Below are 56091 nucleotides of genomic sequence, written 5' to 3' on the forward strand. Positions count from 1 at the left end.
GGAAACTTCGGCTGAAACCCGGCGAGCGCATGCTCGACATCGGCGCCGGTTGGGGCGGGCTCCTCTGTCATGCGGCCAAGAACTACGGCGTCATCGCGCACGGCGTCACGTTGTCGGAAGAACAACTCGCGTTCGCCCGCGCTAAGGCGAAACGTCTCGGCATCGATGACCGCGTGACGTTCGAGCTCAACGATTATTCGAAGCTGACGGGCACCTACGACAAGATCGCCTCGATCGGCATGTACGAGCACATCGGCCTGAAGAATATCCCGGCCTACATGAGCAAGGTTCGCTCACTGCTCGCTGACGAAGGGCTGTTCCTCAATCACGCCATTTCGCGCCGGGCGCACAAGCCCAAAACCGGCTGGATGAAGTCGCGTATGCGCCCGGAAAAGAAAGCCATTGCGAAATACATTTTCCCGGGCGGCGAGCTGGACGACATTGGCCATTCGATCTCGGCGATGGAGCGGGCAGGGTTCGAGGTCCACGACGTCGAAGGCTGGCGCCTGCACTACGCGCGAACCTGCCAGCTCTGGTGCGAACGGCTGACGGCCAACCGCGAGCAAGCCATCGCCTACGTCGGTGAGGAGAAATATCGGATTTGGGTCGCCTACCTCGCGGGCGTCAGCTTGGCGTTTTCGCGCGGCACGCTGCGTCTCTTCCAGACGCTCGCCTCGAAATCCGCGAAGCGCAGCCCGGTTCTGCCGCCGACGCGCGCCGACCTTTACCGCTGAGCTTGCTCAAGCGTTTTTCTTGAGGTGCTCCTCGCAGCGCGCGCGGATGTCGTTGAGATCGGCGATCGAACGTTCGATGTCGTGGCGCTTCGTCTCGAGATCGCTGACGGCCACCGTCACCTTCTCGAGCAGGTGCCGCGTCTGCGTCAGTTGCCCCGGATCGGAATCGTAGAGGGCAAGATAACCGCTCACGTCTTCGACCGTGAAGCCGAGGTTGCGCCCGCGCAGGATGAGAATGAGCCGCGCCCTGTCGCGCTTCGAATAGCGCCGAGTCGTCCCGATACGTTCCGGCGAAATCAATCCGCGGCTCTCATAGAAGCGGATAGCGCGCGTCGTGATGCCGAATTCCTTGGCGAGCGCCGAAATCGTGAAGGTCGGTTCGGGCAGCGCATCCGGATCGGGTCCGGACGCTCGAGGGGATGAGCCCGTGCTCTTGGCGGTCATACTGATTTGCCGCGCTTGGCTTCCTCGGCGGCCAGTTCCTTCTTCGAAAGCTTGCCGATCATCGTCTTCGGCAAGCTATCGCGGAACTCGATCGCAGCCGGCATTTCGATTCTGGAAATCTTGGGCTCCAAATGCTTGAGGATGTCTGCCGAAGTCGCCGACATCCCGTCTTTTAACTTGATGAAAGCTTTGGGCGCCTCGCCGCGATAGGCGTCCGGAATGCCGATGACGGTCACCTCTTCGACGGCCGGATGCGTATAGATCGCCTCCTCGACCCGCCGGGGATAGACGTTATAGCCCGAGCAGATGATGAGATCCTTGATCCTGTCGACGATCGAGAAGTAGCCGTGCTTGTCCATGATGGCGACGTCGCCCGTACGCAAGAAATCTCCGACGAACTGTTTCTCGGTCTCGGCCGGCTTTTTCCAATAGCCCTTCATGACTTGGGGACCCTTGGCGCAAAGTTCGCCGCGCTCGCCCTGCGGCACCTCCTTGGTCGGATCGTCGATATCGCGAAGCGAAATGATTGTGCCGGGCAGGGGGGGGCCAATGGAACCCGCAACTGGCTCTCCCTGAACAGGATTGCAGGTCAGCACCGGGGAGGTTTCGGAAAGACCGTACCCTTCAACGACCTTCGCCCCAGAGACCGACTCGAACTTGAGCTTCACCTCCAAGGGCAGCGGCGCGCCGCCTGAGAGGCAAAAGCGAAGCGACGAGACGTCATAGGATTTGAATTCGGGATAGTTCAACATCGCCGTGAAAATCGTCGGTACCGCCGGCAAAACGGTCGGCCGTTCACGGTCGATAAGCTTGAGCGCCTCCACGAGTTGGAAGCGCGGGATCAAAATGATCTTTGCCGCAAGCTCGACCCCCATGTTCATCACGACGGTCATCGCGAACACGTGGAACAAGGGAAGCGCGCCGAAAATGCTCTCTTTTCCCGGTTCGAGGTCGACGCCCCACGCTGCGATCTGGGCCGTGTTCGCCGTCAGGTTGGCGTGCGTCAGCATTGCACCCTTGGGGGTGCCCGTGGTGCCGCCGGTGTACTGTAACACCGCGACGTCTTCCTCGGGATCAATGTCGACTCGCGTCATAGGCACGAGTGTCGATGCAAGTTTACCGCCGTCGATGACCTGAGCCGCCGCGCGTGAAGACCTGACGTCCGCGACATCTTTCCTTTTGAAGAGGCGAAAGAGCACAGATTTGAGCGGCGGCAGCACGCTGGCGAAGGGCACGACCACCGACCGCGCGATCACGCCGCTGAGCATCAATGCCTCAGTCTTGGAAAAGAGCATCGTCAGATCATGCGTCACCATGATCTCGGTCTCGCTGTCCTTCACCTGGAAGCTCAGCTCTTCGAGAGTATAAAGCGGATTGAAATTGACGACCGTGCCGCCTGCTTTCAGTATTGCGAAATAATACACAACAAACGTTGGAGTATTTGGAAGTAGGAGACCAATCTTGGTGCCCCGCTTTACTCCAAGGGATTGAAGGCCCGCAGCCACCCGATCAACCTCGGCGCCCAGCTCCGAATAGGTCGTCGTTCGTCCCAAAAAGCTGATAGCCGGACGATTGGGAAAGCATTTTACCGCACGCTCGAGAAGCTCGGGTACCGACCGCGTGGGGATCGGCATGTGCCAATCGATTCCCTTGGGGTAATGATCGACCCACAAGGGTGATATTGTCGCTTCTGATACTTCGGGTTTCATGATTGTCCGGTAAGATTGGATCTTGTTATGTCCGGATATTATTTACTTCATTGAAGCTTTCAAACGCTTGCAGGCTCCGCTTAATATTAGTCAATTTCCGACTCGGAAAGCTAGCGTTCGATCGCTCCAATTCCATCTTGTTGAGTACAACTTTGCGAACCGTTCATGCGGCACTGGAAGCCGCGCGACCGTCCGCACCTAGACTTGCCGGTTGTTTAAGGATAAGTGACCCCCCCGCTTGCTGATGTAATGGTCTTGGCTTAGGTAGATGCCAAGCAAAACTGGCCCATCGCAGATATTGCGAGGGTGGGAGAGGCCGATGGACGAAGTCGCGACGAAGGTTATCGAAATCCTCAAGAAGCATATGAAGGAGCCGCGCGACGACATCTCGCTCGACACCCAGCTAACAGATCTCAAGATCGAGTCTCTTGATCTTGCGATGATCGTATTCGACATCGAAGATGGCTTCGGGATCGAGATCCCATACAACGCCAACGAGGAAGTCGAAGCCTTCAAAACTGTTGGCTCGGTCGTAGATCGTGTGAAGTCGTTGATCGCCGCAAAGCAGGCTTCCGCAGCCAAAGCTTAACGGCCTCGCGGCGTCTTCGGACGTAACGGGTTATGAACGCCAGAGGCCCCATTGGGGCTTCTGTGCGTTCATCAGACAAGAAAGATTGATTGATGTCGAATGGTAAACCGGGGCGCCGAGTCGTCGTCACGGGCCTCGGAGTTGTTACTCCGATTGGGTCGACTGTCCCTGAGTTCTGGGCCAGTCTGAAGGCCGGAAAATCCGGTGTCAGCCCGCTTGCCGGATTCCCGTTGGACGATCTCAAGATTCTGATCGCTGCGCAGATCAAGGATTTTGATCCCAAGCAGCGTTTGAAGCACTTCAAACGCGATCGCATCATCACGCTCGCCGACCGCTACTCATGGTTTGCCGCGGCAGCCGCCGACGAAGCGATCAAGATGGCAGGCCTCGAGATGCCGTTGACCGATCCCTACCGGTCGGCATGCATCATCGGTTCGGGCGCCGGCGGCCTCACCACATTTGAGACCGCGTATCGCGACCTCTTCATTCACAACAAGCGCGCGACACATCCGCTGACGCTCCTTCGCATCATCGGTTCGTCGGCCGCCGCTCACGTCGGCATTGAATTCGGCGTCAAGGGACCGACGTTCGCAACTTGCTCCGCATGCTCGACGGCGACCCACGCCATTGGCATCGCGCGCGACTACATCCGCGACGGCGTCGCCGACGTAGCCATCGCGGGCGCGTCCGAATCCGTCATCAACTACGGAACGATGAAGGCCTGGCAGGCACTTCACGTTCTCTCGCCGGAAGGCTGCTTCCCGTTCGCGAAAAAGCGCAACGGCACCGTTCTGGCCGATGGCGCGGGTATCCTCGTTCTCGAAAGCCTTGAGCACGCCCAGGCGCGCGGCGCGAACATCCTCGCCGAGCTTTGCGGGTACGGCATGGCCTCCGATAGCCAGGACATGGTCAAGCCGACCGTTGAAGGTCCGAGCGTCGCCATGCAGTCCGCGATCGCCGAAGCCGGCCTCACGCCCGAGCAGATCGACTATCTCAACGCCCACGGCACGGCGACCGCAGATAACGATATCAACGAGACGAGGGCGATCAAGAACGTCTTCAAAGATCACGCCTACAAGCTCGCGATCTCTTCGACGAAGTCGATGCACGGTCATCCTCTGGGAGCCGGCGGTGGTATCGAAGCCGTCGCGACGATCATGGCGATGCGCGAGAGCTGGGCGCCGCCGACCATCGGGCTCGATGAGCCGGGTGAGGGATGTGATCTCGATTATATTCCGAACGTCGGCCGCGAGATGAAGCTCACGTACGCAATGTCGAACTCGCTCGCGTTCGGTGGCTTGAACACCTCTCTGGTCTTTGGTCCAGCACCCTGATCGTAGATCCCGGCGATCGTCGTGATGGCCTTCGCCGGGCGCTCTTCGCATTTGCAGCATTGGAAATCGGCCGCTCAAACGGACGAATGCGGGCAACTTTCCCTCCTCCATGGGCATTTTGTTCGGGTCGTGATGCTCGAAGCCCTTGAAGGCGGAGAGCCCCAATGAGAGACTTCGCCCTTGCGACCGCAGTATGCTCCCGGTCGCGGAGCTGATCGGGATCATACGGTATGCGAAAGATCGTAATCCGGGCCGGGGGTGTTGCTATTCGAGCGAGGCTGCTCGATACGCCGACGGCCGAGCGCATATGGGCTGCGCTGCCGATCGAATCCGCCGCCCGCACGTGGGGCGAAGAAATCTATTTCGACGCGCCGGTCAGCTCTGCTGCTGAGCCTGATGCGCGCGTCGTGGTCAAGGCGGGCGACATCGTCTTCTGGCCCGACGGCGATGCGATCTCCATAGGCTTCGGGCCGACACCGCTATCGAAAACGCGCGGAGAGATTCGTCTCGCCGGCCCCTGCAACGTCTGGGCCCAGGCTCTTGATGACGTCCGCTTGCTCAAATCCGTCCACCCTGGCGTCGCCATTTCTGTCAGCGAAGCCGACGCTTGAGCTCACTTCGCTGCATATCGCCGTTTGAGTTCTTCGGACGGGCCGCGTGACACTCGAAACCGTTGCCTGCATCGACGATCTCCGGCGCCTGGCGCATCGCCGCGTACCGTTCGATGTCATGGGCTATTATGAGTCCGGCTCATATTCAGAATCCACGCTGCACGCCAATCTCCGCGATCTCGCAAATATCAACATTCGCCAGCGCGTTCTGGCAGGCGCCGCAAATCGCAATCTCACGCAGACAATTCTCGGCGAGACGGCGAGCCTCCCATTCGCGCTCGCGCCCGTGGGCCTGAGCGGCTTGGCGTATCGCGATGGAGAAATCGCAGCAGCGAGAGCCGCCGAAAAAGCCGGCATTCCTTATACGCTCAGTACGCTCTCGATCTGCTCGATCGAGGATGTCGCCGCCGCCGTCGCAAAGCCGTTCTGGTTCCAGCTCTACTTCATGAAGGACCGGGGCTTCGTAGCCGATCTCATCGCCCGCGCGCGAGCCGCAAATTGTTCCGCTCTCGTGCTCACGGTCGATCTTCAGGTGCTCGGCCAACGCCATCGCGACATTCACAGCGGACTGACTGTGCCGCCACGCATCCGTCTGGCCACGATAGGACGTACGCTCTCCAAACCAGCATGGATCGCCAACGTCCTGATGGGGAAAAGGAAGACTTTCGGAAACGTCCACGGACGCATTCCGGGGACTGAGAATCTCTCCTCTTACAGGGATTGGATCGGTAGCCAGTTCGATCAGGCGCTGTCGTGGGACGATGTCGCTTGGGTCCGCGAGCATTGGCCCGGCAAGCTCATCATTAAAGGAATTCTCGACGTCGAAGATGCGCGTCATGCTGCGCGAACGGGCGCGAGCGCCGTCGTCGTGTCGAACCACGGCGGCCGCCAGCTCGACGGCGCTGTATCGTCGATTTCGATGCTGCCACGCATTGCCGATGCGGTTGGATCGGACATCGAAATTATGTTCGACGGCGGCATCCGTACTGGGCAGGATATCTTCCGCGCTCTCGCACTCGGAGCGAAGTCGTGCCTCATCGGCCGCAGCTATCTGTACGGCCTCTGCGCCGCGGGCGAAGCGGGCGTCAGCAAAGCCATCGACATCCTCGCCAAGGAACTCGACGTGACGATGGCGCTCGCTGGCGTGCGCACGATCGCCCAAATTTCGAGCAGCAATCTAGAGGCTTAAGCGGACCTATTCGCAGTGCGAGCGCCGGTGATGCGCAGCCCTTGGCAATTTCGGATTGACGCCCTACATGCAAAATCGATTGCGGGGAAAAATCGTCATTCAGAAACTGAACTGCGCCTGAAAGCGTATTGCAATAATATCGTTCGTAAGATCCGCGCATCCAAGCTTATTGAGACCGCCCTTCGTTACGAGGACCACTCATGCCCATTTCGACGACTGTGAATGGCAACAAAGTCACCCTCGATGTCGATCCCGAGACGCCACTTCTGTGGGCCATCAGAGACGAACTGAAGCTCACTGGCACGAAGTTCGGCTGTGGGGCTGCGCTGTGCGGAGCTTGCACCGTTCACCTCGACGGTGAAGCGGTGAGATCATGCCAGATAGAGGTCCGTGACGTCGAAGGCCGGGACATCGTGACGATCGAAGGTGCCCATGACGGCATCGCCCAGGCCGTCCAGGCAGCTTGGATAAAGCTCGACGTCGTTCAGTGCGGCTATTGTCAGCCGGGTCAGATCATGTCCGCCATCGGTCTGCTCACGCAAATTCCGAAGCCGACTGACGACGATATCGACAAGGCAATGGACGGAAATGTCTGCCGCTGCGCCACCTACCAGCGGATACGTGCCGCCATACACGAAGCTGCAAAGTCGATCTGAGGCGCCTCCGCGTTTGAGAACGAATTCATCGTTTCGGCAAGCTGGGAAAATTCAGACATGCGCGGCCGACTATCACCAAGAGCACTTTTTCCAATCACGGCCGCTGCGCTTGCGGCCACGGCCGGATTCTTTCTCCAGCCTCTGACTGCCGATCGGCGCGTCGTTCGAACGGCACTCGCTGCGACCGAGGATGGCGAACTATTCAAGCCCATTGCGAAGGTCCTGCGTGATCCGCGCTGCATGAACTGTCACCCCGTCGGCGACCGGCCGCGCCAAGGCGACAATCGCCATTTTCACTTGCAGAACGTCACCCGTGGTCTCGACGACATGGGCTTCGTCAATCTGCGGTGCTCCGCCTGCCATCGCGATGAGAACAACGCCTACTCGGGGCTTCCCGGCGCGCCGAACTGGCATCTCGCGCCGCTGTCGATGGGGTGGGAAGGCCTGAACGACGCGCAGCTCTGCACCGTCCTCAAAGATAAATCCAAGAACGGCGGACGCGACGTCGCCGCCCTGATCGAGCACATGTCGAGCGACAAGCTGGTGCTGTGGGGTTGGAACCCCGGCGGCAACCGCAAGCCCGTATCGACGCCGCACGATAAGTTTGTCGAACAGCTTCATGCGTGGCAGGCAGCAGATGCGCCGTGCCCGAAAACCGCAACACCCTGATACAGATCGAGGCTCCGATGACCGAAATGGACATACGATCGATTTTCGCGATGCCGTCGCCAAAAGCTCCGGACGCATCGCGCCGGACGTTCCTGAAAATCTCAGGCGGCGTCGGCGCCGGACTTATCCTCGGCCTCGCGGCGCCGGCGTCGTTCGGCGCAGGCGATGCCGTCGCTGCGGAAGGCCCGTTCGAGCCAAATCCTTTCGTCAAGATCGCGCCGGACAACACCGTAACTGTCATCATCAAGCATCTCGACAAGGGGCAGGGGGCAGCCACCGGTCTGTCGACGCTCGTCGCCGAAGAGCTTGACGCTTCACACGATCAGATCCGCACCGAGTTCGCTCCCGCGGATGCGGTGAAGTACAAGAATTTTGCATTCGGCGTTCAGGGTGTTGGCGGCTCGACCGGCCTTCCGAATTCCTATGAACAGTATCGCAAGGCTGGCGCGATCGCGCGGGCGATGCTCGTCGCGGCTGCGGCGAAAGCTTGGGGCGTCGATACGAGCACAATCACTGTCAAAGGCGGCGTCGTCTCGTCGTCCTCAGGCAAGTCAGCAACGTTCGGCGACTTGGCCGAGAAAGCCGCGGCGGAACCTGTCCCCGCGGACGCGCCGCTGAAGGACGCCAAGGATTTCCAGTTTATCGGTAAGCCCTTTCCCCGCGTCGACAGCCCGATCAAAGTCAGAGGCGAGGCCAAGTATACGATCGACCATCAATTCGATGGCATGTTGATCGCCACGATCGCACGGCCGCCGCTGTTCGGCGCTAAAGTGCAATCTTACGATGCGTCCGATGCCGAGAAGATCAAGGGCGTCGTCAAGGTCCTGCAGGTCCCGCAAGGCGTCGCCATTCTCGCAACATCCACGTGGGCAGCTCTAAAGGCGCAACGGGCCATCAAGGTATCGTGGGATGAAAGCCAAGCTGAAAAGCGAAGCTCCTCCGAGATCATAGCCGCTTACAAGGCGAAGCTCGATCAGCAGGGTGCCGTCGCAAAATCCGTCGGCAACGTCGAGGATGGATTCAAATCCGCCGGGAAAGTTATCGAAGTCGACTTCGAGTTTCCCTACCTCGCGCACGCTCCGATGGAGCCGATGGACTGCGTCATCCGCTTCGACGGAAAATCAGCCGAGATCTGGACCGGATCGCAGCTTCAAACCGTCGATCATGGCACCGCGTGCAGCATCCTCAACCTGAAGCCTGAAAATGTGCAGCTTCACACGGTATGGGCCGGCGGTTCGTTTGGCCGCCGTGCGATCGCCGACTCTCATTACGTGCGGGAAGCGTGCGAGGTCGCGAAGGCCTATGGTAAGCCCGTCCCGATCAAAGTGCTCTGGACGCGCGAGGACGACGTGCAGGGCGGCTATTACCGGCCGATCTACGTCCACCGGGTCAAGGCTGGTCTCGATCAGGACGGAAACATCGTTGCGTGGCGCCACCGGATCGTCGGTCAGTCCATCCTGGCTGGAACACCATTCGAGAAGATGATGGTGAAGGACGGTGTCGACGCAACGTCGGTCGAAGGCGCCTCGACGCTTCCATACGCAATCCCAAACTTTGAGGTTGATCTCCACACGGAGAAGACGGGCGTGCCCGTCCTATGGTGGCGCTCTGTCGGCGCAACGCATACGGCTCACGCGACCGAGCACATGATCGACATGCTCGCGAAGGAAGCTGGCAAGGACCCGGTCGCCTTCCGCCTCGCGATGCTGAAGGACCATCCGCGCCACGCCGGCGTGTTGAAGCTGGCGGCCGAAAAGGCCGGCTGGGGTCAGCCCACGCCCGGCCTTCTGCGCGGCGTTGCCGTGCATGAAAGCTTTGGCTCCTTCGTCGCAAACGTTGCCGACGTGCGCTTGCACGACGACGGGACAATCAAGGTTGAGCGTGTCGTCTGCGCCGTCGATTGCGGCGTCGCCGTCAATCCCGATGTGGTCGCGGCGCAGATGGAAGGCGGTCTCGGATACGGTCTCGGAGCCGCATTGAAAGGCGCCATCACGCTGAAGGACGGTGCGGTCGAGCAGACGAACTTCGACGGCTACGAAGTGCTCCGCATGTCGGAGATGCCTCACGTCGAAGTTCACATCGTTCCGTCAGTCGAAAAACCTTCGGGAGTGGGCGAGCCCGGAACACCCGTCGTACTTCCGGCCGTCGCCAATGCTCTCCTGTGGGGAACAGGCGTACGCTCGACGGTGATGCCGCTCAGACAGCAGAAGTACAAGGGACAGGCCTGAGCGGCGGGCCTGAGCGTCCGACGCGTCTCAACCAATCGCGCGTTGCTATTTGCGGGTCACTTCGACACGCATCAAGTCAGAGGAGCCGATCGCGTCTGCGGCTCCTTGCGACAGATCGATGATCCGTCCCTTCGTGTACGGGCCGCGATCTACGATCGTGACTGTCACCGATCGGCCATTGGCTAGATTCCTCACCCTCGCACGCGTTCCAAAGGGTAGCGTACGATGAGCCGCAACTTTGGCGCTGCACGACAGCCTTCGCCCGCGGGCACTTTGGTGATGGCAATACCGCGAGGCGATTCCGATTTGACTGGCGATCGCGCCCTCGGGAAGGAGCATCGCGAATAACGCCATAAAAAAGATTGCGCGCATCTCTTGCCTGCCAATCCATTGATGTAACCAACGCGCAGGCCGGATGGTTGCAAAATATGTTTGGTTGAAAAAATCAGTAGGCGTCGTTTATGGCCGCAGGCGAGCCAGTCCTGTGGCGTTCTAAGGTCACGATTATTGGAGGCCATGCGCCAAGCATGGGTTTCAAGGCGAGCGATGCCCTCAGAAACGTCCGGGCGTATTTTGGGTCACGACGGATTAGTCGCAGACCCTAACGCGGCGATACCGCCAGACTCCCTCGTAATCATCCCAATACCGGCGACCGCGTTCCCAGTGGCAGTATGAGCCGTAACGCGGGCCTTCATCGTAATAGTAGGCTGGTGGTGGCGGCGGCGGATCGTAATAGGGCCGTCCTGCGGACCCGATGATGGCTCCAGCAGCAAGCCCGCCGAAAACACCGGCAGCAAAATCGCCACCTCCGGCATTGGCAGGTGCGGCGATAGTCAAGAAGGCGCTAGCCGCTAGCACGCCGTGAAGTATGCGTCCCATGATGATGTTCCCTCGAAGTGCCCTGTGCAGGTAGCGTTGCACCGCTCTACATGGATTCCCGCTACGCCGCCTTCGTGGAGAATGTGTGGTCGAAAAAATCGAGGATTGTCGAAATTGCTTTGATCGAAGGGCTTCCTGACCGACTGGCGGCGGAATTGCTGCGCGATCTCGACTGGCTCTATGTAGGCACCGGAGCGCGTGTCGCAGCCGGCGCGACGGACATGAGCGTCTTCACGATGAGACACCTACTTGCCGCTTATTGCCAAATAATTGAGTTTTGTCATCGTCATTCACGAACAGTCCCATCAGGGCTCACGGGCAAAAAAAGACAGGCTGAGGCTCACATCTGCGCTACCCAATCTGGCCGCGCTACTTTCTTCCATTGTGCGCGAATAGCATCGAATTCGCTCTTAGCCGCGACGCGAGTCGCAACTGTTTTGATATTCTGTTCAAAGTTCTCAGCCCTTGTCGTGCCCACTATAGCAGTGTGCACGCCATCTACATTCAGGGTAAACCGTAGCGCTGTTGGAAAAGCACGTGCGTCTTGTAAGAAGTCGTATTCAAGTTCACGCAATCGGTCCCAGTATGCTTGATGGTGCCAGTCATCGGGTCTTTGTTTGCTTTTCCAGAGACCGTTTGCGATCGGGCGTTTTGCTATAACGCCCATATTATACTCACGTGCAATCGGAAGAGTTTCTTCCAAAGTATCAGCTCATTTTGCTTTGGCAGACGATGCTCGCGCGCTTGGAGATAGTTGGAAGCGAAGCCCAATCGCTTGGCTTCCGCATCGCTCGCCACTTGACCGGTCTCAGGCGTTGGCGGCGGAAGTCACTACTCGCTAAGAAACAGTTTTCGTCGTCATTCCAGGTGGCTGAGCAAGCGACCTGAGCACTTCCCATGCGCGGAGCAGGATGAGCGCCTCTTTAGGTCCGCGGTGGACCTAATCGCGGATCCCGTTGAGTGGAGTCTCATTGACTTAATTGGTGGGCCCGCCAGGACTCGAACCTGGAACCAGACGGTTATGAGCCGTCAGCTCTAACCATTGAGCTACGGGCCCGCGCGGGTTCTCATACCAGATGTTTGGCGAAGGGCCAGTACCGGTCCGCGATTCTGCGTTGGCAATCTGTCGCCACCGCAATTTTTATTGAATTTTCTGCCCCCCGCGGCGCTTCCCCTTCAGTTCATCATAGGTCTTTCCGGTCGCCAAACGATAGGCCGCGTTGCGCGCAACGCGAAAATAGCGCTGCAGGCCGCGCCGGAGCGCCCAGCCTGGGCGGGTCGGATCGCGAATGCTGTCGTGCACGATGACGGCGTCGGGAAGAGCATCGTGCAGTTCTATGCCGGCAAGCCTGATCGGCAGCGTTCCGATCGAATAAATCTCGGAACTATCCGACATCGCATGGATCAGCATGAATTCGGCTGATTGGCCAGGGCGCGCGCTGCGACACGCGGCTTCCCATCCGGTGATGAAGGCGTCAGACCCTGGTGTCGGGCGCAGCAGCATGACGCGAGTCGTCGGTTTCAGCGCTCGTTGCGTTCCTTTTGCGGTGCCCTTCGTTCGCATGACGACGTCACCACGCGTGTTCAGTATCTCGCTGATGTCACCGCGGATCCGGCAATCGACATCCATGAAAACGAGATTTTTATCGGGATGATCGCGACGGGCGTGAGCCAGGACAGTCGGCTTCTGACGGGTCTGCGAGTACCAGTCGCCTTCCACGATCGGACGCGCGTAAAGGTGATGCGAGATTCGATGCTCGGCGAGGTTTTGTGCGAAGGCCCGTGCAGCCGGCTCGTAGTTCGGAGTGAAAAATCCGACGACGAGAAAGTCCGTTTCGAAAAAATGACGGATGTCCGAATCTTCGACCTTGTTGCCGGCGCGCTCTCGAAGTTGCGTTTCAATCATTCCTTGGTCTCAGTGCCTTCGGGAGTTCATACTGCCTGACGCGGATGCTATATTAGGAGAACCGAGGGTCGCAAGACAACCCAAGAGCGCATACTGGCGCTGAATACCGCGCGTTCAGACGAAATACAGGATTTCGCCCTCATTTGCCCGCGAACCGCTTATAGCGAGCGGAGAAAAGATGAGGAGACCCCCCATGCTAAGCGCTCCGCGTTCTCGAACGATCGTTTCGCTGCTCAACATCGCTCTAGCGTCGGGTTTCCTCCTGACGCAGGCAACAGCCTTGCACGCCCAGGAGCAGGCCATGGAACGAACGATTACGGTTTCCGCAACGGGTACGGCCGAAGCAGAGCCCGACAGCGCCCGCATTACATCGGGCGTCACGACGGAAGCGAAGACGGCGCGCGAAGCGTTGTCCGCCAACAGCGAGACGATGAGCAAAGTCATCGAGCAGCTCAAAGCAAGCGGTATCTATCCCAAGGACATTCAAACAGCGGCTTTCAACGTCGAGCCCGTGTTGGATTATTCCAAGGACGGCCAACCGCCGGTGCTCAGGGGCTACCGGGTGAGCAATCAGGTTGTCGTCTTCGTTCGCGAACTTCCTAAGCTGGGCGAGATTCTCGATGAGATTGTGAGCGCGGGCGCCAATCAGATTCAGGGGCTGACTTTCGAAGTGTCGAAAGAAGACACCCTGAAGGACGAGGCCCGCAAGGTAGCGATCGCCAATGCACTGCGCCGCGCCAAGCTGCTGGCAACCGCCGCAGGCGCCGAAGTCGGCAACGTCATGCAGATCTCGGAAGAAACGACGGCGACTGGGCCTGTAATGTACGCTCCCCGTATGGCCAAGGCCACGGCGGCCGCGCCAATCGAGACCGGAACGAGCACGCTCGAAGCGCGCGTGACGGTCACTTGGGCGCTGAAATAACAGCGCCCTTAGGCGAGTTTGACAACTTCAACGTCGACCTTCGCCGTCGTGCCGCCGCCGGGCTGCTTCAGCCAGTCGCCGTAGTTGTGCATCTCGCCCGTCTCGCGAACGCAGGCGAGGCGGCCGAGGTCGATGATGGCCGTCACCCACTCGGCGGCGTTGAGCGTGCCTTGGGCGAGCACGCCGGTATCCGACACGTTATGTTCGGACGGCACATAGATGCCCGCTGCGCCGGCGTTGAAGTCGACAGCAGGCGACCACGGCGCGTCGCCGACTGTCGGGCTCTGCACGGCGGCAATCGTATTCTCGAGCGCGCGCGCCATCGAGCCTGTACGAACGCGGTGGTATCCGGAGACTCGCTCCGTGCACGAAGGAACAAGCAAGACTTCCGCACCTGCTTCCGCCATCGCACGCGCAATGAGCGGGAATTCGCTGTCGTAGCAGATCGCGATGCCGAACGTGCCGAGCGACGTTGCAAACACGCGCACGGGACCGCCCGCGGTAACACCCCAATTGTGCTCGAAGGGCGTCATGACGAGCTTCTCCTGCTCGCCGACTGATCCCTTGGGCGTCACGAGCTGAGCCACATTCACGAAGCGCCCGTCGGTCTTCTTCTTGGGCCCCGACCCGACGAGAATGTGTACGTTGTGCTTCTTCGCGAGCTCGAGATGGAACTGGACTCGGCTTTCTGTGAGCTCTGCAACCTTCGTCAGAGTCGCCTGCAGATCCTGGTAGACCTCGGGTCCAAAGCAGGCGGCCTGCTCGATCGCCGCGTATTCCGGAAAGACGAGAAGCTCCGCGCCCGTTGCTGCGCCGTTCTTGACCCACAGCGCGATCTTCTTCTCCCACTCGGCGAGCGTATTCGGCTGGCCGATGGGATATTGAGCACTCGCAACCTTGAGATGCTTCGCCGCCATTAGAAAGTTTTCATCCAGAACTGCATCTTGTGGGTCGTCTCGTTGGGCTGATCGATATCTTTCCAGTCGTACGTCGCGACGATGCCGTCGACCGGAGCGTACCCGCGCTTTTTCCAGAACGGATCAAGCGGGGCGTAATCCGCGGGCTTCAACGGGTGATCGTCGGGCCGGACGACCCGGCAGAACGACGAATGAGTAAAGCCGCCGAGCTTCTTCGCTTGCGCTTCGCGGCCATCGAAAAAAGCGTGCCCGAGGCCAAGGCCTCGGTGGCTCTTCAGCAGCACACTCTCGCCGCAATAGAAGATCTTCGTAATGTCGTAGCCCGCTTTTTTGAACGGCTCGCCGAACTCGTCCGCGTGCTCGATCATCGGCGCACCGGTCGAAGCACCGACCATCTGGTCGCCGTCATAGGCGGTAACGACCACGGCACCTTTGGCCTTGGCGAACTTCTCGAGATACTTTTGTTCGTACTCGAGTGTGCCCTCGTAGAGATACGGCCAATCGCGAAAGACGATCATGCGCAATCGGCTAAGATCGGGAAGGACCTTGAGAATGTCCTCCCCGGTTACCGATTTGACTTCGAGATTCTTCTTCTCGACCGTAGCCGCCATATCAGTCGATGCCTCAGCCCGCGACCTGCGCGATCCAATCCGTGAGATTGTAATATGTGGTGACGCGGGCGATTTTGCCGTCGCGAATTGCGAAGAACGTGCCGGCGGGCAGAACGTACTTTTGGCCCACGGCGTCCGGCAAACCTTCTTCCGTATTCTTGTAGGTTCCGTGCACGTTGAATTCTGCAGCGGCGCGCGTCGCGTCCTTCGAGACGAGGACCACGATGTCCTTCAGCTCTTCCTTGTAGTTGTGCGTCATGCGCGCGTTGAAGGCGCGGAACTTCTCTATGCCTTGGCGACGCTCGCCCTGATTGACGTCGTGGATCACGTCGTCGGTCAGGAAGTCCAGCATGGCGTCGGTATCGCCGCGGTTGAAGGCAGCGTAGTAGTCGCGGATGAGCGCAGCCGTTGCGGCACGGGCTTGCGATTCGGGCGTGGTGTCGGACATCGGTTGTCTCTCCGGATGGCTCGTCAATGGATCTGGCGGGCTCTTTAGCAGGTCGGATCGGCGCCTTCCATGCGCAAGCGTGGTGGGGTAAACGCGACATTTCAACTTCAATTCCGGAGCCCGGAGAAGCCAATGGCGCGCGTTCAAGAGCTTTTCGTCACCCAAATCTACCGCGAAGAGCTTCAGCGCGGCCAAACATCGGCGCTGATCCAAGAGCTTGACGAGGCCGCGCGCGAAATCTCGACCCAAGACAGGGCGGGGCAGGCCTGGGCGAAAGCGAACGATTATCCGGGATATACATCTTATGCGTCACTCAATGACCTGCCCGACAGGCACTCGGCGTTTGGCGATCTCGTCGGCGTCCTGGACCGGCACGCGAACGCCTTCGCAAAGGTCCTGGAGTTTGATCTGGATGGAAAGCGCCTGACGCTCGACAGCCTGTGGATCAACGTCCTGAAGCCCGGCGGACACCACACGGCACACATCCACCCGCACTCCGTGATCAGCGGCACGCTCTATCTCGCCGTCCCGAAAGACGCGAGCGCGATCAAGTACGAAGATCCAAGACTGCCGATGTTCATGGCCGCGCCGCCCCGCAAAGCCTCGGCCAAGGAGAAGAACAAGACGTTCGTCGCGGTCGCCCCCACAACTGGCACGCTTCTGCTCTGGGAAAGCTGGCTCCGGCACGAGGTGCCGATCAATCACGCAAAGGCCGAGCGCGTCTCGGTGAGCTTCAATTATCGTCTCGATTGATCGGCCGTTCTACTCTCCCAGAACATGCACGACGATCTGCCGAGCATGGGGTTTTCGCCGGTGCTCGAAAAGATAGATGCCTTGCCAGGTGCCGAGCAGCATTTGAAACTCTGCGATAGGGATCGCCAGGGTCGATTGGGTTAGCGCACTCTTAACGTGCGCGGGCATGTCGTCGGGACCCTCAGACTGATGCACGAAGAGCGGATCGCCGTCCGGCACGAGACGCTTGAAGAAGGCGACGAGATCGCGCTGTACGTCCGGATCGGCATTTTCCTGGATCAGCAGGGACGCCGAGGTATGGCGGCAAAAGACGTGCACCATGCCCGTTTCAATGCCTGCAGTTCGGACGATCCGCGAGACGTCTTTGGTAAATTCCGAGAGACCGGCTCCACGCGTCTCGATTCTCAATGTTTCCTGGTATTGCCGCATGCTGGTGCCAGTCTCCGAGAGAGCCTATATAAGAGGGATGAGTAGAGCATTCGTCAAAGAATCCGATGCTGTAGAAGAGCTTCCCGACAAGCTCATCTCCGAGCACCGCAATCTGGTCACGCCGGAGGGCCTGACCCAGATCGAGGCTGAGGTCGAAAGGCTGCAAGCGGAGCATGCGGAAGCCCAACGCCTGGGCGATAGGGACGCGCTTCAGCGGGCTTCCCGAGATCTTCGCTACTGGAAACAACGCCTCACCACCGCCGAGGTTCAGAGGCCTCCGGCCGATGCATCCGTCGTCGCCTTCGGGTCGCTCGTGACCCTCGAAAGGGACGATGGGCGCGTTCAGAAATACCGCATCGTCGGCGAGGATGAATCCAACCCCACGAAGGGCAAGATTTCATATGCCTCGCCCTTGGCTCAGGCGCTCATGGAAAAGAGCGTCGGCGACGTGGTCCACGCGGGCACTGGCGAAGCCGAAATCGTGAAGATCGGGTAGCTTCCGACTTGATCAGCAGTTGGGACTGTCGCCCGACGGCATGAACGCCTTCATCGCTTGCTCGATTTCGTCGGCGCTCATGTCGCGCTGATGCGTTGCAATCGACCATTGGTGGCCGAACGGATCTTCGATGATGCCGTAGCGATCGCCCCAGAACATATCCGTGACCGGCATCCGAAGCCTCGCGCCCGCCTTGACCGCTCGATCAACGAACGCATCGACGTCGGCGACGTAAAGATGGATCGTAACCGGGGTGCCGTTGAGCGAGGTCGGTGCAAGCGAACCCCAATCCGGATTTTCATCGACGAGCATCACTGAGGCTTTGCCTATCTTGATGGCGCCGTGGATCAGCTTTCCGTCCTTGGCGGCAAGCCTCATCGTTTCCACCGCGCCAAAGGCCTTCTTATAAAAGTCGATGGCGTTTGCCGCTCCCGCACAAACCAAATGCGGTGTGATGGCGGGCAGGTCATCCCCTCGGATCACTGGGGGCTTTTCCTGAGTTTGGGTCATCTCGCTCCTCCTTTTTTATAGGTGGCCGCGTATTTTTATCGGGAAAAGCGCATTGAACGGCGCGGCACCAGCGCAATCCCGTTGGGTCATCTTCATGCGAAAAAAGGCTTCATGATGCGTCACGAAGCTGAAATAGGAATAGCGCTCCTTTCTCCGGGGGCGAAGAAAATCTATCCCTCAGAAATAACGGCGCGCAGCTGGTAGTGTTTCCTACCGCCTGACGGCGACGCGGCAATAGTCAGAAATTTCAGGGAAATCTGGATGATGCGGGGTCTCGTCCTTGACGACATGCACCGCCTGCAGATCCGCTGCTCGCGCCGCTTCCAGCTCCTTTGGATTGTCGGAGAAGTAGGCGATGCGCGCCGGCCTCGTGCTGATGAGTTCGGCGATCCGGAGATACGACGTAGGCTCGGTCTTGGGGCCAACATCGGTGTCGAAATATTGAGAGAACAACGGGCGCAGATCGCCTGCGTCGCTGAATTCAAAGAACAGTCGCTGCGCCTGCACGGAGCCCGATGAATAGATGTAAAGCGGCAGACCTTCCGATTTCCACTGCTTCACCGCCGACAGAGCATCTGAAAAAATCGGGCTTCTGAGCGCGCCAGATCGATAGCCGCTCTCCCAGATCAATCCTTGTAGCTTCTTGAGTGGAGGAGCCTTGACGTCGCGCGCTTGCCAGTCGAGCAGGGCGCTCACGGCATCGCTCACCCCAGCGAGTGCTTTTGCCTGCGCGAGAATGTCTTGAACGATTGGGCTCGTGAGATTGTCGGATACGAAACCTTCGAGACGATCCCGCGAATAGGGAAAAAGCGTATCGCGAACGAAGCTGATTGGGCTGATCGTGCCCTCGATATCGAGAAGCACGGCATCTGCCGTAATGCGCACGAGCGCCTGCGTCTCGGGCGTTACCGGCTGTCCTTCGCTCACGTCAGTCCGTACCTTTATGCGGCTTCGTAAGTTGGCACGCTCTCGGCGATCGCGTCGCCGGTATAATGGGCGACCCAGCCCGAAGGATCGTTGAAGAGACGGATCACCGTAAAGTTTCCTTCCGCTCCGCCATCGAACCAGTGCTTGGTGCCGCGTGGAACCGAGAGAAGATCGTCCGCCGTGCCGACGATCTGATAAACCTTGTCTCCGACATGAAGATAAAAGGCCCCGCTTCCTTCGACGAAGAACCGAACTTCGTCCTCGTCGTGCGTGTGCTCGCTCAAAAACTTCTGCCGTAAACCCGGCCAGTTCGGATTGCCAGGACGGACATGAATGACGTCAGCATTCGTGTAGCCGCGCTCAGCTTTCAGGCGGTCGATCTGCGGTTTGTAAGCCGACAGGATTTCTTCCGAAGCGGCATCCGACGAGAGCGGCTTCTCGGCTTTCCAGCGTTCGATGCTTGCACCGGTATGAGCCAGCTCGTCCTTGATGAGCGCAAAATCGTTTGTGTCCAAAAGAACATCTGTGGCGTCGGCTGCAGAATAGACAACGAGCTGTGTCATGGTTGATAGCTCCTGAAGGCAATCATCTGGTGGAACAGCACTTCCAACGCCTCCAAATGGCGTGTGGCATCGCGAGGCGTTTTTCCCCAAGCGTAGAGACCGTGGCCGGCGAGTAGATATCCCGGCGCACGTATTTGCTGCGCAGATACCGGTTCGCCAAGGCGCGCAGCGACCCGGTGCGAGAGCGCGTCAATATTTTGATCGTTCGCAAAGACCGGAACCTCGACGGTGGCCTCGTGAGACGTCACGCCCAGAAGCGCCTTCTGCAATTCCCAGCCGTTGAGATGAACGGCGCCATCAGCAAGGTGCGCATGCCCGATCACGGTCGAGTAGGGGCCGTGAGCATGGAAGATGGCCCCGATATCGGGATTGTCCGTGTATTGGCGGATGTGGAGCGCGGCCTCGGCAGAGGAGCCCGGCAACAGCGGCGCGTCGAGAGTTTGGATCAAGACATCCGACCGCGTCAGCGCGCCCTTATCGGCACCGCTCCGCGTAATCGCGATCCGACTCGCATCGATCCTGACCGAGAAATTTCCGGAAGTGGCGGGCACCCAGTGCCGCGCGGCGGCATAACGGCCAGCGCCGATAACGGCCTCGATAGCCGTTTCGATCCGATCGCCTTCAACGATTGCCAGCGCCACTGTCATAATGACAGTGATGTACTGATTTTATGATAGCGCAATGACGACGATCTTATTCCGTTATCATATGAAAAAGGGCCGCTTTCGCGGCCCCTGTCCATCACATGAGTGTCTATCGGATCAGTTGTCGAGGAAGCTCCGCAGCTTCCGCGACCGGCTCGGATGCTTCAGCTTCCTCAAGGCTTTCGCCTCGATCTGACGAATACGTTCGCGCGTCACCGAGAACTGCTGGCCGACTTCTTCCAGCGTGTGGTCAGTATTCATGCCGATGCCGAAGCGCATACGAAGCACGCGTTCTTCGCGCGGCGTCAGCGAAGCCAGCACGCGCGTCGTCGTATCCCTGAGGTTCGACTGGATCGCCGCTTCGATCGGCAGCACCGCGTTGCGGTCCTCGATGAAGTCGCCGAGATGTGAATCCTCTTCGTCGCCAATCGGCGTTTCGAGGGAGATCGGCTCCTTCGCGATCTTCAAAACCTTGCGAACCTTCTCGAGCGGCATCGCAAGCTTTTCGGCAAGCTCTTCCGGCGTCGGCTCGCGTCCGATCTCGTGAAGCATCTGCCGCGACGTGCGCACGATCTTGTTGATCGTCTCGATCATGTGCACGGGAATGCGGATGGTGCGCGCCTGATCCGCGATCGAGCGCGTGATCGCTTGCCGGATCCACCACGTGGCATAGGTCGAGAACTTATAGCCGCGGCGATACTCGAACTTATCGACGGCCTTCATCAAGCCGATGTTGCCTTCCTGAATAAGATCCAGGAACTGCAAACCGCGGTTCGTGTATTTCTTGGCGATCGAGATGACGAGACGAAGGTTGGCTTCGACCATTTCCTTCTTGGCCTGCCGTGCCTCGCGCTCGCCCTTCTGGACGGCTTTGACGATGCGGCGGTATTCTGGAATCTCGAGACCCGTCTCGGTCGCGAGCTGGTGAATCTCGCCACGGATCTGTTCGACCTGACCGCGTTCGGTCTTGACGAACTGACCCCACTTCTTGCCGTTGTTGGCGACGCGATCGAGCCACGTCTGATCGAGTTCGTTGCCGTAATATTCGTCGATGAAATGCTGGCGCGGCACGCCGTAGCTGTCCGCAAGACGCATCAGGCGCCCTTCAAGGCCGATGAGGCGCTTGTTGATCGCATAGAGCTGCTCGACGAGGCTTTCGATACGGTTGTTGTTGAGCGACAGCGATTTCACGTCGACGATGATCTCGTCGCGGATCTTCTCGTAGGCCTTCTGCTGCTGCCGCGAACCCTGATCACCGACGAGCTGCTGCTCGAGCTTTTTGTCCTGCTGCTTGCGAAGCTTTTTGTAGGTGGCAGCAATCTTGTCGAAGGTCTCCAGAACCTTCGGCTTGAGCTCCGCTTCCATCGCAGCAAGCGACATCGCGTTCTCGAACTCGTCTTCGTCGTCGCCTTCGGACGGCGACTCGGATTCGCCTTCAGCCGGACCGCCTTCGCCCGGCATCGCAACCTCTTTGGCCTCCGGGCCTTCGTAGGTCGCTTCCAGGTCGATGATGTCACGAAGCAGAATCTTGCCGTCGTTCAGCTCGTCCCGCCAAATGATGATGGCCTGGAAGGTGAGGGGGCTTTCGCACAAGCCGGCGATCATTGCCTCACGGCCGGCCTCGATGCGCTTGGCGATCGCAATTTCGCCTTCGCGCGACAAGAGCTCGACGGAGCCCATTTCGCGCAAGTACATGCGAACGGGATCGTCGGTGCGTTCGGCCGGCTCCGACTTGGCCTCGGATTTGACGAGCGAGCTGCTGTTCTGGGTGACGAGGGCGCGGCCCTCTTCATCCTCTGCCAGTTCCTCGGCGGCTTCTTCCTTTTCCTCGCCTTCTTCGGTCTCCACAACCGTGATGCCCATGTCGGACAACGTGGCGTAAAGGTCCTCGATCTGGTCGGAAGAAACCTCTTCCGACGGCAGAACCGAATTCAGCTGATCGAGCGTGACGTAGCCCTTGGCCTTCGCCGTCTTCAAAAGACGCTTAACGGCCTGGTCCGACAGATCGAGTAGCGGGCTGTCGCGTTCTGGGGCGTCGGCGGCCTGATCTTTATCTTCTGTCTTTTGGACTGCCTGCTGGGCGCGTGCCATCCTTGGTTCCTTGTCGTCTGCGCCGCTCCCGCACGAGAACGGCTAGATCATGAATTTTTAGGCTTCGAAACGCTGCGTGCTGCAACTCTCCGAAGCGTGAATGCTAACCACGCGCCTAGCTGGCGCGCTTGACGTCTGAATCGCTGTCGTCGGGCTGATCGAACTCGTCCATTTGGTCCATCGCCATCTCGCGGGCGATCTGGCGCTTGATGTCGAGAAGGCGATTTTCAGCCTCTTCTGTGCAATCCCGATACCAAGCCTCCTCAGCGCTCTTCAGGGCAAGGCCAAGCTCGGCCTGTCGCTGTTGTAGCGCAAGAATATGGTGCCAGGCGGCTTCGACATCGGTGGCGGAGGCATCTGGCTCGGCAAAACGGTCGCTTTTGTGCGTAATCGTTCGCGCGACGAGGTCCACCACCTTTGCAACCCCCGATTTGCTCAATTGGGTTCGTAAAGTTGCGCTGTCAAGGGAATTCTGGCGCGCATGCACCGCCAAAATTTCATCGCGGAGCGCTGAAATGGCAGGTGAAGCGAACTCAATGACGGCAACCGCTTCCGAATGCTCATCAATCAGCCATGGATGGTTAATAAGTGTTTTCAGGATCAGCGCCTCGCGCGGCGATATGCTCTGAAAATGACTTACAAGCTCTGGACTGGCCGATAAAGCCCCCGGATACGGCGGCTTGTCTGGAAACCGCTTGCCCGGTCCTGCAAGGCGGCTTCGCTCCCGTCCGCGCCAATCGGGCGCAGCCATGGGCCGGGCGTAAGAGGACTGAAATGACGCCCCTCCGGTGTTTCGATTCTGCGCTGACGATCTCTCTCGCCCAAGCTGATACAACCTGTCGCGCAACTCGCGGGCATAGTGGCTGCGAACCGTCGCATCTTGGATCGATTCGGTCAGGCCCTTGAGACGCGCTTCGAGCGCCGCGCGCTGTTCCGGCGTCCCGACTGGCTGAGCCTTCACCTCACGGTCCCACAGCACGTCGATGAGAGGGCGCGTTTTCTCCAGAACTTCTGTCATGGCGCCTGCGCCTCGCTGACGGACGAGATCATCTGGATCAAGACCGTCTGGGAGAAAGGCGAATGAAACGCTGAAGCCTGGCTTGACCAAGGGAAGAGCGATCTCGACGGCACGATCAGCGGCCTTGCGGCCGGCGCCATCGCCATCGAAGCACAAGGTAGGTTCTGGTGCAAAACGCCACAAAAGCTTCAACTGATCTTCGGTCAGGGCCGTTCCAAGCGGCGCGACGGTTTCGTTGAAACCCGCCTCGGCGAGCGCCACAACGTCCATGTAACCCTCGACCGCGATCACCCTGTTCTTGTCGTGGGCGGCGGCCCTGGCGCGGGCGGCATTAAAGAGGATGTGCCCCTTGTGAAACAGCGGTGTTTCCGGCGAATTCAAGTATTTGGCGGGTGCGTCCTTATCGAGCGCGCGGCCGCCGAATGCGATCACCCGCCCCTTGAGATCGAGGATCGGAAACATCACCCGGTTCCGGAACCGGTCGTAGGGCTCCGGAATGTCGTCGCCGGAAATGAGCATACCGGCGGTCGCCATGTCGGCCGGTGAAAATCCCTTGCCCTTGAGGTGGGCACTGAGGGCAGTGCGCGAGTTCGGTGCGAAGCCTAGCCGAAACGTCTGGATCGTCTCTCGCGCGAGGCCCCGCCTCTCGAGATAGCCGCGCGCCTCGGACCCGGGACCCATTCGCAGATTGTCTTCGAAAAATGCGGCTGAAGCTTCGAGAAGCCGGTATAGCCTCTCGCGCTGATCTTCCTGCTCGACGTTGCGCTCGGTGGGCTTGGGCATGGGAACGCCCGCTTCAGCCGCGAGCCGTTCCACAGCCTCCGGGAACTCGAGCCCCTCCGTTTTCATCAAAAAGGTGAAGATGTCGCCGTGCTCGCCCGAAGCGAAGCAATGGTAGAAACCCTTTTGATCGTTGACGAAGAATGAGGGCGATTTCTCCGTCTTGAACGGCGAAAGGCCCCGGAATTCGCGGCCGGACTTTTTGAGCGCGACTTTCCGGCCGACGACTTGGCTCACGAGGAGCCGCGATCGAATTTCATCCAGAAGGTTCGGACTGAAGCGCATAGGCGCGGAAAGCCTCGATGAGCGAAGTCAATGCCAAGGCGCAGTTTGGTCCGCCTCGGCTAGACACTGAATAGGTGATTCGCTTAGAAGCTCGCCTGAACAACGCCTTGTAACGCCGAGCCATACCCGCTTTCCACAGGCTCCCATATGGAACCCAACAGCGGAAGGTCAACCTAGCGCGGATTTAACTGCGGCGCTCGCCTTCTGAAAATCCATCTGGCCCGCGTACTTGGCCTTAAGCACGCCCATGACCTTGCCCATATCTTTGGCCGACGTTGCGCCCGTTTCCTTGATCGCATCAGCGACGGCGGCGGCAACAGCGCCTTCATCCATCTGCTTTGGCAGGTAGGCCTCGATGATGTCGATCTCGGCTTGCTCGGTGGCGGCAAGATCGGAGCGGCCGCCGCTTGTGTACTGCGCGATTGAATCGCGGCGTTGCTTCACCATCTTCGTCATGACGGCAAGCACGCCTGCGTCATCAAGTTCCTTCTTCGCTTCAATCTCAGCGGTTTGGATAGCCGCATTGATAAGCCTAAGTGTCCCAACGCGTTGTTTCTCTCCGGCTTTCATTGCCGTTTTAATATCGGCGTTGATCTTGGCGCGCATGGTACGTCTCCTTGGAACTAAGGTATTGGTTTACGAGGAGCGTGTACGCCCCGGCAATAAGTTTTCAGAGGTGACCATAATTGACGTTGAAAGGCCGTTCCCCTAGGTTCCCGCGCGATTTGAGCCTTTGCTCGAAGCCCCACTCAATGGATGACAGATGACCGCACCTGAACCCTGGACAGAAGTGCCTCTGACGGCGCGCCTCGTGTTAGACGACGGCACAGTCATTGCGGGCCGCGGTCTCGGTGCGACAGGCACCGCCGTCGGCGAGGTTTGCTTCAATACCGCGATCACCGGCTACCAAGAAATTCTGACGGATCCGAGCTACGCCGGACAGATCATTACGTTCACCTTTCCGCATATCGGCAACGTCGGTGCCAATCCGGAAGACACCGAGACGTCGAATCTCGCGTCGCGCTCGGGTGTACGCGGCTGCATTCTGCGCGCCGATATCACCGCCCCGTCGAATTATCGGGCAGCCGAACATCTCGATCAGTGGCTGAAGACACGCGGCATCATCGCGATCTCAGGCGTCGACACACGGGCGCTGACGGCGCGCATCCGCGAGAAGGGCATGCCGAACGGCGTCATCGCGCACGATCCGGCCGGCAAGTTCGACATCGACGCGTTGAAGGCTGAAGCGAAAGCTTGGCACGGCCTTCTGGGCCTCGACCTCGTCCCCGAAGTCACCAGCGGCCAGAGCTACTCTTGGGATGAGCAGCGCTGGGTCTGGAACAAAGGCTTCGAGCGCAACGAGCACCCGGAATTCCACGTCGTAGCCATCGACTACGGCCTGAAGCGCAACATCCTGCGTTGCCTCGCGTCCGCCGGCTGCAAGGTGACGGTCGTCCCGGCGACGGAGAAGGCTGAAGACGTTCTCGCCCGCAATCCGGATGGCGTCTTCCTGTCCAACGGTCCGGGAGATCCGGCGGCGACGGGCGAATACGCCGTGCCGGAAATCAAGAAGCTCGTCGATAGCGGCAAACCGGTGTTCGGCATCTGCCTCGGCCATCAGATGCTCGGCCTCGCGCTGGGCGCGACGACGAAGAAGATGCATCAAGGCCACCACGGCGCGAACCATCCGGTGAAGGACTTCACGACCAACAAGGTCGAGATCGTTTCGATGAACCACGGCTTCGCGGTCGACCGCGAAAGTCTGCCCAATGGCGTCGTCGAAACGCACGTCTCGCTGTTCGACGGCTCGAACTGCGGCTTGGCGCTCGAAGGCAAGCCTGTCTTCTCCGTGCAGCACCATCCGGAAGCATCTCCGGGCCCGCAGGACAGCCACTATCTGTTCACGCGCTTCGCCAACATGATGCGTAATCAGAAGGGCCAGCCGGCGCGCCGCGAGCGCTGATCAGGAAGCGTCATCGGTCAGTAATTTCGTCTGCGCTCGTTTGATCGAGCGCGGACGCTTTCATGCGCGAAGGCGGGCCGGCGCTCAGATCCCAGGTGAGTCCGACGACACCGCCGGCCGTTCATCTCCCGGTCCCACAAATCAACCTTGCTTAACTTTAAGATCGCTTCACGGGCGGTTCTGAGTATAACCAGGGAAAAATCTGGAGGAAATGAATGCGCGCGCTTTGCTTGGCCATCCTCTCGCTCGCGGTGGCAGCACCGGCTTTCGCGGCCGATTGCACGAACGATGTTCTAGCCGCCTTTGCAAAGCAGCGAGCGTCCAAGGCGTTCCGCGTCGAATTCAGCCAGCCGACGGTTGAGGGCGAAGTCCACATGACGATCGACTACATGCCCCCCAACAGGATGCTGCAGACTGTTACATCTCCCGCGATGCCGGGCGAGCAGCAGACGATGCTGGTCGGCGACCGTGCGTTTGCGGGAACGAGCGGCGCCTTCGAAGAGCTTCTGCCCCAGTTTACGCAATCGATCGTCGCCGAGGCGAACCAAGCCATGTTCGCGCAGCCCAATGGCCTAGGCAACTTTGAGTGCCTTGGACCGGCGAAGCTGGATGGGCAGGATTTCGTCGCTTACCGCACAGCCGACAAAGCTCCGGCGAACGCCGATCACGCGAAGGCGATGGCCAGAACGATCTACGTCGACCCCGTGACCGGTCTGCCCGCGTTCAATATCGTGGCGAACCTCACGGAGGGCGCCAAGCCCCTCTTGAAGGTCAAGTATTCCTACCCAACCGATATCGACATCGTTGCGCCCACGAACGCTCCCGTGCAAAAGCTCCGTTAAATTCAGCCGCTCCCCGGCCTCAGTTAGGATATTCCTATGCGCCGCATCGCGCTCGCTCTCGTGACAGTCGCCGCTCTCTCTGGCCCAGCTTTCGCACAGGCTCCGACCCCGGAAGCTGCCCCTAAAGCCAAGCCCAACGCCAACCCATGCGCCGATGAGGTTTCCGCCGCGCTTCAAAAGCTTCGGAAGTCGTCATGGTTCCGTATGGACACCCGCATGCTGACGGAGAACGGCCCGACGGAGATGCAGGTCGATTATGTTCTTCCCGACCGCATGCATCAGAAAGTGACTGCGAAACTGACCGACAAGACGACGGAATTGATCCTCGTTGGAAACGAAGCCTGGTCGAAGCAGGATGAAACGGGCTGGCATGCGCTGCCGCGGCAGGTTGCCAACCAGATCAAAGATCAGATGCAGGAATCCGTCCTGACGCAGCAGACGGATGTCGGAAGTTACGCCTGCAAGGGCCGTACGCAATTCGAGGGGCGCGATGCCCTGTCCTACCGGCTCGATAACGAGCCGGAGAAGGGCTCCACCGCTGATCCGAACCAGGCGTATCGCATGTTCTACGTCGATCCGCTCACGGGCCTGCCCGTCAGCAATACGATTTTGGCGCCGGGCCATGAAGATAAGCCCATCTTCAAGACCACCTACAGCTTTCCGCTCGACATGAAGATCGATCCCCCGAAGGATGTGGTCGCAGCTCCTCCCGCTCCACAGACGACCGGCAGCGAACCAGCTCCCGGCAAATAACCCTCAGATCTTGCCTCGGTTTACGCGCTGACCGGGATGGCTGGTATGCCTGGCCGAACGATGACTCGGCGTCGCTTCCGCGTTAGAAGCGGCGCCGGAGATTTTCCATGACCACATTAGAATCGTCCCGCTCGGCGCTCCGCGCGCCGATGGCAACAGCTTCGCTCGCTGTCCTCTGCGCAGTCAGCTTCTGCCACCTTCTCAACGACGTCATGCAGTCGTTGCTCGTGGCCGTCTATCCGATACTGAAACACGAATATGGCCTGAACTTCTGGCAAATCGGCCTTCTGACGCTGGCCTTCCAGATAACGGCGTCGCTGCTGCAACCCTTCATCGGTCACTTTACCGACAAGCGCCCTGTTCCCTATTCGACGAGCATCGGAATGGGGTCGACGCTCATAGGCCTCCTGATGCTGGCCTATGCGAACAGCTATGCGGGCCTGATCGTGGGCGCGGCCTGCGTCGGTATCGGCTCCGCGATCTTTCACCCTGAGTCGTCGCGAATTGCGCGCATGGCGTCGGGTGGACGCCACGGCTTCGCGCAATCGCTGTTTCAGCTGGGCGGCAACTTCGGCACAGCAATCGGTCCGTTGTTGGCAGCGTTCATCGTGTTGCCCCGCGGTCAGCAGAGCATCGCCTGGTTCGGCGTGATCGCGCTCGTCGGCATGGTGATCCTGTGGAAAGTCAGCCAGTGGGCGACGTCCGCGCGCGGGAAGAGCGTCAATCAGCTGCGCACCGTCGGGCTCATTCATTCGCGCCAGCGAACCGCCCTCGCGCTGACGGTTCTCGCCCTGCTGGTTTTCACCAAGAACGTCTACATGGCGAGCGTTACCAGCTATTACACCTTCTATGCCATCCATCGCTTCGGCGTTTCCGTGCAGGCGTCGCAGTTGATGCTCTTCGCATTTCTCGGAGCGTCCGCGGTTGGCACCATGCTTGGCGGTCTTTTTGGCGACCGCTTCGGCGCTAAGACGGTGATCTGGTTCTCGATCCTCGGCTGCCTGCCATTCACGTTGGCGCTGCCCTACGCCGACCTCAACTGGACGATTGCGCTTTCCGTGATGATTGGTCTCATCCTGTCGTCGGCCTTCCCGGCAATCGTCGTCTTCGCGCAAGAACTTGTGCCGGGGCGGGTCGGCATGATCGCTGGCATCTTTTTCGGCTTCGCTTTCGGCATGGGCGGCATCGGAGCGGCCGTTCTAGGCGTCGTCGCTGACGCCAAAGGCATAGATTATGTCTACCAGATCTGCTCTTACCTGCCGTTTCTGGGCCTGCTGACCGTGTTTCTTCCAAGCTCCGATGCGCCAGAATGTGACAACGTAAAAAAGGGATAAACACGCTTATCCGCCAAGAACGATCGCGCGAAAAATTTTCGGGGTTTCCCCAGCGCAGCGCATTGCCTATAAGGCCCACTTAGCCCGACCCCTGATCCAATCCTGAGCCGACCGCGTCATCGCGAGCCTCGGCCAAATCCGTGCGCCGAATGCCAAAACGAACTGACATCAATTCAATTCTCATCATCGGCGCAGGCCCGATCGTCATCGGCCAAGCGTGCGAGTTCGACTATTCCGGCACGCAGGCCTGCAAGGCGCTGAGAGCCGAGGGCTATCGGATCATCCTCGTCAATTCCAATCCCGCGACGATCATGACCGATCCCGATCTCGCGGACGCAACCTACGTCGAGCCGATCACGCCGGACGTGGTGGCGAAGATCATCGCCAAAGAGCGCCCCGACGCGATCCTTCCGACGATGGGCGGGCAAACGGCTCTGAACACCGCGCTTGCTCTCCACCAGCAGGGCATCCTCAACAAGTACGGCGTCGAACTCATCGGCGCCAAGGCCGAAGCCATCGACAAGGCCGAAGATCGCCAGCTCTTCCGTGAAGCGATGCGCGAAATCGGCCTCGAGACGCCGCGTTCGGAACTCGTCAATTCGCGTGATGAAGCAGCAGCCGCACTCGAGCACGTCGGACTTCCGGCGATCATCAGACCGTCGTTCACGCTCGGCGGCACCGGCGGCGGCATCGCTTATAACCGCGAAGAATACTTCGAAATCATCGATCGCGGTCTCGACGCTTCGCCGACATCGCAGGTCCTCGTCGAGGAAAGCGTTCTCGGCTGGAAAGAATACGAGATGGAAGTCGTTCGCGATAAGGCGGACAACTGCATCATCATCTGCTCGATCGAGAACATCGATCCGATGGGCGTGCACACGGGCGACAGCATCACCGTCGCGCCCGCGCTGACGCTGACAGACAAAGAATACCAGATCATGCGCGACGCCTCGATCGCGGTTCTGCGCGAGATCGGCGTCGAGACCGGCGGTTCGAACGTCCAGTTCGCAGTCAATCCGGCTGACGGCCGTCTCGTCGTCATCGAGATGAACCCGCGCGTTTCGAGATCCTCGGCGCTGGCATCGAAGGCGACGGGCTTCCCGATCGCCAAGGTCGCCGCCAAGCTTGCCGTCGGGTACACGCTCGACGAAATTCAGAACGAAATCACCGGCGGCGCGACACCGGCGTCGTTCGAGCCGACGATCGATTACGTCGTCACGAAAATCCCGCGCTTCGCCTTCGAGAAATTTGTCGGCGCCGACACCACGCTGACCACGTCGATGAAGTCGGTCGGCGAGGCGATGGCGATCGGCCGGACATTTGCGGAGAGCATGCAGAAAGCTCTGCGCTCGATGGAAACCGGCCTGACCGGCTTCGACGACGTGCAGCTCGAAGGCCTGGGGCAGGGCGACGACAAGAACGTCGTCCGCGCGGCTGTTTCCCGCCCGACCTTCGATCGCATCTTGAAGGTGGCGCAAGCCTTCCGCGAAGGCTTCTCGCTCGACGAAATCCATCAGTATTGCAAGATCGATCCCTGGTTCCTGACCGAGATCAAAGCCATCGTCGACACGGAAGCCCGCGTCGTCGCGCACGGACTGCCGAAGTCGGCTTCCCAGCTTCGCGCGCTCAAGGCGCAAGGCTTCTCGGATGCGCGTCTCGCCAAGCTCGCGAAGACAACGGAAGCCGACGTTCGCGCCCGACGCAAGGCTCTGGGCGTCGAGCCCGTGTTCAAGCGCATCGATACGTGTGCTGCCGAATTCGCCTCGCCGACCGCCTATATGTATTCGACCTACGAAACGGGTCTGAACGGCGATCCGGTCTGCGAAGCCGACCCTACGGCCAAGAACAAGATCATCATCCTCGGTGGTGGCCCGAACCGCATCGGCCAGGGTATCGAATTCGACTACTGCTGCTGCCACGCGTGCTTTGCGCTGACGGCCGCCGGATTCGAGACGATCATGATCAACTGCAATCCGGAAACGGTGTCGACAGACTACGATACCTCGGATCGTCTGTTCTTCGAGCCGTTGACCGCTGAAGATGTTCTCGAAGTCATTCGCGTCGAAAGCACAAAGGGTACGCTCAAGGGCGTGATCGTGCAGTTCGGCGGCCAGACGCCGCTCAAGCTCGCGAGCGCATTGGAAGAGGCGGGCGTTCCGATCCTGGGCACCTCGCCCGACGCCATCGATCTCGCCGAAGATCGCGATCGTTTCAAAGCTCTGATCGACAAACTGGGGCTCTCCCAGCCGAAGAGCGGCATCGCCAAATCTCCGGGCGAAGCACGCGGCATCGCCGAGCAGATCGGCTATCCGGTCGTTATCCGTCCGTCCTACGTTCTGGGCGGTCGCGGAATGGAAATCGTCCACGATGGAGCGGAGGTCGACCGTTACGTCGCCCGCCTTTCAGCGACACTCGACAAGCCCTCGGAACTCGTCGTCTCCGATAAGCGTCCGCTTCTAATCGACAGCTATCTGACCGACGCGGTCGAAGTTGACGTGGACTGCCTGTCGGACGGCAAGGATACCTTCGTCGCCGGTATCATGGAGCATATCGAGGAAGCCGGGATTCACTCCGGCGACAGCGCCTGCTCGTTGCCGCCGCACTCGTTGTCACCGGCAATCATCGCTGAGCTCGAGCGGCAGACGCGCGAACTCGCCCTCGCGCTGCGCGTCGTCGGTTTGATGAACGTTCAGTTCGCGATCAAGGACGAGCAGGTCTTCATCCTCGAAGTCAATCCACGAGCATCGCGAACGGTACCGTTCGTCGCCAAGGTCATCGGCCTGCCGATTGCCTCTATCGCCTCGCAGGTGATGGCTGGCAAACCGCTTGCCGATTTCAAGCTGACGAAGCCCAACTACAAGCATATCGCGGTCAAGGAAGCCGTATTTCCGTTCGCGCGGTTCCTGGGCGTCGATCCGATCCTCGGACCCGAAATGCGCTCGACCGGCGAAGTCATGGGCATCGACCGCGACTTTGCGATGGCTTTCGGAAAGAGCCAGCTCGGCGCCGGCCAGAAACTGCCATCTAGCGGCACGGTTTTTGTCTCGGTTAAGGAAAGCGATAAGGCCCGCGTCGTCGCCCCCGTCCGGGAGCTCGCCGCAATGGGCTTCAAGGTCGTGGCCACCCGCGGAACGAAGCGCTTCCTCGAGGCCAACGGCATCCAGTGTGACGCCATCAACAAGGTCCTGGAAGGCCGTCCGCACATCGTCGATGCGATGAAGAACGGGGATATCCACCTTGTGTTCAATACAACCGAAGGGTCTAAAGCCCTTAGCGACAGCAAGGACATCCGGCGCACGGCCTTGCTACACCATATCCCCTACTATACAACATTGGCGGGGGCAGTAGCGGTAACTCGGGCCATTAAAGCACTGGCATCGGACACGCTGGATGTTGCACCGTTGCAGGCCTTCGCCCACCGCTAAGTATATCGTCGAGTGTTCGGAACGCGCCGAAAGGCGCGGCCGGGCTTCGTTGCTTTCCTAATTACCAACCCTCCTGCTATCGTGCGTTTGGGGTTCACCCCAACCACGATTTAGCCGTTCGGAAGATTTTGGAGAAGATGATGGAACGGGTGCCGATGACGCTTGAGGGTTACAAGAACCTCGAGGAAGAACTGCACCGCCTAAAGGCTGTCGAGCGCCCGCGCATCATCGCGGCGATCTCCGAAGCACGCGCCCACGGCGACCTCTCCGAAAACGCCGAGTACCATGCCGCCAAGGAGCAGCAGGGCTTGAACGAGGCACGCGTCGCCGAGATCGAGGACAAGATCAACCGCGCCGAAGTTATTGATATAACCAAGCTTTCCGGCGACACGATCAAGTTCGGCGCAACCGTGACGTTGCAGGACGAAGATTCGGGCGACAAGGTCACTTACACGATCGTCGGTGATACGGAAGCCGATCTGCGCAACCGCAGAATATCCATCTCCTCCCCCATCGCGCGTGCGCTGATCGGAAAGTCCAAGGGCGAAAGCGTCGACGTCACGACGCCCAAGGGAACGCGTACGCTCGAAGTTCTGCAGGTGAACTGGGGCTGAGCCGAGCCGGTCTAATTCGACCGTTCAATCGTTGGTGCTGCTGTCGAAGAATGCCTCGGCTGACCGGCATTCTTCCTTCGACTGAACAAGCTCGAAGGTGCGATCGTCTCCGTTTTTGCCGCTGAGTTCGACGTCGCCCGCGCCGCCTTGGATTGCGATACCGCTGTCGCCGGTCTCGAGGCGGAGGCCGCCGCCATCTCGGGGCATGAGGCGAAAGACGCCGCCGTCGCCTTCGAGAAAGCACTCGAAATCCGCGTCGTTCGTCTTGCAGCTCGCGGCCTGTCCGTACCAGTCGGGGCCGGATTTCAGCATGAGCCCAAAGCCGATTTCGAACCGGTCAGCGGAATTCGGCGTTCCGTCTGAATTCTGTTTGGCAAGGTCGATCTCGATTTTGCGGACCCTCTGGTCCGGATGCCCCTGGAGAAAGGGCTCGTCATAGGTTCGCGCGAAGCAGGGCGCACCGTCGAGCACGTTCGCGAAATAGTTGTTGAAGAGATCGTCCGAGGTAGCGGCACTGGACGGCAATACGCTCGCAGCTGAGATAACGAGCGCTCTTCCAATCCGCAGCGCCAGATTAGAAAAGGTTTTCATCAACCCTCCGCAATATGCCCGTACTCTAACTTCCTTCCGGGCTTTCCATGCTGATCGGCACGCCCGGATCCCGTTTCGCCCGACGGATTGTCAGATAGGTTTTGACGCTGGCCACGTTCGGCGCCGCGGTCAGTTCATCGAGCACGAAGCTCTGAAACCGTTGCAAATCCCGAGCAATACACTTCAGTATAAAGTCGCTTTCGCCGGACAGCATGTAGGCCTCACGGACGAGGGGCCAGCCGAGAATTCTGTTTTCGAAGGCACGGAGATCGGATTCCGCCTGATTGTGCAGCCGGACCATGGCGAATGCCGTCAGCGCATATCCAAGCCTTACCTCGTCGACGAGAGCAGTATAGCTTGTGATGAGCCCGGCTTCCTCGAGCGCACGCACGCGCCGAAGGCAAGGCGGCGCCGATAAACCGATGCGGTTGGCGAGAGCGATATTGGTAATACGTCCATCGGCCTGCAGTTCGCGCAAGATCCGCCAGTCCGTCTCGTCGAGTTCGATTGCCATGGAGCCGCCAAGATAGGGAAGCCGGAGTAATAACAGGAATGTAGATCCTCGCACGAAGTTTCGCTTATTTCTTTAATTGGACCGCGGCTATCCTCGGGATCGCCTCGGTGAGAAGCCGCAAAGTTTGTCGATCATGACCCGCACCCACCCATACGCGACCCTATTTCAGGGCCAAACGGCCTGGATTTTCTCCGACGGGAAGGCCGGTCATGAAGCGCAAGCCCTTGGCGTCGTCGAGGCGCTCGGACTGTCGCCTGAGATCCGCCGGATCGATCTGACTGGCATCTACAAGTTTATGGCCCCTTGGGGTCCGCTCCCGGCTGCGGAAGCTGTCAATGGCGGCAGACTGCGTATCGCCCCGCCGTGGCCCACGTTTGCGTTCGCGACAGGGCGGACGACGATACCCTACATCCGCGCACTGAGACGCCGCGCCGGTTTCGAAACCTATACCGTCATCCTGATGGACCCGCGCACCGGGCCAAATAGTGCCGACCTCATATGGGTTCCCGCGCACGATCGGCGCCGGGGCCCGAATGTCATCTCGACGCTGACGGCGCCGCATCGATTCTCACCGGCCCGCTTGCGTGCACTCAACACCAACGCGCCGCCGAAAATCGCCGCTTTGCCGCGGCCGCGCATCGCGTGCCTGATCGGCGGCCCCAACGGCGACTATCGATACTCGCCCGCCGACGAGACGCGCCTGGTGGAGACGTTGGGCCGCTTGGCGGACAGCGGAGCCGGGCTGATGATCACCACGTCGCGGCGCACGCCTGAGCGGCTCGCGGCACGCATAAGGGGTTCGGTTGCTGCCTCGCGTGCTTTCTTCTGGGAAGGAGAAGGACAAAATCCCTATCCCGACTTTGTCGCCCATGCCGACATGTTCGTCATCACCGCCGACAGCGTCAGCATGACCTGCGAGGCAGCCGCGACAGGGCGCCCGATCTTCATCTTCACGCCGAGCGGCGGAAGCGCGAAGTTCAATCGTTTCCACTCCGGGCTCGCGTCCTATGGCGCGACGCGGCCGTTGCCCCCGCCGGGCGAAGCGCTGCCCTCGTGGACTTACGAGCCCTTGCACTCGGCGGAGTTTATCGCCGCTGAAATAACGAAGCGCTGGCGCCGGCGAGCCGAACTGCTGCCGGGGTTGGTCAAAGCGAAGATGTAAGGGCGGGAAGGCGAGAGGCGGAGAGGTGATGACGAAAGTCTTCTCGTCGAAAGATGTCGTCTCCGGCTCAGCCGATCTTTGCGCCGGTGGAACGCTCGCCCAATCGTTCGACGTCATTCATCCCTCTCAACAGCGCAGACTGCAGCTCTGGGCCGAACTCGGCGTGCTATTCGTCGGAATGCCGCTGCTGATGCGGATTGCCGTCTTCGATTACCGCGTTCCCCTATTTTATGCGCTGCCACCCGTGTTCATGGGCTTCATTGCCTTCCTGTATTTTGATCGCACCTTCAGCCTGAAGAAGGAATTGAGCCGTGCGGTCTCCGGGTCCACGGCGCTCTCGATCCTCGGGACCTTCATCATCGGCAGCGCGCTCGTCGGCTCGCTCGTCGCGGTGTTGATGCCTGACCGATTATTCGCCCTCGCCGCAGAGCGCCCAGGTCTCTGGCTGAAGATCATGTCGCTCTATCCGTTTACGTCCGTGCTGCCCCAGGAGTTCGCTTACAGGGTTTTCTTTTTTCACCGTTACGGAGCGTTGTTCCAGTCACGCTGGACCTTGATTTTCGCCAACGCATTGGCATTTGGATTTGCCCACATCCTCTTCCGCAACTGGCTCGCGGTCGGCGGAACGTTCGTTGTCGGATTGCTGCTGGCTTGGCGCTACGAGCGCACCCGGTCGTTCTGGTCGGTCTACATGGAACACGTCCTCTGGGGATGGCTCGTATTCACCATCGGGCTCGGCGTATTTTTCTTCACCGGGGTCAAAAATCCCGCGTGGTGAACGACACCGCTCGGCGAATTCCTCCCGTGCCCGCGGCACGTCGCACATGGGCGCAATGATACAATTGAGGAAGCCGCAACAATCGGCTAGGAAGACCCCAATCCCTAAACCTCTACTCCGAACGAGGCGCCGCGCATGGCTGCACACCAGTACGTTTATCATATGCACAAGCTTTCCAAGACCTATCCGGGCGGGAAGCAGGTGCTGAAGGACGTCTCACTTTCCTTCCTGCCGGGCGCAAAGATTGGCGTTGTCGGCCTGAACGGCGCCGGTAAATCGACGCTTCTGAAGATCATGGCTGGCCGGATCGACGATTTCACGGGCGAAGCGCGCCCGGCTGATGGCATCAAGGTCGGTTATCTGCCGCAAGAACCCGAGCTTGATCCGAACAAGGATGTTCTCGGCAACGCGATGGAAGGCGTGGCTGAGAAGAAGGCCATTCTCGATCGCTATAACGAAATCGCGGCAAACTACACCGAAGAGACCGCCGATGAGATGACGGCGCTCCAGGATCAGATCGACGCCCAGAACCTCTGGGACCTCGATGCTCAAGTCGAGCAGGCGCTCGATGCCTTGCGCTCGCCACCCGGCGACTCGGATGTCACGAAGCTCTCCGGCGGCGAAAAGCGCCGCGTCGCTCTGACGAAGCTCCTGCTGTCGAAGCCTGACATTCTGCTCCTCGACGAGCCGACCAACCATCTCGACGCCGAGAGCGTCGCCTGGCTCGAACGCTACCTCAAGGAATACACGGGCTGCGTCATCCTCGTGACCCACGACCGCTACTTCCTCGATAACATCACGGAGTGGACGCTCGAACTCGACCGCGGGCAGGGCGTGCCGTGGAAAGGCAACTATTCCGGCTGGCTCGAACAGAAGGCCAAGCGCGAAGCCGTCGAGAAGGCGCAGGAGGAGGGCAAGCAAAAGGCTCTCTCGCGCGAACTCGAATGGATCCGCTCGTCGCCGAAAGCCCGTCAGGCCAAGTCAAAAGCTCGTATCACCGCTTATGAGAAGCTTGCCGATGAGGCGGGCCGCGAGGAAACGGGACGCGCATCGATCCAGATCGCAACCGGCCCGCGCCTTGGCGGCGTCGTCATCGAAGCGGAAGGCCTGACGAAAGCCTTCGGCGACCGCCTGCTGATCGACAATCTCTCGTTCAAGCTTCCGCCCGGCGGCATCGTCGGCGTCATCGGCCCGAACGGCGCCGGTAAGACGACGTTGTTCAAGATGCTTACCGGCGTGGAGAAGCCCGACAAGGGATCCATCCGGCTCGGCGATACGGTGAAGATCGCCTACGTCGATCAGTCCCGCGCCCACTTGGACGACAAGAAGACGGTCTGGGAAGAGATCTCAGGCGGCCTCGACCAAATGCTGCTCGGCGGCAAGAAGGAAGTTCCGAGCCGCGCCTATTGCGGCTGGTTCAACTTCAAGGGGGCCGACCAGCAGAAGAAGGTCGGCATGCTTTCGGGCGGCGAACGCAACCGCGTGCATCTCGCCAAGCTCCTGAAGGAGGGTGGCAACCTGCTGCTGCTCGACGAGCCGACCAACGACCTCGACACGGAGACGCTCGGCGCGCTCGAAGCGGCGCTCGAAGATTTCCCCGGTTGCGCCGTGGTCATCTCGCATGACCGCTTCTTCCTGGATCGTCTCGCGACGCACATTCTCGCATTCGAAGGCGACAGCCACGTCGAATGGTTTGAAGGCAACTTCGCGGACTACGAAGAAGACAAGAAGCGCCGCCTCGGTGATCAGGCCGTCGAACCGCACCGGATCAAGTTCAAGCGCTTCGAACGGTGATTGAATCCGCCAGCCATCGGACGGTCACGCACATCCGCTCGGAGTGCGTGACCGTCGAGGCTGGCTTCAATACATCTGCAGCGAAAGCACCCCGCCGGGTCCGATCATCACGCCCCAGATTTCATCGGCGCCGACCTCGATCGGATCGTTAGATCCAGCGCCGCTCGCGCCCTTGAGCTTGTAAGGGTATTTGCCGGGCGCAACGTCGAGCGTCGGCCCGTCCGGGCCTTTGCTGCCGGCGCCGGCCGGCACTTTGATCGTCTTGCCGGCGATGGTGATGACGGCCTCGGTATCGAGGTAGTTGCCGATCAGAAGCTTCGTCTGTCCCGGCTTCGCCAGCAACCCAGATTTCTTCGCCTTGTCGTCCTCGCGGACGGTAAGCGCGATTGTCGTCTCGCCGTTGGCACGCCCGAGCTTCAGAACAGCGGGACCGTCAGCCGTCGTGAAGTGAATCTCCGCGGCGTCGTCTTTGATGACGGACTTTGACGTATCCTCTTTCCAATCGCGCTTGCCGAGTTCCCGGCGATAAAAAGCAAGCACCGAGGCAAGCTTCGCCGGGACATTGGCATTAGCGCCGTGGCGGAACATCGACTGCTCGCTGCCGCTCAGCGAATGCTCTTTCGGCACGGGGAGGCCGCCGGCATCTTCAGCTTCGAGTTCCCTTTCAGGCTCGTTGACCGGCGCGCTCGCGGCATCGCTGCTCGCTGAAGCTTCTTCCGTCGCCTCCGGCTTCTCGAGTACCGACCCCGTGGCGCTGACGTTGACGGCCTCGCCCATCTTCATCAGCGTGAGCGAAACGTCCTGCTCACCCTTATGGAAGCCGAGGACCACCATGTTCGCCTGGTTGATCACGGACTTCTCTTCGCTCCAGCCGAGCGTCTTCATCTGGCTCCGGTAGAACGCCGCGACTTGCTTGACGCTGGAGGAGGAGTTGAATTCAAGTTTGCCGCTGCTGCCATCGAACGCGATCTCCGCCGCCGTCGACGGAACCGGAATGGGTGCTGTGTTGCCGTCGAGAACGGTCAATTCTTCCGTGGACTCATCGGAACCCTTGTCGGCCTTGTCCGCGGCAGCGGGCTTTGCTCCCCGCATCGAGTCTGTGACCGACTCCTGCGCCTGCTTGATGATGCTCGCCGCCAGATCGTCGATGGCGTCGCCGACCTTGTCCTGCGGCTTGGCTGTTGGAGCCGGAGGGGCCTCAGGCGCCTTCGCCGCTTCTTGCTTCTCGGCCGGATGCAGGAGATCAGGGGAAACGGCCTCGATCTTCACCGTCGTCTTGCCGTTATCCGCGCTCTGCAACACGAGGATCAGAGGCTTCCCAGCATCGCGAACGTAGTAGGCATAAAGGCCCTTCTCGGTCTTCTGGTCGGCATAGGCCGACTTGGCGTTGTCCTTCACCGACCACGGCGACCAGCCGCGCGCGATCAGCTCTGTGCGGAGGAAATCGGATGTCGCCTCGAGACTGCCTGCAGTCACGCAAGATAAATGCGGGCGATCGCCATCGAACTTGATGTCCGTCGCATCCTTGGGAAACGGCAAGTCGTTCGCGATGATCACGCCGGAATAGGTGACGCTCGTCGCGTTGTTTTGCGCTGGCGCAACGGTGACGAAGACGGAGAGGCCGAGCGCACCTTTCTTCAAAGTCGCGAGCGCCATGTTGGGATTATTGATCTGCTCGGCGAATGCTGGCGCATACTGCTGCCAGCCTGCCGCGGTGAGCGCAGCGATGGTGCCCTCAGCCGTCTCGGCGACAGCGCCGGGCGCCGTAAAAATCGTCGAGGGTGCGCTCGCGAAGATGTCCTTCGTGCCCGAGACACGCGGAAGCTTGCTCGTGTCTAACGTTTCTTCCGCCGAAGCGTCGGCGATACCAACGAAGAGTACGAATGCCGACAAGACACACGAAATAAGTGCAGGGAAGCGAATGCTGCGCATGACGATTCCATTCTCCGACGCGGCTGATGTCGCGGCAATCGGACGATCTCCATATTCGAGCGGCCCACCGATTGCGAGAGAACCGATCGGTAAATTCCGTTGACGGAGGAGAATTGGCAGCAAAAAGCCGCGCTTCGGTTAAAAGCGCGGCTTGCGAAACAAGGTTCAGTAGGCTGACTAGCCGTTGCTGTTGTCGATGATCGGTAGCTTTTTCGTCTCTTCCGAGCTGAGCGACAGCTTCACGCCGTCCGAAACGCTCGTGATCTTGTCGGCTGAAATCGCAAAGACCTTGGCGTTGATGCCGGCCGCGACGCCGTCCGTTACGAGAATTTCCTGGACCTTACCGGCGTCATCCGATTTGACGCCGTTGACCTCACCGATCTTTGCGCCGTCCGCACCGTAAACGGCCGCACCGATTTTCAGATCGCTGGCTGACACGGCTGACGCCGCCTGTACAGGAGCTTCAGTACCAGCTTCCGCGGCTGGAGCTTCCGGCTGTGTCGGCTGAACACCGGCAGAACCACCGCTCGACGGCTCAGTAGCCCCAGCCGGAGCTTCCGTTGTCGATGCCCCGCCATCCTGTGCGGGTTCTGCGCTGGGCGCAGCCTGTTCCGTGGAGGGAAGCGTATCAGAAGCCCCTGCAGCGCCGGCATCCGCGGGTGCAGCTTGATCGGCCTCGGCTGGAGGCTGCTGCTGATCTTGCGCCGAACCCGGCGTTGCCTGCATCGCGATACCGACGCCGATCGCAAGCGCAATACCCAACGCCGAACGCAACTTCTGAGAAATCATGGCCCGTCTCCAATCCCCACCCGCAACAGAATGCGCACGACTGTTATAGGGTGCGCACATCGAATTTGCTCGTTCTTGCTCGACAAGGACCACGGGTGCGGCGCTTTGTCAAAGCTCACGGCATCAGGCAGGTGGAGTTCGATTCAGACCTTTGAATGGCAAGCAGATGAAGCCGGGACAACCGCCGGGCGAGCGTGCCCGGCAGGTCACTCCTAGCGGCTCAAAGCCAAAACGAGCGCGCGCGGGTTGTTGCCATTCTCGGTGATGTAATTCTGGAAGAGATCGTCCAGGAACGCCGTCATCCAGAAGCCGACCACCTGTGCGTCGCGGACTTTGTAGCCCGATCCAGACTTCATCACGAGCCAGCGGATGTCGTAGCTGTCGCCCGAGGCCAGCGTAATTCGGCTATCGACGTTCGTGCCGCCGTTGTCACCAGGGCCCTGACCCGTCACCACGGCGCTCTTGACCATGTACTTCGGGCCTTCTTTCGCCGCGTACTTGGCGATGAAATTGATCATGCCGTTGTAATAGGCGGGGCGCTCTTCCTTCGGCAGCGTCCGGGCGTGCGGTCCAAGGGCCGTCAAACCGATACCGGCCACGTCCATGTGCTGGCGCAGCACATTTGCGAACTGTGCCACCCCGCCGGATTTCTGCGCGACGATCAATTCGTTCTGCACGCGCTGCATGTAAACGGCGGGCGATTCAGCTCGCGCTCCACCGGCTGAAAGCGCAGCGAAACAGGCAGCGAAAATAACAAGACAACCCGCGGAGCGGATCCGTGCAAATGCCCACCACATGTCTAACTCTCGCATAGTCGTCCCCTGAAAAAACCGAAGCGGCAGGTGGCCCAAAGTGACTCTGCCGCCCTCACTGCTTCGAAACAAGCCTCACTTCGCGTTAGAGAGGCAACAATCTCGTCAAAACGATGCTGAATGGCTACGCGGCCACAGGATTTTCTCGGCGCGAGCCCCGGCCGCCGAAGTTGAAATGGCGCTCCGCGGGAGCACATGGAAGGCTCAGCAAATGACTAAGCTCTTCGACTTCTCGCGCCCCGATATGCTCCGCAGTCATCAAGATAATGCTGCGATTTCTATCGGGATGCACGAGTACAGCCTCCTGCCGCACGCCGGAAAGGGACGAGCGAATGTTGACCGCCACGCCCTCGTAAGTTGCAAGCGGCGCCCGCCAGAGCGTCTTCGAAAAGGCTGTGCGGTCCACGACCTTGACCTCACCATCGCGGATATCGACGATCCGGTCCGACAATAGAGCGAGCAGGATATTGCGCATCGGCCAGACAATGAGGCCGACCCAAAACACCAGAGCGAGCGCGAGTTCGACCGCAACCGTGGGATGCGCGATCATCGCATGTCTCACGTCCGGGGAAGCAATGGCGTAGGCAGCAAACGCCAATTGCGGGGCGACGATCAGCGCCGCGAGGATTCCCATCAGAACAAGCCCCGGAAGCCGCATAAGCTTCGTGTTGGTCTGCCTGAGCGTGATCGGCAACCTGTATGGGTTGCTTGAAACTTCAATCACTTCAAAACCCTGACGTCGCATTCTGAACTCGGTCCCCGCAGAACTAGCGACAGGACATTAGGGCTAACATCGCTAAAAGGCCGTTAAGCCCCGTACCAGATTTGCAGCTCGCGAGTGCAACGTCGCCACTTGACACATAAACATATCTTTATATGTTGAGCCGCATGCAACGAACGCCCGAAATGCGAACCGCCGATCTCGTCGCCGCGCTCAAAGCCGCGGCTGAGCCGACGCGTCTGCGCATTTTGCTGCTGCTCGCGGGCGGCGAACTCAACGTCAAGGATTTGACCCTGATCCTCGGCCAAAGTCAGCCGCGCATTAGCCGCCACCTGAAGCTCCTGTGCGAGGCGGGCCTGATAGAGCGGTTCAGGGACGGCAGCTGGGTCTATTTTCATATTTCCGACCGCCAGCCGGGCGGCCGCTTGGCGCTGCGCCTCGTGTCGGACGTCGATCCCTCCGAAGCCTCGGTTCGGCGCGACCGTGAACGCGCCGAAGCCCTGAAGCGCGAGCGCGAGGCTGCTGCTCAAACATTCTTCGAACAGCACGCTGCCGATTGGGATCGGATCCGCACTCTGCACGTCGCCGAAAACGACGTTGAAGCCGCGATGCGCCGAGCGATTGGCGACGGGCCGTTTGGCCTGTTCGTCGATCTCGGAACGGGAACGGGCCGCACGCTCGAACTCTTCGCCGACCGGTTTACGCGCGGGCTCGGCCTCGACGTCAACCAGGCCATGCTCAACTACGCCAACGCCAATCTGAAATCCAAGGGCTGCGTCAACGCCCAGGTGCGCCACGGCGATATCTATTCGCTTTCGCTCGCGGACCGTCAGGCTGACGTCGTCGTTATGCATCAGGTTCTGCATTTTCTATCAGATCCGGCGCTCGCCATTCGCGAAGCCGCACGCGTTCTGGCACCCGGCGGCAGGCTGCTGATCATCGATTTCGCACCGCACGACTTGGAGTTCTTGCGAACGCGAGAAGCACACGAGCGACTGGGCTTTGCGCACGACCAAGTCGCAGGCTGGCTGACCGACGCCGGACTTGTTCCCAAGTCGACCGAAGATCTGAAGCCCAAGGCCGACGATCGCGAAGAAATTTTGACCGTTACGATCTGGCTGGCGGAACGCCCCGAGGCGCAGACATCGGTCGCAAGAACAAGCGCACCCATCGAGGAAGTGCGCGAGAGGGCAAGCTGATGGCACAAGAACGCAAAAGCAAACTACTCGGATCGGGTGACATCCTCGTCAGCTTCGAATTTTTTCCGCCGAAGACGGAGAAGATGGAGGAAACGCTTTGGTCTTCGATCACGCGGCTTGCTCCGCTCGGCCCCGAATTCGTTTCGGTGACTTACGGTGCGGGCGGATCGACGCGCGAGCGCACCCACGCGACCGTCACGCGCATCCTCAAGGAAACGCCTCTGAAGCCCGCGGCTCATCTCACCTGTGTCGACGCCACGAAGGAAGAGGTGGACGCGGTTGCTAAGACGTATTGGGACGAAGGCGTTCGCCACATCGTCGCTTTGCGCGGTGATCCTGCGCAAGGCACCGGCACAAAGTATGAGCCCTTTCCGGGCGGCTACAAAAATGCCGCCGATCTGGTCGCGGGCTTGAAGCGCATCGCCGATTTCGAGATCTCAGTCGCAGGCTACCCCGAGACGCATCCGGAAAGCCCGTCGGTGGAAGCCGACCTCGAAAATCTGAAAGCCAAGGTCGATGCCGGCGCAGATCGCATCATCACGCAATTCGGCTTTGATAACGTCTACTTCCTCCGCTTTCTCGAGCGTGCGCGTGCGGCAGGCATATGGGTGCCGATTTCTCCGGGCATCGTGCCCATCCATAACTTCAAGCAGGTCGCAGGTTTTGCGAAGCGCGCCGGCGCCAGCGTGCCGTCATGGCTCGCCCGCCGTTTCGAAGGACTGGAAGACGACAGCGCCACGTCCCATCTTGTCGGGGCGGCCGTTGCGACCGAGCAGGTGATGGACCTCGTCGATGAGGGCATCAAGAAATTCCACTTTTACACGTTGAACCGCGCTGATCTCGTTTACGCAATTTGCCACCTGCTGGGCTTGCGCTCAGTTAGACCGGCGAACGCCGACGCAGCGTGAAATAACAGAACAATCGAGGCGTGACATGAGACGCAAACCAAGTTGGGCCGCGTTGGAAAAGGCTGCAAGCGAACGCATCCTGATCATCGACGGCGCGATGGGCACGATGATCCAGCGGTACAAGCTCGGCGAAGAACATTATCGCGGCGAGCGCTTCGCGGATCATTCGAAGGACATCAAGGGGAATAACGATCTCCTCGTTCTGACCCAGCCTGAGATCATCCAGGAGATCCACGGCAAGTATCTGCAAGCGGGCGCCGACATCATCGAGACGAATACGTTCAATGCGCAGCGCATATCCATGGCCGACTACCACATGGAAGAGCTGTCCTATGAGATGAACGTCGAGGCGGCAAAGCTCGCGCGCCACGCTGCCGATGAGTGGACGAAGAAGACACCGGAGAAACCGCGCTTCGTCGCAGGCGCCGTCGGGCCGACCAACCGCACGGCTTCGATCTCGCCGGACGTCAACAATCCGGGCTTCCGCAACACCAGCTTCGATGAACTGCGCGAAGCCTATAAGGAGCAGGTGAGGGGGCTGATCGACGGCGGCTCGGACATCATCCTGATCGAGACGATCTTCGACACATTGAACGCTAAAGCCGCGGGCTTCGCGACGCTCGAAGTGTTCGAGGAAAAGGATCTCGAGCTGCCGATCATGATTTCCGGAACGATCACCGACCGCTCGGGCCGGACGCTCTCGGGTCAAACGGCTGAAGCTTTCTGGTACTCGATGAGGCACTTGAAGCCATTCTCGATCGGGCTCAACTGCGCGCTCGGCGCCGAGCTGATGCGGCCATACATTGCCGAACTTTCGCATGTGGCCGACGTGCGCATCTCGGCCTATCCGAATGCGGGCCTGCCGAACGCGATGGGCGAGTATGACGAAAGTCCGGACGACATGGCCTGCAAAGTCGAGCCGTGGCTTGCCGACGGCTTGATCAACATCGTCGGCGGCTGCTGCGGCTCGACGCCAGATCACATCGAACATATCGCGAGCCACGCGAAAGCCTATAAACCGCGCGCATTGCCGGAGCATACGCCCCGCCTGCGTCTTTCCGGCCTCGAACCGTTCGTCCATGGGTGAACAGAGCACAATGACCACAGCCAACGCCGCGCAGTCCTTCATCAACATTGGCGAGCGCACAAACGTCACGGGTTCAGCGAAGTTTCGCAAGCTGATCGAGCAGAACGATTATGCGGGTGCTCTCGCAGTCGCGCGTCAGCAAGTCGAAGCGGGCGCGCAGATCATCGACGTCAACATGGACGAAGGCCTGCTCGACTCCGAACGGGCGATGACGACGTTCCTCAACCTGATCGCGTCCGAGCCCGACATCAGCCGCGTGCCGATCATGATCGACAGTTCCAAATGGAGCGTCATCGAAGCGGGCCTGAAGTGCGTGCAAGGCAAGCCGATCGTCAATTCGATTTCCATGAAGGAAGGCGAGGGGCCGTTCCTCGAACATGCCCGCAAGGTTTTGCGCTACGGCGCCGCCGTCGTCGTCATGGCGTTCGACGAAGCGGGCCAAGCCGACACGATCGAACGCAAGGTCTCGATCTGCGAGCGCGCCTACAAACTGTTGACCGAGAAAGTCGGGTTTCCGCCGGAAGACATCATCTTCGATCCCAACATCTTCGCCGTGGCGACCGGCATCGAAGAACACAACGGATACGGTATCGCCTTCATCGAGGCCGCGCGTCAGATCAAGGAAAAGATGCCACTCGCCCACATCTCGGGCGGCGTCTCCAACCTGTCATTCGCCTTCCGCGGAAACGAGCCCGTTCGCGAAGCGATGCATTCCGTGTTTCTCTACCATGCCATTCAAGCCGGCATGGACATGGGCATCGTCAATGCCGGACAGCTTGCGCTCTATGACGACATTCCGGCCGAGCTGCGCGATCTCTGCGAGGACGTGATCCTCAATCGCCGCCCGGACGCAACCGATCGTCTTCTCGAAGCCGCGCCGAAATTCAAAGGCGACGGCAGCGGCCAGAAGGCGAAGGAGAAAGATCTGACCTGGCGTGAAGCGCCGGTCGAAGCGCGTCTTACGCACGCACTCGTGCATGGCATCACCGATTTCATCGAAGTCGATACGGAAGAGGCGCGCGCCAAGGCAGAAAAGCCGCTGCACGTCATCGAAGGCCCGCTGATGGCGGGCATGAATGTCGTCGGCGACCTCTTCGGCGCCGGCAAGATGTTCCTTCCGCAGGTCGTGAAGTCGGCGCGCGTGATGAAGCAGGCCGTCGCCTACCTGCAGCCTTACCTCGAAGCCGAGAAGAAAGCCTCGGGCCTCGATCAAAAGCCTGCCGCAGGCAAAATCCTGATGGCGACCGTCAAGGGTGACGTGCACGACATCGGCAAGAACATCGTCGGCGTCGTACTCCAGTGCAACAACTACGAGGTGATCGACCTCGGCGTCATGGTGCCCGCCGCGAAAATTCTCGAGACGGCGAAGAAGGAAAAGGTCGATATGATCGGCCTCTCCGGACTCATTACACCGTCGCTCGACGAAATGTGCTTCGTTGCAGGCGAGATGGAGCGCGAAGGATTCTCGATGCCGCTGCTGATTGGCGGCGCGACGACCAGCAAGGTGCACACGGCCGTCAAGATCAATCCGAACTACAATCGCGGACAGGCCGTCTATGTTCTCGACGCGAGCCGCGCCGTCGGCGTCGTTTCGAAATTGCTTTCCGATACCGACAACGCATCCTACGTCCAGGATATCAAGACCGAGTACGCCAAGGTTCGCGAGTCCCATCTCGCCAACGAGGCGCGCAAGCAACGCATTACGCTCAAGGCGGCGCGTGACAACAAGTTCAAGATCGATTGGCCGACGTTCAAGCCGGTAAAGCCAAGCTTCCTCGGCTCGCGCAGCTTCTCGAATTTCAACCTCGCCTCGCTCGTTCCCTACATCGACTGGACGCCATTCTTCCAGACCTGGGAACTCGCGGGCCGCTATCCGCAAATCCTGACCGACAACAAAGTCGGCTCGGAAGCGAAGAAGCTCTTTGACGACGCGCAGGCGTTGTTGAAGCGCATGGTTGCCGAGAAGTGGGTGACGGCGTCTGGTGTCGTCGGCTTCTGGCCAGCGAACAGCATTGGCGACGATATCGCGCTGTATGAAGATGACACGCGATCGGGCGAGATCGCGACGCTCCATACGCTGCGCCAGCAAATCGCCCGCGACCCGAACCGCAACCGCGCGCACACGGCGCTCTCTGATTTCATCGCGCCGAAAGAAACGGGTGTCGCCGATTACATCGGTACCTTCGCCGTGACGGCGGGTCTTGGCGAAGAAGAAGCGATCGAACGCCACATCAAAAAGACCGACGACTACAATCGCATCATGGCGAAAGCGCTATGCGATCGTCTCGCCGAAGCCTTTGCCGAGGCCATGCACGAAAAGGTCCGCAAGGAGCTTTGGGGCTATGCGAAGAGCGAAAAGCTGACGGCGGACGATTTGATCCTCGAGAAGTATCAAGGCATCCGTCCGGCGCCGGGCTATCCCGCTCAGCCCGACCACACGGAGAAGGCGACGATCTGGAACCTGATGGACGTTGAAAAGACCACCGGCATCACGTTGACGGAAAGCTACGCGATGTGGCCGGGTTCATCCGTGTCGGGACTGTATTTCGCAAATCCCGAAAGCCATTATTTCGGAGTCGGCAAGGTCGAGCGCGATCAGGTCGAGGACTACGCGGCACGCAAGGGCTGGACCGTCGAAGAAGCGGAACGTTGGCTTGCACCGGTTCTGAATTACGAGCGCTCAAGCGCCGCCGCGGCTGCCTGAAACGAAACGACAAAAAAAATCGGCGCGGTCCACATCGGTACCGCGCCGCATGGTCGTTTGGCTCGCGCCAGACATCCCAGAAATAGTCCCCCGTCTCATTGGCTCCTTGGAGCATCGCGCGTGGGATTACTGTTTCAGGCACTTCCTCCAGACGGTCGCTCTCAAAGGGTCCCGAGCACGACCTATTCACGAAATCCAAACGACAATTTTCCCGCAAGAGTTAAAGTCGGTCTCGCGGAGCCTTGCCAATATCCCCGAGGTCGAGGCCTTGGAATTCGTCTCGCTCTCTTCGAAGCTTGGCGCGAAAGCTATGCAACGGCGCATGGGGGTGACAAGCGAAAAGCATTTTGCGTCGCAGAAGCAGACGTCGATCCCAAGCCATCATGAGACGGTGATCTAAGCCATTGTTAATGGTTAGAAACCCCTCGCAATGGGTGCGGCTCGCCCCGCCGATTGACCGGCAGTAGTCGAAAAGTCCCGCAAAACCTCAATTAGTTGAATCTGAGTGCAGCCGCCGTCCGATTGGCTTCGGCCGGGAAAATAACGCAGATGCGCCGCACAATAATGATCCAAAAATATTTCGCTTGCATTCGCCGCGAGAGGACGCCGTCCGCCGAAATCCGGCGGCATGAAAGTTTTGCGACTCATGCCGGCATCAGCAACACTGGCTAAGACGCATGCAACCGGTTCGCTAGTCGGTCGCGATCCGCTTTCGAAAAAGGACTTCCGCTGTTCCCTCGGCAATCAGGCCATCGACCGACGCGAGACGAACAAAGCCGTGCCGCTCATAGAAAGTTTGCGCGCCAACATTGAATTCAGATGCGGCGACCCAAAGATTTCGGGCGCCATCCGCTCGAGCTGTATTCTCGAACCAGCAAAGAGCCGAGCGCCCAAAACCCCGGCGATGAAATGCCGGGAGCACTCCTAAAAACTGCAGATACGGTCCCCGGAGCCAATTGCTCCGGATAACAATTGCACCCGCGAGCGCATCATCCGCGATGATCTGAAACCGCTGCGCGCCGGGTTCCTCCCTCGCCAGAAACGCAGCGAGCGTTGCGCCCGTATAGGCGTAATGCGCCCAGGGATCGAGCCGCGCGAGTGCACCTCCGAGGCTTTGCGCCGCCTCGACCGTCATCGGTTGAAACGTCACCGTTGAACCAGGAACCGAAACCGGCAAGGTGTCCTCGGCCATTTCAGTGATCGGTCGCAACGGGCTTTTGCGGAGCTTTCTTCGCCGTCTTCGATTTGGAGGACGGCGCAAGAGCGATATTCGCGCTGCTTTTGGCGGGAGCGCTCAGAGAATGCTGAAGCGCGCCGAGGAAATCATAGCGATTGGTGTCGCCGGGTTTGCGATCATAACATTCGGACGTGATCACTGGCTTGCCCATCGTCATCAGCTCGCTGACGGTCACGAACTTGTAGCCCTTCGCTTTTAGTTTCGGAATGGCGATCGTAAGCGCTTCGGCGGTGTGCCAGCCGCGCCCGTTCGCGTGATTGACGATGATCGAACCGGGCTTTGCTTCATTCACCATGGCCTGCGCTATGCGCTCCGCTGAAACGTGCGGATCGGGATCGCCCGTCGCGACATCCCATTGGATTGCGAGCATGCCTGCATCGTTGACGGCCTTCATCGAAGCGTCGTTGCAGGCCCCATAGGGAAACCGGAAAAGTTTCGGTTGCTCGGGAATGCTGCTCATCGCGTTCTGCGATGAGGCAACGCACTGTTGAGATGCGAAGCGGGTGCGCGCGTCTCCATACGCCTTCTGCGGAGCAAGCACCTGCTGCGTTACGGCAGCCGGCTGCAGAAGGCGTAAGTTTGCGTGTGTTTCCGTATGATTGCCGATTTCGAACAGCGGATCTGCCATCAGCTGTTCGGTGCGCGATCCGTGAGAAACAATCCACTTGCCCCCTGCAAAGAAGGTCGCTTTGACGCCCTGCTGGCGCAAGTAATCGAAGATCCGGCCGTCATAACCGGCGATCTCTCCGCGCTGCTCGCAAAGATCGAAAGTCAGCGCGATCGCCTTCTCGCCGGCAGGAAGAGTAACGCGGCGGATCGCGCCGCGTAGCTCGTTCGGAACGGGCGACGCTGACGTAAAGCCGTTCAGCTTGATCGCGGCATCGAAGGTGTGATTGCCCTTCGCGGCAACTTCTTCTCCCGGCCGGGCGGCAAGGGCGCTCTGAGAAAAGCACGCGTTGAGCAATCCACTGTCACCGGCAGATGCAGCGGTCGCGCCCAGGCACGCAAACGCCATGTTGCCGATAATCCGAAACCACTCGATCCGCTGGGTCACGTTATCTGCCTTTGAATGCTGGTTTGCGCTTTTCGAGAAATGCACGGCGGCCTTCGGCATAGTCTTCGCTTTCGAAACATGCCGTGACGACGGCGTCCAGACGGGCCATGTCCGGATTCTCCGGGTGACGGGAAATCTCGTCGATCACCTGCTTCGCAGCCGCCACCGAGAGCGGCGCGTTCGCGGCAATCTCCAGCGCAAGGGTCCGGACGGTCGCCTCGAGTTCGGCCGTCGGCACGAGTTGGGAGACAAGACCCATGGCTTCCGCGTCGGCAGACCGGAAACGGCGTCCGGTGAATAGCAGTTCCTTGGCGCGAGCGGCGGGAACCGCGGTAAGTATTGGCCTTATCCAGCGGGCGTTGTAGCCAATTCCAAGCTTGGCGGCCGGAATGGCGAACTGGCTCGCATCGTCCGCGATCCGCATGTCGCAACACAAAGCCAGCCCAAGACCACCACCGAGACAAAAACCGTGAATCATGGCGATCGTCGGTTTCGGGCAGCCCATGAGGGCGTTGAAGGCGGCGTCGTTCAACGCGTCGTAGGTCTTGGCGGCATCGCCAGTTCGGGAATTTTCGAACTCGGAAATATCGGCGCCGGCCGAAAACGCCTTGTCACCCGCACCCCGGAAAATGACGACCCTGACATCGGGGTCGGCCACGGCTTTCGCTATCGCCTCGGGAATTGCCCCCCACATGGACGCCGTGAGCGCGTTCATCCGTGCGGGGTTATCGGCCGTAATCCAGCCGATGGCTCCGTCCTTTTGATATTTGAGCGACGGGCTGGCGACTTCCGCAGCTTGAGCCATTGATCCCAATTCCTTCTATCCGGGCGTCCATCAAGCCGCAATAAAACGGCCCGCGAACCGGGGACAGGGCGGCAGATGCACGCGGAGCCCGGAAAGTGTATAAGTTAATATGCGCCGTCGATTGACCGGGGTTTAGACCGGGGTTAATCGGCTGTTGCTAATTTGGACCGGTCCGCTCGTGCGGGCCTGGCAACGACCTCACTCCCGCGTTAGAGGCAAAACGTGTCAAACACGAAGACAGCCACATCGAAGTCGAAGGTCCAAATCGTCGATCCGATCTGGGAACAGATTCGCTCCGAAGCGGATGCCGCGATGAAGACCGAGCCGGCGCTCGGCAGCTTCATTTTTGCAACCATCCTCAGCCATCAGATGCTGGAAGATGCCGTCTGCCATCGGCTCGCTCAGCGCTTGAATCACACCGACGTCGACGCCGGTCTGATCTCGCAGACATTCCAGAGCGTTCTGGCGGAGCAGCCGGGCCTGGGCGCGATCTTCCGCGCCGATCTCCAGGCGGTGTACGACCGTGATCCGGCCTGCACCCGTTATCTCGACCCGCTGCTCTACTACAAGGGCTTCCACGCCCTCGTGACCTATCGTTTCGCGCACGCGCTTTGGAAGAGCCGCCGCTACGATTTCGCGCTGTACCTGCAAAGCCAGTCGTCGCGCATCTTCGCAGTCGACATTCATCCGGCGGCAGTGTTCGGCAGAGGCATCATGCTCGACCACGCGACAGGCTTCGTCGTGGGCGAGACGGCCGTCGTCGGTGACAACTGCTCGTTCCTGCACGCGGTGACACTTGGCGGCAGCGGCAAAGAGATGGGTGACCGTCATCCGAAGATCGGCGATAACGTGCTGGTCGGTGCGGGGGCCAAGATACTCGGAAATATCAAGATCGGGCATTGCTCGCGGGTGGCCGCCGGCTCGGTGGTTCTCGCCGAAGTGCCCCCCAACGTAACCGTCGCCGGAGTGCCTGCGAAAATCGTCGGTAGCGCAGGTTGCGCCGAACCCGCCCGTTCCATGGATCAGGGTTGGGTTGATGATTTCGGCGGCCTCTGAAATTCGTCTAGGAGAGAGAAATTGAAGAAAGAAGAACTCGCGCGTCTGCAGTCCTACCTGCGTAAAACCCTCGGCGCTTCGAGCCTTGAGGTCAAAGCTCAGCCGAAGAAAGACGACATGGCCGAAGTCTTCATCAATGGCGAGTTCGTAGCGACGCTCTATCGTGAAGTCGAAGACGGCGAGACGTCCTATCAATTCCAGATGGCGATCCTCGACATGGATCTGGAAGGCGTCTGAGCGCAATCGGCATGTCACTCTACAACTTGAATGGCGTAGGGGTGGACAGGCCCGCGAACGGCCTTTTCTGGGTCGCGCCGAACGCTGTCGTTCTGGGCAAAGTGAAGCTCGAGGAAGACGCAAGCGTTTGGTTCGGCGCGGTCCTCCGCGGCGACAACGAATTGATCACCGTCGGCGCCCGATCCAACGTCCAGGACGGCTGCGTTTTGCACACCGATCCGGGCTTTCCTCTTGTGATCGCTGAGGACTGCACGATCGGCCACATGGTGATGCTCCACGGCTGCACCATCGGCCGGGGCAGCCTCATCGGCATCGGCAGCATTATTATGAACGGCGCGCAGATCGGCGAGGAATGCGTTATCGGCGCCGGCACGTTGATACCCGAGGGAAAAATCATCCCACCGCGTTCGATGGTTTTGGGATCACCGGGCAAGGTCGTCCGTCAGTTGAGCGACGACGAAGTGAAACGCTTTGGCGGCGCCGCGAAGCGCTACGTCGACAACTGGAAGCGCTACGCTACCGGCCTCACGCAATCCTGAGCCCTTCCTCTAAAACCTCGAGTATCGCAGGCACGCGCATAAAAAAGCGGGCCGGCGTCTGGGGAAACGCGCGGCCCGCGAACAGGTCCGGATTGATTGGGGGATCGGCAGAGGTATCCGGCCTGCAAAGTCCTTTTTAAAAAGCGATGGCGTCTCAGCGAAGATCGGGAGTCGTCTCCAGGATGCCCGGATTGACCGACTGAACGCCCGACAGCGCAGCAGGTGTCGACGCATCGTTCGGATCCAGCGAAACCCAAACCTTCGGATCCATGTACGATTGCCGCATCACGTAGTGATAGGGCGTCTGGTTCCAGAGCCGAACGACATCGACCTTGTTGTCGAGGATATAATCGCCTTGCGTCGTACGCGCCGTAAGTACAGCATGCCCTTCGTTCTTTTCATCACGAACAACGGTCATCAAAAGCGAAGAAGAGGGCCATCCCCGCGCGATGAGGCGATGACGCTTCAGAAGCTGGTAATCCTCGCAATCGCCGCGTGTCCTTGGCAGCGTCCAATATTCGACGACGCCGTACACTTCCATGTCGGTCGCAGGCTCAATCTCGTGATTGACGTTGCGATTGACTTCGTCGAGCTCGCTCAACGCTTGCGGCGTCGCCTTATAGCGCGCGTCATCCTGTGAGGTGACGATGCACTCCTGGGGCATGCGCTCGCAGAAGGCCACAAAGCCGTAAGGCGGCTGAGAACTTCCGTACACCCGCATGAATTCGGGAGCGCGCGTCGCGGGACTGATCACCGCTACCTGCTGCGCCGCCGCCGGCATCGCTGCCGCAAACAAACCCACTGCCAAAGAAATGGCTACGCTACCGTACTTCATGAAACGCCCTCGAACACGGTACGATACAGTACGCGAAACAGCTGCTTTTAGCATGAATGCCCGCCGTGGCATTCGCATCAAAGTTACATCCAAATTGAACTTTATGATTTTGGCAACTCGGCGAGCGATTTGAGGCATCACACAACCAACGCGTAACGTTTAAGGAAACCTTTCGCGCAACGCCTCAGGCGTAAGCAGCGAAAGAAATTGCAAACCAATGCCGTGTCCGTGGTGACGCCGAACAATTGCTCGCGTCTTTCCGGCGATCACGAGGCTTCCGATTGGCGGTCGTGCAGGAGTGCCAATTGAAGCGCCAGATGCCGAAACATCGAGCAGTTCAACGTCAATAATGACGCCTTCTTCGAGCCTTAACGTCGTGCGTCGTCCGCGAGTTCCGACACGCTCATGAAGCCTGCCCACCTCATCGGGAAACTCGTCTTTGTTGATGAGCCACATGATCTGAGCCGCGAGCTTTTCGCGTTTGTGCTCAGTGACTTTAAAAGAAAATGCAAATCCATCCGGCGTGGCCCGCGCAACCGTGCCTTCAAGGCCACCGATGTGTTCCAAATAGACAACGACGCGCTCGCCGACTTCGGGGACGTGGGGAGTTATGATCGCAGCGCCACCAACCGAAATATTTCTTAGCTCGCACGTGTATTCGCTGCGGTCCGCCCGCATGAACCGTCCCGCAAGCGACAGCGGCAAGCGGCGATGCTTACGCAGGTCGCCGGCCTTCAGCGCATCGGTTTGATGCAGCACTTCACGGAGGATGCTCGAATGCACGGCCATAGCCTACCCTTGAAACAAACGGGGTGGGTTTCCTGGGCTTCCGCGTTGTCAACATACGAACGCTGCCCAGGACGACTATGCCGACGACCTCCTTAATGAAGTTCTAACCGGCGGATCATAATCGTCACATGCCGGGTAAGGATAAGTCTCGTTTAGCGATTAGCGCTCGGTGTGGACCCGGCTCAATCCGCCTTCATAAACGCGGAATTGCCGACGCGCCGATTTCACAATTCTGGCTTCGCGAACGGTTGGATAGAACGGCGTCTGCCGGTCGATAGCTTCGATTTCGCTTGCTGCCGTGCCGTTGGGCCAGATGAGCTTGTGCCGGACAAGCGAGCGATGCGGGAGCGGCACAAGACCGAGCCATTGCGGTCTGTCGATCGGCGCGACCGACCCGAGATAGCGTTCGACGACATCGCGCGTGTGGACCAAAGGCAAAATCGTGACTTCGAACGCAGTCGCGTGGCCTTTCCCATCGTGCGCCGAGATCTCGAATACGCCCACTGCGGCTTGGGAAGTGATGAGCGACATCTGCCTCTGCAATATTTCGGAATCTCTCTCGTTGAAGAGCCCGAGCAGGTTTTTGCCCCGGAGTTCCATGCCGAATGCTTCCGAAATGCGCGTCCCAGCCAGCCGGAACGGCAAGGTCGCGTAATCAGCACGCTCCAGAATGAACGTATCGGGCAAGTGATGGGCAATGGCGGATGGCTCGATCTCGAAGCGCTTCGGCGCAGGCCGGTCTCCTCTGAGATCGTTCCAGTAGTTAAATAGCGACTGACTTACGGCTTCTTTCATACGAACAGCATCCGGCAACGTTTCAATCTGGCCGGACGCGGGTTGAAGCCGTCCGTACCATTTCGGCGCACGACACTTGAACGAGCGCCCCGACTTGCCCGTAGGGAGCACCCTTCGTGCCAGCCGGAAGGATTCCTCGCGGAGGACAGCGTTTACCGTCTGTTGCGGGGTGACGACTGAACAGCTAACAACGGCCGTCCGGCACGAGGATGCCGCATCGCATCAAAGTGGGACGCATCCCGTGAATCGAGAACCTATCTTCAACGTCCCCGGCGCGGTCCTCGCAACGCTTGCGGTCTTGGTCGCGGTCCATGTCGTCATGAGGTTCCTCGGGCCCGAGGATTTCACTTGGTGGCTGCTCGCTCTCGCGTTCATTCCAGCTCGCTATTCAGGAATGGCGAACGAATTGCCTGGCGGCGATGTGTCGTCGGTGACGTCGCTCGTGACCCACATGCTCGTTCATGCCGACCTCACGCATCT

General features: G+C 59.7%; 55 protein-coding genes, 1 tRNA gene and 1 pseudogene (2 of these 57 cut by a window edge). 27 read left to right on the forward strand and 30 right to left on the reverse strand.

Translation table 11 applies throughout. The features are described 5' to 3' along the window. A protein-coding gene (locus G359_RS10740; RefSeq protein WP_045837894.1) for an SAM-dependent methyltransferase crosses the window boundary here: on the forward strand, positions 1-734 show its 3' portion. The gene continues 580 nt to the left of window position 1, outside the view; only the last 734 of its 1314 coding nucleotides appear in the window; its start codon lies off the left edge, out of view; it ends in the stop codon at positions 732-734. A 6-nt stretch (positions 735-740) separates the two neighbouring features. Here the strand turns inward: G359_RS10740 and G359_RS10745 are convergent, their stop codons facing one another. Beyond that, entirely contained in the window at positions 741-1178 is a 438-nt protein-coding gene (locus G359_RS10745; protein WP_045836127.1) for a MerR family transcriptional regulator, read from the reverse strand. Continuing rightward, positions 1175-2887 (reverse strand): long-chain-fatty-acid--CoA ligase, encoded by a 1713-nt coding sequence (locus tag G359_RS10750; RefSeq protein WP_045836128.1) that lies wholly within the window; start codon positions 2885-2887, stop codon positions 1175-1177. The genes G359_RS10745 and G359_RS10750 overlap by 4 nt, the downstream gene beginning before the upstream one ends. 319 nt (positions 2888-3206) lie before the next feature. On the opposite strand from G359_RS10750, the gene G359_RS10755 reads away from it, so the two are divergent. From G359_RS10755 to G359_RS10785, 7 genes are all read left to right on the forward strand, one after another. Next, positions 3207-3476 carry an acyl carrier protein gene (locus tag G359_RS10755; RefSeq protein ID WP_045836129.1) on the forward strand — a complete coding sequence of 90 codons (270 nt, stop codon included), beginning with the start codon at positions 3207-3209 and terminating at the stop codon, positions 3474-3476. Between the two features lie 92 nt (positions 3477-3568). Then, the gene (locus G359_RS10760) at positions 3569-4810 is read left to right on the forward strand and encodes a beta-ketoacyl-[acyl-carrier-protein] synthase family protein (RefSeq protein ID WP_045836130.1); all 1242 of its coding nucleotides are present in this window, start codon (positions 3569-3571) and stop codon (positions 4808-4810) included. 230 nt (positions 4811-5040) lie between these two features. Next, positions 5041-5421: a cyclophilin-like fold protein gene (locus tag G359_RS10765; protein WP_045836131.1), complete on the forward strand. Its 381-nt coding sequence runs from the start codon at positions 5041-5043 to the stop codon at positions 5419-5421. A gap of 46 nt (positions 5422-5467) precedes the next feature. Next, positions 5468-6610 (forward strand): alpha-hydroxy acid oxidase, encoded by a 1143-nt coding sequence (locus G359_RS10770; RefSeq protein WP_045836132.1) that lies wholly within the window; start codon positions 5468-5470, stop codon positions 6608-6610. 200 nt (positions 6611-6810) lie between these two features. Next, on the forward strand, positions 6811-7266 hold the full coding sequence (locus G359_RS10775) for a (2Fe-2S)-binding protein (protein WP_045836133.1): 456 nt from the start codon (positions 6811-6813) through the stop codon (positions 7264-7266). Between the two features lie 57 nt (positions 7267-7323). Then, on the forward strand, positions 7324-7935 hold the full coding sequence (locus tag G359_RS10780; protein WP_052699302.1) for a hypothetical protein: 612 nt from the start codon (positions 7324-7326) through the stop codon (positions 7933-7935). A gap of 17 nt (positions 7936-7952) precedes the next feature. Next, positions 7953-10163 carry a molybdopterin cofactor-binding domain-containing protein gene (locus G359_RS10785; RefSeq protein ID WP_371199049.1) on the forward strand — a complete coding sequence of 737 codons (2211 nt, stop codon included), beginning with the start codon at positions 7953-7955 and terminating at the stop codon, positions 10161-10163. Between the two features lie 45 nt (positions 10164-10208). Here the strand turns inward: G359_RS10785 and G359_RS10790 are convergent, their stop codons facing one another. From G359_RS10790 to G359_RS10810, 5 genes are all read right to left on the reverse strand, one after another. After that, complete coding sequence (locus G359_RS10790; protein WP_045836134.1) at positions 10209-10535, reverse strand: septal ring lytic transglycosylase RlpA family protein; 327 nt, start codon at positions 10533-10535, stop codon at positions 10209-10211. A 216-nt stretch (positions 10536-10751) separates the two neighbouring features. Further along, positions 10752-11042 carry a hypothetical protein gene (locus G359_RS10795; protein ID WP_082072895.1) on the reverse strand — a complete coding sequence of 97 codons (291 nt, stop codon included), beginning with the start codon at positions 11040-11042 and terminating at the stop codon, positions 10752-10754. A 340-nt stretch (positions 11043-11382) separates the two neighbouring features. Continuing rightward, a complete protein-coding gene (locus G359_RS10800; RefSeq protein WP_156150737.1) occupies positions 11383-11745 on the reverse strand; it encodes an aldo/keto reductase in 363 nt (120 codons plus the stop codon). Positions 11746-12023: 278 nt separating this feature from the next. Then, positions 12024-12099: transfer RNA gene (locus G359_RS10805), tRNA-Ile, on the reverse strand. An 84-nt stretch (positions 12100-12183) separates the two neighbouring features. Further along, positions 12184-12948 carry a hypothetical protein gene (locus G359_RS10810; protein WP_045836137.1) on the reverse strand — a complete coding sequence of 255 codons (765 nt, stop codon included), beginning with the start codon at positions 12946-12948 and terminating at the stop codon, positions 12184-12186. A 193-nt stretch (positions 12949-13141) separates the two neighbouring features. Here G359_RS10810 and G359_RS10815 point away from each other — a divergent pair, with 193 nt between their 5' ends. Beyond that, the gene (locus G359_RS10815) at positions 13142-13870 is read left to right on the forward strand and encodes an SIMPL domain-containing protein (protein WP_045836138.1); all 729 of its coding nucleotides are present in this window, start codon (positions 13142-13144) and stop codon (positions 13868-13870) included. A gap of 8 nt (positions 13871-13878) precedes the next feature. On the opposite strand, the gene G359_RS10820 is transcribed toward G359_RS10815, so the two are convergent. Genes G359_RS10820 through G359_RS10830 form a run of 3 tightly spaced genes read right to left on the reverse strand, consistent with a single transcriptional unit; the run spans position 13879 to position 15846 of the window. Next, on the reverse strand, positions 13879-14787 hold the full coding sequence (locus tag G359_RS10820; protein WP_045836139.1) for a carbon-nitrogen hydrolase family protein: 909 nt from the start codon (positions 14785-14787) through the stop codon (positions 13879-13881). Beyond that, positions 14787-15398: a hypothetical protein gene (locus G359_RS10825; RefSeq protein ID WP_045836140.1), complete on the reverse strand. Its 612-nt coding sequence runs from the start codon at positions 15396-15398 to the stop codon at positions 14787-14789. Before G359_RS10825 ends, G359_RS10820 begins: the two co-directional genes overlap by 1 nt. Before the next feature lie 13 nt (positions 15399-15411). Further along, entirely contained in the window at positions 15412-15846 is a 435-nt protein-coding gene (locus G359_RS10830; RefSeq protein ID WP_045836141.1) for a ketosteroid isomerase-related protein, read from the reverse strand. Between the two features lie 132 nt (positions 15847-15978). Here G359_RS10830 and G359_RS10835 point away from each other — a divergent pair, with 132 nt between their 5' ends. Continuing rightward, complete coding sequence (locus G359_RS10835; protein ID WP_045836142.1) at positions 15979-16599, forward strand: TIGR02466 family protein; 621 nt, start codon at positions 15979-15981, stop codon at positions 16597-16599. A gap of 9 nt (positions 16600-16608) precedes the next feature. Here the strand turns inward: G359_RS10835 and G359_RS10840 are convergent, their stop codons facing one another. Then, entirely contained in the window at positions 16609-17028 is a 420-nt protein-coding gene (locus tag G359_RS10840) for a secondary thiamine-phosphate synthase enzyme YjbQ (RefSeq protein WP_045836143.1), read from the reverse strand. Between the two features lie 37 nt (positions 17029-17065). Between G359_RS10840 and greA (G359_RS10845) the strand changes: the two genes are divergently transcribed. After that, positions 17066-17524, forward strand: coding sequence for a transcription elongation factor GreA (gene greA / locus G359_RS10845; protein ID WP_045836144.1), 459 nt, complete (start codon positions 17066-17068; stop codon positions 17522-17524). A 12-nt stretch (positions 17525-17536) separates the two neighbouring features. Here the strand turns inward: greA (G359_RS10845) and G359_RS10850 are convergent, their stop codons facing one another. The 7 genes from G359_RS10850 to G359_RS10885 form a co-directional block, all read right to left on the reverse strand. After that, complete coding sequence (locus tag G359_RS10850) at positions 17537-18034, reverse strand: VOC family protein (protein WP_045836145.1); 498 nt, start codon at positions 18032-18034, stop codon at positions 17537-17539. Positions 18035-18244: 210 nt separating this feature from the next. Continuing rightward, positions 18245-18961: an acireductone synthase gene (gene mtnC / locus G359_RS10860; RefSeq protein WP_052699307.1), complete on the reverse strand. Its 717-nt coding sequence runs from the start codon at positions 18959-18961 to the stop codon at positions 18245-18247. 14 nt (positions 18962-18975) lie between these two features. Then, complete coding sequence (locus G359_RS10865) at positions 18976-19524, reverse strand: 1,2-dihydroxy-3-keto-5-methylthiopentene dioxygenase (RefSeq protein ID WP_045836147.1); 549 nt, start codon at positions 19522-19524, stop codon at positions 18976-18978. Continuing rightward, positions 19521-20171 (reverse strand): methylthioribulose 1-phosphate dehydratase, encoded by a 651-nt coding sequence (gene mtnB, locus G359_RS10870; protein WP_045836148.1) that lies wholly within the window; start codon positions 20169-20171, stop codon positions 19521-19523. Before mtnB ends, G359_RS10865 begins: the two co-directional genes overlap by 4 nt. A 114-nt stretch (positions 20172-20285) precedes the next feature. After that, entirely contained in the window at positions 20286-22259 is a 1974-nt protein-coding gene (gene rpoD, locus G359_RS10875; protein ID WP_045836149.1) for an RNA polymerase sigma factor RpoD, read from the reverse strand. Positions 22260-22374: 115 nt separating this feature from the next. Next, the gene (dnaG, locus tag G359_RS10880) at positions 22375-24342 is read right to left on the reverse strand and encodes a DNA primase (RefSeq protein WP_045836150.1); all 1968 of its coding nucleotides are present in this window, start codon (positions 24340-24342) and stop codon (positions 22375-22377) included. A 168-nt stretch (positions 24343-24510) separates the two neighbouring features. Then, a complete protein-coding gene (locus G359_RS10885; RefSeq protein ID WP_045836151.1) occupies positions 24511-24948 on the reverse strand; it encodes a GatB/YqeY domain-containing protein in 438 nt (145 codons plus the stop codon). Positions 24949-25105: 157 nt separating this feature from the next. On the opposite strand from G359_RS10885, the gene carA reads away from it, so the two are divergent. From carA to greA (G359_RS10915), 6 genes are all read left to right on the forward strand, one after another. Further along, on the forward strand, positions 25106-26305 hold the full coding sequence (carA, locus tag G359_RS10890) for a glutamine-hydrolyzing carbamoyl-phosphate synthase small subunit (RefSeq protein ID WP_045836152.1): 1200 nt from the start codon (positions 25106-25108) through the stop codon (positions 26303-26305). Between the two features lie 215 nt (positions 26306-26520). After that, complete coding sequence (locus tag G359_RS10895) at positions 26521-27147, forward strand: hypothetical protein (RefSeq protein ID WP_045836153.1); 627 nt, start codon at positions 26521-26523, stop codon at positions 27145-27147. Between the two features lie 36 nt (positions 27148-27183). After that, entirely contained in the window at positions 27184-27900 is a 717-nt protein-coding gene (locus G359_RS10900) for a hypothetical protein (RefSeq protein ID WP_045836154.1), read from the forward strand. A gap of 107 nt (positions 27901-28007) precedes the next feature. Further along, a complete protein-coding gene (locus G359_RS10905) occupies positions 28008-29234 on the forward strand; it encodes an MFS transporter (protein WP_045836155.1) in 1227 nt (408 codons plus the stop codon). Positions 29235-29383: 149 nt separating this feature from the next. Then, positions 29384-32659 carry a carbamoyl-phosphate synthase large subunit gene (gene carB, locus G359_RS10910; RefSeq protein ID WP_045836156.1) on the forward strand — a complete coding sequence of 1092 codons (3276 nt, stop codon included), beginning with the start codon at positions 29384-29386 and terminating at the stop codon, positions 32657-32659. A 140-nt stretch (positions 32660-32799) separates the two neighbouring features. After that, positions 32800-33273 carry a transcription elongation factor GreA gene (greA, locus tag G359_RS10915; protein ID WP_045837898.1) on the forward strand — a complete coding sequence of 158 codons (474 nt, stop codon included), beginning with the start codon at positions 32800-32802 and terminating at the stop codon, positions 33271-33273. Between the two features lie 24 nt (positions 33274-33297). Here greA (G359_RS10915) and G359_RS10920 read toward each other — a convergent pair whose 3' ends face one another. Then, complete coding sequence (locus tag G359_RS10920) at positions 33298-33864, reverse strand: hypothetical protein (protein WP_045836157.1); 567 nt, start codon at positions 33862-33864, stop codon at positions 33298-33300. Positions 33865-33889: 25 nt separating this feature from the next. After that, positions 33890-34378, reverse strand: coding sequence for an Lrp/AsnC family transcriptional regulator (locus G359_RS10925; protein WP_045836158.1), 489 nt, complete (start codon positions 34376-34378; stop codon positions 33890-33892). Positions 34379-34511: 133 nt separating this feature from the next. On the opposite strand from G359_RS10925, the gene G359_RS10930 reads away from it, so the two are divergent. The 3 genes from G359_RS10930 (at position 34512) to ettA (ending at position 38112) form a co-directional block, all read left to right on the forward strand. Next, positions 34512-35540: a mitochondrial fission ELM1 family protein gene (locus G359_RS10930; protein WP_045837899.1), complete on the forward strand. Its 1029-nt coding sequence runs from the start codon at positions 34512-34514 to the stop codon at positions 35538-35540. A gap of 28 nt (positions 35541-35568) precedes the next feature. Further along, complete coding sequence (locus tag G359_RS10935) at positions 35569-36318, forward strand: CPBP family intramembrane glutamic endopeptidase (RefSeq protein ID WP_052699309.1); 750 nt, start codon at positions 35569-35571, stop codon at positions 36316-36318. A 135-nt stretch (positions 36319-36453) separates the two neighbouring features. Next, complete coding sequence (gene ettA / locus G359_RS10940; RefSeq protein WP_045836159.1) at positions 36454-38112, forward strand: energy-dependent translational throttle protein EttA; 1659 nt, start codon at positions 36454-36456, stop codon at positions 38110-38112. 66 nt (positions 38113-38178) lie between these two features. On the opposite strand, the gene G359_RS10945 is transcribed toward ettA, so the two are convergent. From G359_RS10945 to G359_RS10960, 4 genes are all read right to left on the reverse strand, one after another. Next, a complete protein-coding gene (locus tag G359_RS10945; protein WP_156150739.1) occupies positions 38179-40044 on the reverse strand; it encodes a hypothetical protein in 1866 nt (621 codons plus the stop codon). A gap of 177 nt (positions 40045-40221) precedes the next feature. Next, positions 40222-40833, reverse strand: coding sequence for a PRC-barrel domain-containing protein (locus tag G359_RS10950; protein WP_052699311.1), 612 nt, complete (start codon positions 40831-40833; stop codon positions 40222-40224). Between the two features lie 212 nt (positions 40834-41045). Further along, positions 41046-41645, reverse strand: a complete 600-nt coding sequence (locus G359_RS10955; protein WP_045836162.1) for an ABC transporter substrate-binding protein — start codon at positions 41643-41645, stop codon at positions 41046-41048. Positions 41646-41769: 124 nt separating this feature from the next. Next, on the reverse strand, positions 41770-42390 hold the full coding sequence (locus tag G359_RS10960; RefSeq protein WP_045836163.1) for a hypothetical protein: 621 nt from the start codon (positions 42388-42390) through the stop codon (positions 41770-41772). A 161-nt stretch (positions 42391-42551) separates the two neighbouring features. On the opposite strand from G359_RS10960, the gene G359_RS10965 reads away from it, so the two are divergent. The 3 genes and pseudogenes from G359_RS10965 to metH all read left to right on the forward strand — a co-directional run bounded on the left by G359_RS10965 (position 42552) and on the right by metH (position 48264). Next, entirely contained in the window at positions 42552-43565 is a 1014-nt protein-coding gene (locus G359_RS10965) for a metalloregulator ArsR/SmtB family transcription factor (RefSeq protein ID WP_245279988.1), read from the forward strand. After that, on the forward strand, positions 43565-44473 hold the full coding sequence (gene metF, locus G359_RS10970) for a methylenetetrahydrofolate reductase [NAD(P)H] (protein WP_045836164.1): 909 nt from the start codon (positions 43565-43567) through the stop codon (positions 44471-44473). Before G359_RS10965 ends, metF begins: the two co-directional genes overlap by 1 nt. A gap of 25 nt (positions 44474-44498) precedes the next feature. Continuing rightward, positions 44499-48264 (forward strand): annotated as a pseudogene (gene metH, locus G359_RS10975) (methionine synthase). A gap of 691 nt (positions 48265-48955) precedes the next feature. Here the strand turns inward: metH and G359_RS10985 are convergent. Genes G359_RS10985 through G359_RS10995 form a run of 3 tightly spaced genes read right to left on the reverse strand, consistent with a single transcriptional unit; the run spans position 48956 to position 51360 of the window. Next, a complete protein-coding gene (locus G359_RS10985; protein ID WP_045836166.1) occupies positions 48956-49456 on the reverse strand; it encodes a GNAT family N-acetyltransferase in 501 nt (166 codons plus the stop codon). Position 49457: 1 nt separating this feature from the next. Beyond that, the gene (locus G359_RS10990) at positions 49458-50555 is read right to left on the reverse strand and encodes a polysaccharide deacetylase family protein (RefSeq protein WP_245279989.1); all 1098 of its coding nucleotides are present in this window, start codon (positions 50553-50555) and stop codon (positions 49458-49460) included. A gap of 1 nt (position 50556) precedes the next feature. After that, positions 50557-51360 carry an enoyl-CoA hydratase gene (locus tag G359_RS10995; protein ID WP_045836167.1) on the reverse strand — a complete coding sequence of 268 codons (804 nt, stop codon included), beginning with the start codon at positions 51358-51360 and terminating at the stop codon, positions 50557-50559. 222 nt (positions 51361-51582) lie between these two features. On the opposite strand from G359_RS10995, the gene cysE reads away from it, so the two are divergent. The 3 genes from cysE to G359_RS11010 are packed head-to-tail and all read left to right on the forward strand — an operon-like array spanning position 51583 to position 53192. Then, positions 51583-52416, forward strand: a complete 834-nt coding sequence (gene cysE, locus G359_RS11000; protein WP_045836168.1) for a serine O-acetyltransferase — start codon at positions 51583-51585, stop codon at positions 52414-52416. Between the two features lie 21 nt (positions 52417-52437). Beyond that, positions 52438-52653 (forward strand): DUF3126 family protein, encoded by a 216-nt coding sequence (locus tag G359_RS11005; RefSeq protein WP_045836169.1) that lies wholly within the window; start codon positions 52438-52440, stop codon positions 52651-52653. Between the two features lie 11 nt (positions 52654-52664). After that, entirely contained in the window at positions 52665-53192 is a 528-nt protein-coding gene (locus G359_RS11010) for a gamma carbonic anhydrase family protein (RefSeq protein WP_045836170.1), read from the forward strand. 154 nt (positions 53193-53346) lie between these two features. Here G359_RS11010 and G359_RS11015 read toward each other — a convergent pair whose 3' ends face one another. The 3 genes from G359_RS11015 to G359_RS11025 all read right to left on the reverse strand — a co-directional run bounded on the left by G359_RS11015 (position 53347) and on the right by G359_RS11025 (position 55611). Next, complete coding sequence (locus G359_RS11015) at positions 53347-54027, reverse strand: transglutaminase-like cysteine peptidase (RefSeq protein WP_045836171.1); 681 nt, start codon at positions 54025-54027, stop codon at positions 53347-53349. Between the two features lie 159 nt (positions 54028-54186). After that, the gene (locus G359_RS11020) at positions 54187-54816 is read right to left on the reverse strand and encodes a PilZ domain-containing protein (RefSeq protein ID WP_045836172.1); all 630 of its coding nucleotides are present in this window, start codon (positions 54814-54816) and stop codon (positions 54187-54189) included. 159 nt (positions 54817-54975) lie between these two features. Beyond that, a complete protein-coding gene (locus G359_RS11025; RefSeq protein WP_045836173.1) occupies positions 54976-55611 on the reverse strand; it encodes a PAS domain-containing protein in 636 nt (211 codons plus the stop codon). A gap of 241 nt (positions 55612-55852) precedes the next feature. Between G359_RS11025 and G359_RS11030 the strand changes: the two genes are divergently transcribed. Continuing rightward, a protein-coding gene (locus G359_RS11030; RefSeq protein WP_045837903.1) for a rhomboid family intramembrane serine protease crosses the window boundary here: on the forward strand, positions 55853-56091 show its 5' portion. It continues 487 nt past the right edge of the window; only the first 239 of its 726 coding nucleotides appear in the window; the start codon lies at positions 55853-55855; the stop codon falls past the right edge of the window.

It is taken from the genome of Hyphomicrobium sp. 99, from assembly GCF_000384335.2.
Taxonomy (GTDB): Bacteria; Pseudomonadota; Alphaproteobacteria; order Rhizobiales; family Hyphomicrobiaceae; genus Hyphomicrobium_B.

Excerpts from the sequence above, each read along its gene's own strand:
- G359_RS10745 (WP_045836127.1), bottom strand. The coding sequence starts at position 1,178 with ATGACCGCCAAGAGCACGGGCTCATCCCCTCGAGCGTCCGGACCCGAT.
- G359_RS10750 (WP_045836128.1), bottom strand. The coding sequence starts at position 2,887 with ATGAAACCCGAAGTATCAGAAGCGACAATATCACCCTTGTGGGTCGAT.
- G359_RS10755 (WP_045836129.1), top strand. The coding sequence starts at position 3,207 with ATGGACGAAGTCGCGACGAAGGTTATCGAAATCCTCAAGAAGCATATG.
- G359_RS10760 (WP_045836130.1), top strand. The coding sequence starts at position 3,569 with ATGTCGAATGGTAAACCGGGGCGCCGAGTCGTCGTCACGGGCCTCGGA.
- G359_RS10765 (WP_045836131.1), top strand. The coding sequence starts at position 5,041 with ATGCGAAAGATCGTAATCCGGGCCGGGGGTGTTGCTATTCGAGCGAGG.
- G359_RS10775 (WP_045836133.1), top strand. The coding sequence starts at position 6,811 with ATGCCCATTTCGACGACTGTGAATGGCAACAAAGTCACCCTCGATGTC.
- G359_RS10780 (WP_052699302.1), top strand. The coding sequence starts at position 7,324 with ATGCGCGGCCGACTATCACCAAGAGCACTTTTTCCAATCACGGCCGCT.
- G359_RS10785 (WP_371199049.1), top strand. The coding sequence starts at position 7,953 with ATGACCGAAATGGACATACGATCGATTTTCGCGATGCCGTCGCCAAAA.
- G359_RS10790 (WP_045836134.1), bottom strand. The coding sequence starts at position 10,535 with ATGCGCGCAATCTTTTTTATGGCGTTATTCGCGATGCTCCTTCCCGAG.
- G359_RS10795 (WP_082072895.1), bottom strand. The coding sequence starts at position 11,042 with ATGGGACGCATACTTCACGGCGTGCTAGCGGCTAGCGCCTTCTTGACT.
- G359_RS10810 (WP_045836137.1), bottom strand. The coding sequence starts at position 12,948 with ATGATTGAAACGCAACTTCGAGAGCGCGCCGGCAACAAGGTCGAAGAT.
- G359_RS10815 (WP_045836138.1), top strand. The coding sequence starts at position 13,142 with ATGCTAAGCGCTCCGCGTTCTCGAACGATCGTTTCGCTGCTCAACATC.
- G359_RS10820 (WP_045836139.1), bottom strand. The coding sequence starts at position 14,787 with ATGGCGGCGAAGCATCTCAAGGTTGCGAGTGCTCAATATCCCATCGGC.
- G359_RS10825 (WP_045836140.1), bottom strand. The coding sequence starts at position 15,398 with ATGGCGGCTACGGTCGAGAAGAAGAATCTCGAAGTCAAATCGGTAACC.
- G359_RS10830 (WP_045836141.1), bottom strand. The coding sequence starts at position 15,846 with ATGTCCGACACCACGCCCGAATCGCAAGCCCGTGCCGCAACGGCTGCG.
- G359_RS10835 (WP_045836142.1), top strand. The coding sequence starts at position 15,979 with ATGGCGCGCGTTCAAGAGCTTTTCGTCACCCAAATCTACCGCGAAGAG.
- G359_RS10840 (WP_045836143.1), bottom strand. The coding sequence starts at position 17,028 with ATGCGGCAATACCAGGAAACATTGAGAATCGAGACGCGTGGAGCCGGT.
- greA (WP_045836144.1), top strand. The coding sequence starts at position 17,066 with ATGAGTAGAGCATTCGTCAAAGAATCCGATGCTGTAGAAGAGCTTCCC.
- G359_RS10850 (WP_045836145.1), bottom strand. The coding sequence starts at position 18,034 with ATGACCCAAACTCAGGAAAAGCCCCCAGTGATCCGAGGGGATGACCTG.
- G359_RS10865 (WP_045836147.1), bottom strand. The coding sequence starts at position 19,524 with ATGACACAGCTCGTTGTCTATTCTGCAGCCGACGCCACAGATGTTCTT.
- mtnB (WP_045836148.1), bottom strand. The coding sequence starts at position 20,171 with ATGACAGTGGCGCTGGCAATCGTTGAAGGCGATCGGATCGAAACGGCT.
- rpoD (WP_045836149.1), bottom strand. The coding sequence starts at position 22,259 with ATGGCACGCGCCCAGCAGGCAGTCCAAAAGACAGAAGATAAAGATCAG.
- dnaG (WP_045836150.1), bottom strand. The coding sequence starts at position 24,342 with ATGCGCTTCAGTCCGAACCTTCTGGATGAAATTCGATCGCGGCTCCTC.
- G359_RS10885 (WP_045836151.1), bottom strand. The coding sequence starts at position 24,948 with ATGCGCGCCAAGATCAACGCCGATATTAAAACGGCAATGAAAGCCGGA.
- carA (WP_045836152.1), top strand. The coding sequence starts at position 25,106 with ATGACCGCACCTGAACCCTGGACAGAAGTGCCTCTGACGGCGCGCCTC.
- G359_RS10895 (WP_045836153.1), top strand. The coding sequence starts at position 26,521 with ATGCGCGCGCTTTGCTTGGCCATCCTCTCGCTCGCGGTGGCAGCACCG.
- G359_RS10900 (WP_045836154.1), top strand. The coding sequence starts at position 27,184 with ATGCGCCGCATCGCGCTCGCTCTCGTGACAGTCGCCGCTCTCTCTGGC.
- G359_RS10905 (WP_045836155.1), top strand. The coding sequence starts at position 28,008 with ATGACCACATTAGAATCGTCCCGCTCGGCGCTCCGCGCGCCGATGGCA.
- carB (WP_045836156.1), top strand. The coding sequence starts at position 29,384 with ATGCCAAAACGAACTGACATCAATTCAATTCTCATCATCGGCGCAGGC.
- greA (WP_045837898.1), top strand. The coding sequence starts at position 32,800 with ATGGAACGGGTGCCGATGACGCTTGAGGGTTACAAGAACCTCGAGGAA.
- G359_RS10920 (WP_045836157.1), bottom strand. The coding sequence starts at position 33,864 with ATGAAAACCTTTTCTAATCTGGCGCTGCGGATTGGAAGAGCGCTCGTT.
- G359_RS10925 (WP_045836158.1), bottom strand. The coding sequence starts at position 34,378 with ATGGCAATCGAACTCGACGAGACGGACTGGCGGATCTTGCGCGAACTG.
- G359_RS10930 (WP_045837899.1), top strand. The coding sequence starts at position 34,512 with ATGACCCGCACCCACCCATACGCGACCCTATTTCAGGGCCAAACGGCC.
- G359_RS10935 (WP_052699309.1), top strand. The coding sequence starts at position 35,569 with ATGACGAAAGTCTTCTCGTCGAAAGATGTCGTCTCCGGCTCAGCCGAT.
- ettA (WP_045836159.1), top strand. The coding sequence starts at position 36,454 with ATGGCTGCACACCAGTACGTTTATCATATGCACAAGCTTTCCAAGACC.
- G359_RS10945 (WP_156150739.1), bottom strand. The coding sequence starts at position 40,044 with ATGCGCAGCATTCGCTTCCCTGCACTTATTTCGTGTGTCTTGTCGGCA.
- G359_RS10950 (WP_052699311.1), bottom strand. The coding sequence starts at position 40,833 with ATGATTTCTCAGAAGTTGCGTTCGGCGTTGGGTATTGCGCTTGCGATC.
- G359_RS10955 (WP_045836162.1), bottom strand. The coding sequence starts at position 41,645 with ATGCGAGAGTTAGACATGTGGTGGGCATTTGCACGGATCCGCTCCGCG.
- G359_RS10960 (WP_045836163.1), bottom strand. The coding sequence starts at position 42,390 with ATGCGACGTCAGGGTTTTGAAGTGATTGAAGTTTCAAGCAACCCATAC.
- G359_RS10965 (WP_245279988.1), top strand. The coding sequence starts at position 42,552 with ATGCGAACCGCCGATCTCGTCGCCGCGCTCAAAGCCGCGGCTGAGCCG.
- metF (WP_045836164.1), top strand. The coding sequence starts at position 43,565 with ATGGCACAAGAACGCAAAAGCAAACTACTCGGATCGGGTGACATCCTC.
- G359_RS10985 (WP_045836166.1), bottom strand. The coding sequence starts at position 49,456 with ATGGCCGAGGACACCTTGCCGGTTTCGGTTCCTGGTTCAACGGTGACG.
- G359_RS10995 (WP_045836167.1), bottom strand. The coding sequence starts at position 51,360 with ATGGCTCAAGCTGCGGAAGTCGCCAGCCCGTCGCTCAAATATCAAAAG.
- G359_RS11010 (WP_045836170.1), top strand. The coding sequence starts at position 52,665 with ATGTCACTCTACAACTTGAATGGCGTAGGGGTGGACAGGCCCGCGAAC.
- G359_RS11015 (WP_045836171.1), bottom strand. The coding sequence starts at position 54,027 with ATGAAGTACGGTAGCGTAGCCATTTCTTTGGCAGTGGGTTTGTTTGCG.
- G359_RS11020 (WP_045836172.1), bottom strand. The coding sequence starts at position 54,816 with ATGGCCGTGCATTCGAGCATCCTCCGTGAAGTGCTGCATCAAACCGAT.
- G359_RS11025 (WP_045836173.1), bottom strand. The coding sequence starts at position 55,611 with ATGAAAGAAGCCGTAAGTCAGTCGCTATTTAACTACTGGAACGATCTC.